Raw genomic sequence first — 57,324 nt, forward strand, 5'->3', positions numbered from 1 at the left:
TAAATAGGCTTGGGCCTGGGTCGCAATTTCGGGTGTGTGGGCAAGGTTGCCAATGATCCGCGCACCAAACAACAGCACAAATCCCAGCCCGATCAAAGAGGTCGCAAGGTTGATAATAACACCCGCATAAAACCCCGTCTTAAGTGCTACAGGCCGCCCCGAACCAAAGGCCTGCGCCAGCCGGATTTGCGTTGCGCTCGAAAATGCAAAAAGAATGCCCAGCAGCATCCCGCCAAGCGACGCCGCCAAACCCATCGCAGCAAGCGCCTGTTCCCCCAAGCCCGACACCAGATAGGCGTCGATCACGATAATGCCGTGCAGCATCATCGCCTTGAGCGTCAGAGGCCACGCCATTTGAAAAATCGCGGCCGTCGTAGGGGTTTGGGATGCCGGTGCGGACATAGTTGATTATTCCAAGGCGCAAAAAGACCCGTAAAGGAAAACAGCCCCGCAAAGTGGGGGCTGTTTCGATCAGTTTAACCTGTTCTTACGAGAACAGCATACCGCCGTTGATGTCGACGTTGGCGCCAGTGATGAATGCCGCTTCGTCAGAGGCAAGGAAAACAGCCGCTTTGGCCACGTCCTCGGAACTGCCTTCGCGTTTCAGCGGGGTAACATTGGCGACATGGGTCCGGACTTCGGGTTTGGTGAACACGTTGTGGAAATCCGTGTCGATCATACCAGGGCAAAGCGAGTTAACGCGGATGTTTGGACCCAGTTCTTTGGCCAGACCGCGTGTCAGGGTCATTACCGCACCTTTGGACGCAGCATAGGCACCTGAACCGGGGCCACCGCCATCACGACCCGCTTGGGAAGCCATCGACACGATCGAAGATCCCGGGCCCATGTGCGGCAGACATTCACGCACAGCAAGCATGAATGATGTCGCATTCAGCGTCATCACCTTGTTCCAATGCTCGAGCGTCATATCAAGCATGGTCACGCGGCCGACGATACCGCCGGTTACATGCATCAGGTTGTCGATCTTGCCAAATTCCGCAACGGTTTTTGCGACCAGTGCTTTGACGTCGGCCTCTTGGGTCATGTCGCCTTGCATTGCGAATGCATTGCCGCCGGCAGCCTTGATCTCAGCCACTGCTGAATCCGCACCTTCAGAGCTAGAATGGTAGTTGATCGCAACATTTGCGCCTTGCGCCGCAAGTTCCAGCGCACATGCGCGCCCGATATCACGACCACCGCCTGTTACGATTGCTGTTTTGCCTTGAAGTTTCATTTTTCTCTCCAGTTTCAAATTATTAACGGCGTCCCTGCGCAACACAGAAACGCCGCAGTGAACCAATGCCGGCCGGCTTAAATGCCGGTGCTGGCAAGCTTTTTCATGACGACTTTGAACGCGTTTTCGTCCGCGTCGGTGAAATACAGATCGCAGTCATATCCCTGGTCATCCAGGAAATGGAAGATGCGTTTGGGGTCTTCTTTTGCGTAGGGCACAAGCAATGTCGCAACCCTGTGACGGCGCGATTTTGTGTAGTTCACGCTCAGGAACGACCCGATATGCTGGTCCTTGATTTCGGACATATCCACACCCGGATAGCCTGTGGTTTGCGTGATGGTCGGCGTTGTTCCTTCGGACCAGATCACCTGCCCGTAGAACCCTGCGCGTTCGCCCGTGTTGCGGAATGAATTCGCGCTTAGGTCAAACGGGTTGTTGGCATGCAGCCGCCATTCGATTTCAACCTCCTCCGAGGCATCAATGCTGTCAACGATGACAAAATAGCTGTCGCGCACGAAATAGACTTCGCGGGTGACATTGGTGACCTCTGGGGTGACCAGCTGATAGGCCGCCGTTGCGTCACCTTTGATATAAACGTGATCGTCACGTTCTTCTGCCGCCAGAATTTTACCGACAGATTGCATTTGCAGAGATTTGTCGCGGCCTGCATATTGGCCTTTGCCATTGATCAGGATCGCGTTCTTGGACACGGTTTGCTTGCGCCATTCTTGGTGCATAGAGCTGTTGAATGCGACGTAATAGCCCGATTGCACAGCCAGATCTTCGCCGTATGCGGCCAGACAAAACGCGTTCTGGTCGCCGTGGCTGTGGCTGATTGACCCGAATGGCGATGATTTCATCACAAACTGGATATGCTTGGCGGGGTCATCCATCCGGTGTTGGATCGCGGTCCAGCCAATGCCTTCAAAGAACTTCAGCTTGGCAATATCGGACGGCGGCACTGCATCAACAACGGGCCAGTCGGTCCGGTACAGCATTTCGTCAAAGTTAAGATCCCACCAGCCGTAATTATAGAACGCCATTTCGGTGCCCTGATCGTTACGTTTGATTTCGTCATAATACCATTGATAGGCCCCGTTGCCCGTGACCCCTGCAAACTGGCGCAGGTTATAGCCGATTTTCAGGCAAGGCAGATCGCCCATGGTGCTGTCATCGCCAAATGTCGCGCGGCGGGTGTCGGGCGCTTTGGTATAAAGCGGCATGTCGCCTGTGTGTTGGAAAAACGGGCGGTCATACAGGTTGATGCCCGAGAACAGTTTGAGCAGGTTCGCGGCTTCGGTCAGATAGGCCATGCCTGTCATCCAGTAATGCGGACCTTCGGCCCAGCCGCCGTCGGCATCGCCCCAAGGCGAATAGACGGTGAACAGGAATTCGATCGAATAATCCAACCATTCGCGGGCTTCGGGTTCTTCATCCAGCATCGCAATAGACGCAGGGATCAGCACCGCAGACACCGCGCGCACGGCGTGGCTGTCATAAGGGAACAGGTGGATATTGGCGTGTTTGATAATGTGATCCGCGATTTCACGGGTCCGGATCAAAAGCGCGGCGCGCACCGTGTCGCGTTCATCCGCAGTCATATCATTATAGAGCCAGTCATACCCCCAAGCCAAAGCATCAGTCACCCGAAACGCCCATTCGTCGGTATACCCGCGCGAGGTCACGCCCGCTGGGTCCCAGCTTGCCGCCTCGAGCAGCCATTCTTTGGCGCGGGCGATCATATCGGGGTTATCGGTGACATGACCACCAATCGCCAGATGACGGATCGCATAGATCAGTTCCTGGCAGTCGATATAGGTCTGGCGCCAGATCGGTGCCACGCGCTGATGATTTGGATAGCCTGCGGGCTCTTTCATCACGGGGCGGTCCATCCATGGCAGGACAGATTTTTCATAAAAGGTCGCCCAAGTGCAGTGATCTGCATCCTTGGCCACGGCTTTTTTGAATTCCTTTAGCGCGGCAGGGCTTTGCCACAGACGCGGGTGGGCCATATCGGCATTTGCATAGCGGTTCGCACGATTTGCAAGCGGCACCTGCGGCAGATCGGCAGCAATTTCAAAGCTGCGCGATGTGCTCCACTGGGTGGCGGGCGCATTTGTTGCGGCGTCCCATACGGCATAGGACCAGTAATATTTGCCTGGTTCAAAGACGACATCGGGGGTCAGAAAATTCACGGCGATATCTTTGAAGACTTGGGTCTTTGCCGCAGGGTATTCGGGGTCTTTGGACACGCGCACGACATAATGCGCCTCGTCGGCGACGACGGGCAGCCATGTAAACCGCGGCGGGTTTTCAACAACGCTTTGTCCGTCGGGTGCGTATTGAATGTTCAACCGTCCAGCACGTGGTTCGTCCAGATATGCTGCTTGGGTGGTGCGCGTAGCCATCGAAAATTGTCCTAATTCAGAATGATTTAGACTGCCCGCCCATCACAGGCGGACAGTCAGGGAGAAAACTTAGTTTCCGTACTGACGGTCGTATGCAGCTTGCATAACTTCGATCACGTCGTTGTAGCCCATGCGATCCAACTGGGCGACGTAGTCATCCCAGTCTGCTTCGATGTCGCCGGTCCCCAAGATCCAAGCCTGCTGGCGTTCCAGCATATAGGTTTGGATTTGTGTCCAGTTACGGTCATAAACGCGCTGTTCGTCTTCGTTGAACGCCACGCCCAGGAACTGGTCGATCAGCAGATCATTGGCATCATAAAGTTCGATACCTTCACGTGCTGCTTCTGCGGTCCACTGCCATTCATAGCGGTAGTCCTGCCAGTAGCCGCGCTGGATTTGCGCACCGACTTCATACATTTGCGTGTTCACGGCGATGCCGCCGTTCAGCACTTCATCTGTATAGACCGGCTGGCCGTCGATCATGTTCCAAGTGTCGCCTTCAACACCAAAGTTGGACAACAAACGGCCTTCTTCGGTGAAGAAGAAGTCAAAGTATTTGATTGTCTCGATGACGTTTTCGTTGGTGTGGCTGATCGCCCAACCGTCGGGTTTGAACGGAATGCGGCGGTGCTCTTCCATGCGCACGCCGCTGACAGATGCCGGCGGCAGGAACGGCACAAAGTTGAAGCCTTCGACAGTGCCTTCAAGTGACGCGTTATAGCCTGATGTAGACGCGAACCAATCGTGGGTCACACCACCAAGGTTTTCTGACAAAAGATAATCGCGCGAGCTGGAGCCACGTGTAAAGATCTCCGGATCGATCAGGCCTTCGGCATACCATTTTGCCAGATGTGCCATGCCGTCACGGTAACCTTCGGTCGCATAGGGGTGCTGCAACTGGCCGTCGACAACCATAAAGTCGTGGTATGTGTCAGAACCGCTTGAACGACCGTCCCAAAGGGTGACGTAGCGGATCAGTTCTTCCCACTGGCGCTGGAAGAGAGGGATCTCGTCTTTCAGGCCGTTGCCGTTTGGATCGTTATCGCGGAATGCGACCAGAACGTCATAGAATTCATCAACGTTTTGCGGCTGCTCGAGACCCAGCGCATCCAGCCAGTCCTGACGGATGAAATAGGCACGGCCGAATTTACCATCGGGCAGATACGGGATGTAGTACATGTTGCCGTCCCATGACGAAATCGCCTGGGCGATGTCAGGGTTTTCATCAAAGAATGCTTTGATGTGGGGGGCATGTTCTTCGATCAGATCGTTGAGCGGTACAAACGCACCTTCGGGGCCATATTGGTTAACCGCATCTTTGATCCGGTGGCCGCCGACGATATCGGGCAGATCACCTGTCGCCAACAGCAAGTTGATGGCTTCGTTGTGATCGGTTGTGTTTTTGCCGGATGTCGCGTCGATCAGGTGGATCCCTGTCATTTCACGCGCGGCCAGCTCAACAGGGTATTCCTCGTTATACCCTTGCGCACGTGGCCAGTGCATGTGGATCGTCAGCTCGAGCGGTTCATCCACAATCTGCAGATGCCCGTCAGCATGTGCCGCTGGCGCGATCGCCGTTGACATCAGGAAGGCCGAAGCCAGTTTCATTTTACGCATATTTACCTCCAATTATGCAATTAATGTAAGTCGTCGTCGGTATCCGGATCACTCTTTCACCCCTCCCAAAAGGATGCCTTTGTTGAAATACTTCTGAACGAACGGATAGATCAGAAGCACCGGAATGATGGAGCAGACAACAATCGCGGCCGTGACGGTATCAACCGAATAGGGCGCATCGATCAGTGTCGCTGCAAACTGTTCGTCATCAGAAAGTTCGGTGATGACGTGGCGCAGGTAGACCTGCAGCGGGATCTTGTTTTCGTCCTGCAAAAGAACCATCGCCCAAAAGAACCCGTTCCAGCGCGCCACGATGCAAAACAGTGTGACGGTCGCAATCGCGGGTTTGGACAGGGGCACATAGACTTTGCGCAGCACCTGAAAATCATTGGCGCCATCCATGCGGGCCGCTTCCTCGAACGAGCTTGGAATGCTCTCGAAAAAGTTCCGCAACAAGATGATGTTGAACGCGTTACACGCAAAGGCGATGATAATCCCGAAATAGCTGTCCAGCAGGTGCAGGTCGCGCATGTTCAGGAAGAACGGGATCAGACCGGCGTTAAACCACATGGTAAATGCAACCATCAGGTTCCAGAACCGACGCCCGTAAAGCTGCGGACGTGACAGCGCATAGGCGCCCGGAATGATGATGATCAGGCTCATCACCGTCCCGCCAATCGTGTAGATGAACGTATTGCGGTACGAAATCCAGAACTGCGGTTCCGACAGAACCTTGCCATAGGCAGCGACAGTCAAATCGACCGGCGTCAGCACCACGGTCCCGGCCTGCGCCGCAAACCCCGAACTTAGCGACATCGAAGCGATGTAGATGAACGGGTACAGCGTCGACAGTGCGAACAACCCGATCAGGATCATGTTGGCTATGACAAAGCCTTTGTCACCGCGCGAATAGAGATTCATGTTGGCCATTTTCTAATCTCCTACCACAGTGAAGTGCGCGAATAGCGCTTGGAAATCGTGTTGGCGGTCATCACCAGAACAAAGGCGACAACAGCGTTGAACAGCCCCGCAGCCGCAGCCAAATCGTATTGGCCGACCTGCAAACCCTGCCGGTAGATGTATGTGTTAACGACATCCGCGGTTTGATAGGTTGCTGGCTGATAGAGCAAGATGATCATCTCGAAACCGACCTCAAGAAGGTTCCCGATACGAATGATCAGCATGATGATAATGGTCGGCATGATCGACGGGATCGTGATTTTCCACATCATCTGCCAGCGCGACGCACCATCCACCACGGCACTTTCGTACAGTGACGGGTTCACCCCTGCGATCGCAGCAAGGAATACGATCGAGCTAAACCCGGCTTCTTGCCAAATTCCGGACCCGATAAAGATCGGACGGAACCATTCGGGTTTGGTCAGAAAGTAGATCTTGTCAAATCCGAACCAGTCCAGCACCGTGTTCACCACACCCGATGACGGGGAAAAGGCAGTAATCACGATACCCGAAATAATCACGGTCGAGATAAAGTGCGGCAGGTAAACAACCGTTTGCACAGTTTTCTTATAGGTCTGGTTCAGAACCTCGTTGAACATCAGCGCCAGAATGATCGGCATCGGGAACCCGAATAGCAGGGTCAGCATGCTGATAATAACGGTGTTTTTCAGCGCGCGGATAAACTGGTCGCTGCCAAACAACGTGTGAAAATGTTCAAACCCGATCCAAGGGCTGCCATCAATCCCGCGAAAAACGCTATAGTCTTTGAACGCGATTTGCAGGCCGTACATTGGACGGTACAAAAAGACGATGAACCAAATAATGGTCGGTGCCAGCAGAACATAAATCTGCCAGTTCGCGCGCAAATGGTCCGCAATCCGGTTCAGTCTGGTCGTGCGATGTTCCATATCGGGGTCGCCTTATGCTGTTCCTGGGTGGCCAAAAGCCATGCCGGTTTCGCCGTCAAAAACCTTGATCTCTTTTGCTGCGATGCGCAGTGATGTCACATCTTCCAGCGCCAGCGCCTTGCCGTTGGTTTCGGCTTTTGCAACAAACGGTTTACCCGCAACCATCGTGTGCAACAGCGCCTCGGAGCCGAGCGTTTCGATCAGATCAAGCGTGACAGGCAGTTCAGACGCGTCGTCAATCGGCGTGATCGACATATGTTCCGGACGCATGCCAACAACAATCTTGCGGCCTTCGTTGTGCTTTAGCTCGGGAAGGGCCGGCAGACGGACCGCAACACCGTCGATGTCGGCCAGCGGGCCCTTGTCATCATAGGTCAGTTTTGCGTCGATCTGGTTCATCGGCGGAGACCCGATAAAGCCCGCGACAAATGTGTTGATCGGATTGTTGAACAGATCCATTGGCGTGCCGATCTGTTCAATCCGGCCGTCACACATCACGACAATACGGTCAGCCAATGTCATGGCTTCGACCTGATCGTGGGTCACGTATACGCTGGTCACACCAAGACGTTTGTGCAGGCGCTTGATCTCGGCGCGCATCTGGGTGCGCAGTTTCGCGTCGAGGTTCGACAGCGGTTCGTCAAACAAGAAAACTTCGGGGTGGCGCACAATCGCGCGGCCCATCGCAACACGCTGGCGCTGACCACCCGACAAATCGGCAGGGCGACGGTCAAGATAATCTGTCAGGCCCAGAATGCCCGCAACATCTGCAACAGATTCAGCGATCTGTTCTTTCTTGACCTTGCGGATACGCAGACCAAAAGCGATGTTTTCGGAAACCGACAAATGCGGATATAGCGCGTAGTTCTGGAACACCATCGCAACGTCACGGTCTTTGGGGGCCACGCGGTTCATCACGCGGTCGCCAATTGTGAGCGTCCCGCCGGAAATTTCCTCGAGCCCCGCGATCATGCGCAAGGTTGTTGATTTGCCGCAGCCCGACGGGCCGACAAGCACCACAAACTCCTTCGCGGCGATTTCCAAATCAATTCCATGGACAACTTCAAATGCGCCATATTTCTTGACGATCTTCTCTAGTACGACACTTGACATGTTTCCTCCGTGACCTGCGCAGTATTGGACAGGTTCGATTTTTGGCGCCGCGAGCGTGGGCGGGTTGTGTTAAGAATCTCAATTATGCGCATCAAATCCGGCTGATCAGCGAGGGACTTAATTTTTGCTTCCAGCGACCCGATATGCGCAATCAGGGCCGTCTGCGCGCGATCCGCATCACCATCCAAAATGGCACTGATGATTGCTTTGTGGTCGGCAATAACCTTGGCACCGTTGCGAATATTGCGAATGCGGCGCAGGTGTCGGACACGGTAAACATCAGCTTGGGTGCGGCGAACAGTTTCCCAAACATCAGGAACCTCTGCCGCGCGGAAAAACTCTTTGTGAAGCGCCTCATCAAGATGAAAAAACGCTTCGAAGTCGTCACTGTCCCATGCGCTTTGCTGCTGCGCGACCAGATCATCGAATACTGCCTTGAATTTATGCCGCGATGGCGAATGCGCAGCGGCGCGGACGGCCCCGATTTCAAGGTGCAGCCGCGTAAAACAGGCCGATATATAGCTTTTGACATCAAGCGGCGCGACATAGGTGCCGCTTTGGGGGACAATCCGGACAAGCCCCGTTTCCTCGAGCCGGATCATTGCCTCGCGGACGGGTGTTTTGCTCGCGTTCAACAGGGCGCCGATTTCCTTTTCGGAAAGCGCACAACCTGGCTTAATTTTGACCGAGACGATGAAGTCGCGCAGCAGTTCATAGATTTGAGAGGCAAGCGGTTTGCTTGCGTCAAATACCACGTCACGCAACAGTTCCTGCAAGCTCAAAGCGCCTGGCACGTCAACGTGCGGAACTGTGGTTTGCGCGGACATTCCAATCTCCCTCCCAAGGCTTGGATGTCATACTAGTATATCAGTTGTAGCCGTCACTCAACACAAATATTCAATAGCCGAAATCGACCCTGTCTTTCATAATTCGTGTAAAAATGGTGGTACTTAACTGATTAAATTCAGGGACTTGATGTCAATTTTCGACATTTCAAATATGAAAATGCAACGGCCTATCCGTGCCTGACCGGCATAAAATAAATCAACCTATGGTACGAATTTTTGAAAAATTCGGCGCGCAATAGAAACAGAATCACACCCCTGTCGGACCCCGATCACCCCAGTGCAGCAGGGGCGCCGGCAATGCGATATCTAGGGCACAAACCGCGCCCGCGTCCGATTGGCAAAGGCAACCAGTGTCAGCATCACGGGCACCTCGACAAGCACGCCGACAACGGTTGCCAGCGCCGCCCCCGAATGAAGCCCGAACAGGCTAATCGCGACGGCAACGGCAAGTTCAAAGAAATTCGAAGTGCCGATCAAGGCGCAGGGCGCCGCGATCCGGTGCGGCACCTTCAGCGCAAATGCGGCCGCATAGGCCACCGCAAAAATGCCGTAACTTTGCAAGATAATCGGCACCGCGATCAGCACGATGATCAGCGGTTTTGCCACGATCACCTGCCCTTGCAGTCCAAACAAAATCATCACCGTCACGATCAGCCCCACAACGGAATAGGGTTTGACGCGGGCCTGAAACGCACCAATTGCCGTTTCGGATTTCAGCCTTGCGCGGGTGATCAACCCAGCGACCAGCGGCAGCGCGATAAACAGCACCACTGACAAGACCAGCGTTGACCACGGCACCGTGATATCCGTCACCCCCAGCAAGAACGCCACGATCGGCGCAAACGCGATCACCATGATCAAGTCGTTCACGGACACTTGCAGCAACGTATATGTCGCGTCGCCCTTGGTCAGTTGTGACCAGACAAACACCATTGCCGTGCAAGGCGCCGCGCCCAGCAGGATCAGCCCAGCGATATATTGCATCGCGTCTTCCTGCGGAATCCACGGCGCAAAGATGTATTTGAAAAACAGCACCGCAAGTGCTGCCATTGTGAAGGGTTTGATCAGCCAGTTAACGACCAATGTAATCATCAACCCGCGCGGCTGTTTGGCGACATCGCGCAGCGATTTCGGGTCAACGCCCACCATCATCGGATAGACCATCGCCCAAATCAGCACCGCAACAACAAGGTTCACACTGGCAAATTCTGCCGCCGCAACGGCACGCACCAAAACCGGTGCAATATTGCCCAGAACGATCCCACCCACCATCGCAAGGCCGATCCAGACGGATAGGTATTTTTCAAAGATATTCATGCGCGCGCCTTTTGTGTTTGGGCGGGGCGCAATTGTGCAACGCCAAGCCAGCTCAGCCCGATCATCGCGGCGGCGGCCCCCAGACACAATGGCAACCCGCCGATTTGATAGCTTAGCCCCGATAGAACCGTGCCAATCAGCCGACCCGCCGCATTGGCCATATAATAGAACCCGACATCCATCGTGACGCGGTTTGCGTCCGAAAGGTGCAGGATCAGATAGGAATGCAGTGAAGAATTCACCGCAAAAATCGCGCCGAAGATAAGCAGCCCTGCGATTACAGTTGCGGTCAGCGGGGCGGATGGCGCAGGCGCAACCCAGACCGCCAGCGCCAAAACCACCGGCACAACGCCCAACATGACGACCCAGCGTTTTGACTGGCCAAGCATGTCGGCCTCTGATCGCTTGGCGGCGCGCAAAATCCGCGGCGCCGCCCCTTGGACCACGCCATAAAGGATCGTCCAGACCGCCATGAAGGTCCCGATCATAAAGAACGCATTGCGGTTGCCGGCATGGCTACCGTCGGACAGCACGGCATAGAAATAGATCGGAATGCCAACCACAAACCACACATCACGCGCGCCAAACAGGAACATCCGCGCAAAGCTTAGCCAGTTGATATTGCGGTTCTTTGACCAGACTTCGGTGAATTTGGCGTCCTTGCGCCCCACCGGCAGGCCTGCGGGCATGCCGATCATCACCCCGATCAGGATCACGCATAGTATCGCCGCCATCCCCAACACCGCAGGCACAAAACCAGCCAAGGCCAGCAGCGCAGCACCCAGCAAGAAACCTGCCCCTTTCACCGCGTTTTTTGATCCGGTCAGAATGGCCACCCAGCGAAACAGCCCGCCGCCCGATGGGGCAAGGATCTTGACCGCGCTTTTTGCGCTCATCTTCGCAAGGTCTTTGGCCACGCCCGACAGCCCCTGCACCAGCATGACAAACACCACCGATGCCGTGATCCCCCAAGCAGGGTCCAACTGCGCCAGCGCCAAAAGCGCCACAATCTGCAATGTTAGACCCGCATAAAGCGTTGCCGTCAGCCCAAACCGCGCTGCGATCCACCCCGCCGACAGGTTGGTCACAACCCCAGCGATTTCATACAGCACAAACAGATAGGCGAGCTGCACCGGCGAAAACCCCAGCGTGTGAAAATGCAAAAGCACCAACATCCGCAGCGCGCCATCGGTCAGCATGAACGCCCAATATGCCGCCGTGACGACCATATAGGCGGAAAATCCGGCGGGCCGTGTCACAGCGTGCGCCCGACCATCAGCGCCACATCAACCAAACGGTGCGCATAGCCATATTCATTGTCATACCATGCATAGATTTTTAGCTGCGTGCCGTTGATGACCATGGTGGAAGGCGCATCAATGATGCTGCTGCGCGGGTCATTGGTATAATCTGACGACACGAGGGGCCTTGTTTCATATCCCAAGATGCCATTGAGCGGGCCTTCGGCGGCGGCTTTGAACAGGGCATTGACCTCTTCGACCGTTGTTTCGCGGGCCATTTCAAACACGCAATCGGTGATCGAAGCATTCAGCAGCGGCACCCGCACCGCATGGCCGTTCAGCTTGCCCGCAAGCTCTGGGTAAATCAGGGTGATCGCCGTGGCGGACCCTGTGGTTGTCGGGATCAGATTGGTTAATGCCGACCGCGCGCGGCGCATGTCCTTGGCGGGGCGGTCAACGATGGTTTGGGTGTTGGTCACATCATGGATCGTGGTGATCGACCCGTGTTTGATCCCGATCCCTTCAAGCAGCACCTTGACCACAGGCGCCAGGCAATTGGTGGTGCAGCTTGCAGCGGTGACAATATCGTGGGTGGCCGGATCATAGCTGTCATTATTCACGCCGTAAACAATATTGGCGGTGGGGCCGTCTTTGATCGGGGCCGAGACCACGACCTTTTTCACGCCAGCAGCAAAATACGGAGCAATCTTGGCCTCGGTCTTAAATGCGCCGGTGCAGTCAATCACGACATCCACCCCGTCAAGCGGCAGGTCGGTCAGATTGCGGGTGCTCGTGACCGGAATGCGCGTGCCGTCGATGGTAATTGCGCTGTCATCCGCGGCAAATGTGGCGGGCCAGCGGCCATGTACGGAATCGAATTCAAGCAAATGCGCATGCATCGCCGGATCGCCCACCGCATCATTGATAAATGCGATCTGCGCGCCGCTTTCCAGCAATGGCCGTAGCGCCAGTTTTCCCATCCGGCCAAGGCCGTTCAAAGCATAAGTAACCATTATTGGTTTTCCTGTATCCGGCCGATTTCATCGACCTTTTGTTGCAATGCGGCGCGGTCCAGTAGGTCCAGCGATAGTGCGGTAAACGCGGCCAAACGGTTATGAATCGCACCATAAACCTGATGGAAAACCAACCGTTTTTCAGCGTCTGTGCCCGTCGCCTTGACTGGGTCCGGCATGCCCCAGTGCCCTGAAACGGGCTGACCCGGCCATGTCGGACATTCTTCATTCGCAGCACGGTCACAAACCGTAAAAACAAAGTCCATCTTTGGCGCGTCAGCCCCTTGGAATTCCGTTACGTTTTTGGATCGTAGGGGTGAAATATCGTGTCCCTTTGCTTTAAGCATCTCAACCGCAAGCGGGTTCAATCCCGACCGATGCGTGGTGCCGGCCGAATAGGCAGTAAACCGATCCCCGGCCATATCCCGCAAGATGGTTTCGGCAACAATGGAGCGCGCAGAATTGCCCGTACACACGAACAAAACGTTGAATTTCTGATCAGCCATATTGGATATCCCCTGAAGAAGGTCTGAATATGATGGAGGGCAAAGATCTGCCCGTCCACGACAACAATCGACAAAAAGCCCCGCAACAACGTCACGGGCTGCGTCCAGATTAATGGTGTAAAGTAGCTTCGCGCCTTGGCGTTGTTGTGTGATCAATTGGGTTTTTGTCAGCGCCGACAGGTAGACCGATGCCGTGCTGGGTTTGAACCCCAAGACGGTTGCGATTTCGCCAGCAGGCAAAGCATCCGGGCAACGCCGCATCAACAGCCGGAATACCGCCATGCGCTGCGGGTGGCTAAGGGTAGAAAGACGATCTGTGAGCATTGATTCCATATTTCATGAATATTTGAATTATCTTAGAATCGTCAACTGCTATTGCCCGCCGGAATATGAATCTTTTGTAACAATTCAATGGCGCATCACCGCGCCAGTCACACGCCAAAACAGAAGTGTAGATTTTGCGTTCGTGGTATACTAGTATTTTCATATGCCGATGGTTTGCACTTGCTGCACCGTCATTCATGGGAGGGGTTAATGCGCATAACAGAGGTCATAATTACGCCTATCGCGATTCCGGATGTGCCGCTTGCGAATACCAAGGGCGTGCACCCTTCTGTGTTTTTGCGCGCCATAATCGAAGTCAAGACAGATACCGGCATTACAGGGCTTGGCGAAGCTTACGGCGCAAAGCGTACGTTGACGGGGTTGCAGACGGTTGCCCCCCTGCTTGAAGGGCTGGACCCTTACGATCTGCGCGCTTTGCGGCGCCGTATCGAAACCGCGTTGCCAGATGGTGGCGGGGTCAATGCGCCGACCGCGCTTGCCGATCACAAGGTTGTCGATGTGGTTTATAGTGCATTCGAAATCGCGCTTTTGGATATCCGCGGCAAAGAGGTCGGCCGCCCGCTGTATGATTTGCTGGGCGGCGCTGTGCGCAAAACAATCCCCTTTGGCGGCTATCTTTTTTATAAATTCGCCAAACAGGACATGACATTCGGCCCCGATATCATGGGCGAGGTCATGACCCCCGATGCGCTTGTTGATCAGGCAAAACAGTTTTCAAAAGACTACGGATTCCGATCATGGAAGCTCAAAGGCGGCGTGTTAGAGCCTGATTTGGAAATTGAAACCATGCTCAAGCTGCGCGAAACCTTTCCCGATCACCCGCTGCGGATTGACCCGATGGGCGCATGGACGGTGCCAACTGCCAAACGCGTCGCTGACGCGCTTGACGGGGTGCTCGAGTATCTGGAGGACCCTTGTCGTGGCATGGATGCGATGGCCGAGCTCTCGGCGTTGATCGATATGCCGTTGGCCACGAACCTCGTTGTCGTGGAATTTGAACAGATCATCGAAGCCGTTAAAAAGGACGCCGTGCAGATTGTGCTGTCGGACCATCATTACTGGCGCGGCGCAACAGGAGCGGTGCACCTTGGTGAAATCTGCCGCGCGGCGAATCTTGGGGTGTCGATGCATTCGAATTCGCATCTGGGTATTTCGCTCGCTGCGATGTGTCATGTTGCGGCCGCCACGCCCAACTTGACGTTTGATTGCGACACGCATTACCCATGGTCGAGCAAGGAAATCATCAAAGGCGGGCGCCCGACCTTTAAGAACGGCACCCTGCAGGTTCCTGACGGGCCGGGATTGGGGGTTGAGCTTGACCACGAATCCATTGCCGAGCTTCATACGCTTTACAACAAGGCCATGGTGAAAGACCGTGATGATACCGACGAAATGCTGAAATATGTCCCTAACTATGAACGAAAAGTGCCCAGATGGTAATTTCTTAGGCGCGCAAAGGCGCTGAAAGTCTGGTCAAATCCAACATCTCAAGCTATCCCCTTTCGAAACCGGAGGAAAACAACAATGCCAGCAACAGTCCGCACCAAAGAGCGCAAGACCAGCGTCGATGTTGTCTTTGATACGTTGTATAACTCGATCGTTAAGCTCGAGATGTTGCCTGGTGACAAGATTTCAGAGGCTGAAATTGCCGCGCAATTCGGTGTATCGCGGCAGCCGGTGCGCGATGCGTTCAGCCGGCTAGCAAATCTGGGGCTTTTGTTGATCCAGCCCCAAAAGGCAACGGAAGTGAAACGGTTTTCGCGGCGCGAAGTTGCGAAATCGCGCTTTGTCCGCGTCTGCGTCGAAACCGAAGTCATGCGCCGCGCGGCGGAAAATGCAACCGAAGCCACCAAAACCGCGCTTGATGCGAACCTTGCACAGCAGGCTGCCGCGGTCGAAGCCGGCAATTACGAAAAGTTTGGCAAGCTTGATTACGATTTCCACCGCATCCTGTGCAAAGCCGCCAAAGTCGACTTCGCGTTCGAAGTGATTTCCGTCGAAAAGGCCAATGTTGACCGCTTGTGTATGCTCAGCCTGTCAAAAGAAGACCGGATGCCCGACCTGTTTCAGGATCACGCAACAATTGCCGAACGCGTTCTGGCTGGCGATTCCGAAGGGGCTGTCGAAATTGGTCGGGTGCATCTTGCGCGGCTTGATGGCACAATTGACGCAATCTTTCATGACAACCCCGATTATTTCGAGCCATAGGTCCAAATTTGCATTTGTTCCAAAATGCAAACTGGTATCCCAGAAAAATCGCTGCTAAGCTGATTTGGAATTTCGCAGATTTGGAGCGCAAGCCATGCCAACGCCTAAGCCAATCGCAGGAAGCATCCTTGCATCGTTGACGTTTCCGCAGCTTGGTGGCGGTACGCTGACCGTGGGTGGCACGCGCGAAAACTGGACCCTTCTAGTTGTCTACCGCGGCAAGCACTGCGGGCGTTGCAAGAAATACCTGAATATTTTGAATGGCATGCGCGACGAATGGGCAAATGCCGGCTTTGATATCGCTGTTGTTTCGGCCGACCCTGTCGAAAAAGCCGCCGCCGATCAGGCAGAATTCGGTTGGGCGTTCGACATCGGTTACGACCTTGATGAACAGCAAATGGCCCAGCTGGGCGTGTTTATGTCCGACCCGCTATCAAGTGGTGAAACCGACCGGCGTTTTGCCGAACCGGGTGTCTTTGTGATTCGCCCTGACGGAAGTTTGGTCATCGCCGCCATTTCAAACGGCCCCTCCGCGCGCCCCGAACTGGCAGAGCTGCTTGACGGAATGATCTTTACAAAACAAAGTGATCGCCCTGCACGAGGCACCGCATAGACGCGCGTTAAACGTGTATTTTCGTGTTTTTGTGACGGTGTATTTGACAGCGAAACATTAAGAGCATACTAGTATACCTGTTGGCGCTGTTGGTCGGATTCACATCCGGTCCAAAGGGCGTAAACCATATTTGTATCTGGGAGGATCACATGACAACATCTTTCACACTTCGCAGTGCCGTTCTTGGCAGCTGCCTTGCGCTTGCAGCTACGTCAGTTTCAGCTGAAGAACTGCGCGGCTGGAACATCCACGTCGAGGACTATCCTGTTTCTATCGCCATGGAATCGTTCGCAGCAGAAGTTGCAGAGCGCACCGGCGGTGAACTGACCGCAAAAACATTCCACAACGGCGTTTTGGGCAGCCAGCCTGACGCGATTGAACAGCTGCGCCTTGGCGTGATCGATTTTGGTGAATTCAGCCTTGGGCCGTTCGGTACATCAGTACCCGAAGCCAACGTTGTTTCCCTGCCATTCATCTTCCCATCCATCCCAGCGATGTATGAAATGATGGACGGCGCTGTCGGCGAAGCAATTTCCGAAGGCATGCGCGCACGCGGTGTTGAGCCACTTGGCTGGTACGACGCTGGCGCACGTTCTTTCTATAACTCTGTACGTCCGATCAACACGCCAGCAGACGTTGAAGGTCTGAAAATCCGCGTGATGTCCAACGATCTGTTCGTTCAGATGGTTGAATCAATGGACGGCAACGCGACACCAATGGCATTCGCCGAAGTGTACCAGTCTATCCAGACCGGCGTTGTTGACGGTGCGGAAAACAACCCGCCATCATACGAATCAACAAGCCACTTTGAAGTTGCACAGTACTACTCTTTGACAGAGCACCTGATCATTCCTGAGTGCCTGTGCATGTCAAAAATCTCGTTTGATGCGCTGACACCAGAGCAGCAAACAATCGTAAAAGAAGCAGGTCACGCTTCTGCACTGTTGCAGCGCGAACTGTGGCAAGCACGTGAAGCGGCGTCAATGGCGACCGTTGAAGCAGGCGGCACAATCGTGAACACCATTGCGGACAAAGGTCCATTCCAAGAAGCGATGGCACCAGTTTACGACAACTTCCTTGCTGCAAACCCTGAACTTACAGATCTGGTTAACCTGATCCGTAACGGCGGCTAAACCAAGTCGCGTAAGAACGACGGCCCGTGTCGATTTCGGCGCGGGCCGTTTTTTCTATATCCAATCAATCAATATCTTACATGAGGCGCGCGCATGAGTGATCGCAAATCCATAATTGATCGATGTGAATCAGTGTTGGCCGGTGTCCAATGGCTTAGCATCTTTCTTGCTTCTATTGCCCTTGTTGTCCTGATCGTCACCTTCGGGTGGCTCGTTTTCGGGCGCTATGTGTTGAACGTAACGCCGACATGGGTTGAACAGCTTGCCTTGATTCTGGTCTGCTACATTGCATTCCTTGGTGCGGCGGCGGGCGTGCGCGATGACACCCATCTTGGTGTTTCGCTGTTTCGTGATCTCTTGCCGACTGGCGCACAAAAACTGGTCATGATCGCCATCGACTTTGTGCTCGCGTTTTTTGGCGGCATCATGTGCTATGCGGGTATCGCCCTGATGCGGTTCGGCTGGGATTCACTGATCCCGATGCTCGATATCCCCGAAAGCTTTCGCACCCTTGCGATCACATCGTGTGGCGCATTGGTAGTCTTGCATGCGGGCAGCCGCGGAATCATTCGGATTTTGACCTTTTCCGACTGGCATCCGAACACTGACAAACTGGAGTCTTAAAGATGGGCCTAACTATTCTCTTGCTCGTATTCGGCGTGGGCGTTGTTGTCGGCATGCCTGTGGCCTTTGCAATGGGTATCGCGGCCGCTTCGGCATTCTGGTACGAAGGCTTTCCGATGCTGATCACCTTCCAGCGTGCGACCGCTGGTGTGTCCGTCTTTTCGCTTCTTGCGATCCCGTTCTTTGTTCTTGCCGGTGAAATCATGCTGCACGGCGGTATCGCGGTGCGGCTGGTAAAACTTGCCTCGGCGCTGGTCGGTCACGTCAAGGGCGGACTTGCGATGGTGAACATCTTCTCAAGCATGTTGTTTGGCGGCATTTCCGGTTCTGCGGTCGCGGATATTTCGGCGCTTGGCTCGATCCTTATTCCCGTGATGAAAGAACGCGGCTATCGCCCCGACTTTGCGGTGAACGTCACCGTTACTTCATCAATCGCCGGTATCGTGATCCCGCCAAGCCACAACATGATCATCTTTGCGGTGGCTGCTGGCGGCGGATTGTCGGTTTCCAAACTGTTCCTTGCAGGTGTTATTCCTGGCATGATCATGTGTGTCAGCCTTGCGATTGCGGCCTATATCCTGTCGGTCAAACACAAATATCCCGCCGAACCATTCCCGGGCTGGGGCGAAGTTGGCCGCAGTGCAGGTGATGCGATCCCCGGTTTCCTGACCGCTGTGATCATTGTTGGTGGTACGCTGTCCGGTATCTTTACAGTAACCGAATCCGGTGCATTTGGCGCCATCTACGCGATCTTGCTGACCACGTTCTACTATCGCAGCCTGACTTGGCAGTCTTTCAAGCTATCGATTATCGGCACCGTGCGCACGACCGCGATGGTGATGATCCTGATCGCATTCGCCAGTTCGTTCGCGTATTTGCTGGCGCTCTATCAGGTGCCTTCACGGCTTAGCAATGCCTTGGTTACCGTGTCCGAAAACCCGATCATGATCCTGCTTATGATCAACGTGATTTTGCTGATCCTCGGGATGATCATGGATATGGCGGCGCTGATCCTGATCTGTACACCGATCTTCTTGCCAATCGCCAAGGGTCTTGGCATGGACCCGACCCAGTTCGGCATCATGATGTTGATGAACCTCGGGCTTGGGCTTTGCACGCCACCTGTCGGGACCTGCCTGTTCGTGGGCTGTGCCGTGGGTAAGATCAAGATCGAACAGGCGCTAAAATCGATTTGGCCATTCTACATCGCCATCCTTGGCGCGCTGATTTTGGTCACTTACGTGCCTGCCGTTTCGCTTTGGTTGCCATCCATCCTGTAACCGCGAACGACACAAAAACAAACGGCGCTCCACAACCTGTGGGGCGCCGTTTTTGTTTAGGCGGCAGGTTTACCCATGTTGGAAATCCCCGGAGCCAGTGCAAAAAGCGATGCCTGCACAGCATGGTAAATGTCGGGCTTACCTTTAAATTGCGCATCTGTGGGCGCGCCGGACCCGTCAATTTCCGGATACCAGCCGCCGCGCGCATGATCGATGAAGTGGCCGTCAGCAAATTGCCATAGCTTGCGATACCAGTCTTCGTCGGCGGGCTGTGGGTCCAGCTTGATCAGCGTTGCCAACACCCCAATTGCTTCGGTCACGGGCCACCAATAGCGGTCCTTGATCGCGGGGGTGCCATCGGGGTTCAGCGTATAGATCAACCCGCCGCGCGCCTTGTCCCATGCATCATCAAGCGCGGCTTGCATCAAATGGCGCGCGTTTTGCACAGCGTTTCCATCCGGCCGCCCGCGCAGGTCCCAATATTGTAGTGACAAACGGGCGAGCTCGAACGAATGCCCAGGTGTGGTGCCTGCAGGGCGGAACATCGGGTTTTCCGAATAGGCCCAATCAATTTGCCAGTCTTGGGTGTAATGCTCGGCCAGCCGCCAGTTGTTTGCAGGCGCAATTTGCCCCACAAAGAAATCGAGAATCCGGCCCGCCTTGTCCAGATAGGCCGTGCGCCCCGTCGCCTCGAACGCGGTTAGCAATGCCTCAACCCCGTGCATATTGGCATTCATGCCGCGATAGGTCGAAAACGGGCTCCAATCGCGGTTCCATTCATCCGCAAAAAGCCCGCGGTCTTCCTCCCAGAAACGGGTGTTCAGTACATTGGTGACGTCATCGATCAAGGTGATCGCGTCCGGATGCCCCGCCATATGCGCCGAAGACGCAGCCAGCAAAACAAACACATGCCCATAAGCCAGCTTGCGCCCGTCATGGATATTATCGCCATCCAAACCCCATAGATAGCCAGCGTGGTCGGCATCGTGATGGTGGCTCTTGAGGTATTTCAAGCCATGATCAACCACTGCATCACAACCCGCGAACCCTGCCATCTGCCCCAGCGCAAAGGAATGCACCATGCGCGCCGTCGTATGCAGTTCCTGAACCGTACTGTCCAATGGTGCGCCGTCCAGATCCAGCACATAAAACCCGCCGTCCGCGCGCAGGCTGGGACGGAAAAAGTCAAACTGGCGCTGCGCGTCCGCGTGCAAATAGTTACGATGCACGGTATCTTTGAGCCAGTTCTGATAGGTGCTGTCTGGTTCAAAAAGAGGTAATTTCATCAGTTTTTCCCTTGGATACTAAGTGTGCGAGAAGCTTAACCATTGCAAAGCAGATAAACGGCCACAAACCTAAATCGATTTAGATTTTGTTAACAGATATTTGTTGCGCCAGTCTAGCAACAAATTCAGGCAGCAGTCAGGCCTGTCGCGGGCAAGGTCAGAAGGCATGTTGACGAAACCGCCGTTTTCAGGAACACAGTGACTAACACTGGCTATTATTGTGAAACTGTTATGCCTTTTCTCGATGTGATTAATGACTATTCGAATGGCGCAACAGGGACGCTCACTGCGACCAACGGTGATACTGTCGGGTATACGGTGACGGGCACGTCACCAACAGTTGACTGGCAGGGCCTAAACGATGGTGCGCGTGTAAACGGGACCGGATCGGAACAGTTTACGGTGACCTTTGATAGCTATGTCACTGGCGCAACAATGCAGATTTCGGGCAGCAATAGTAACGAAGAATACTTTATTGTGGTTGATGGGGTTCCGGTTGATCTTAACACGCTCATTGCCGATGGCACCGTAACGGTTACCCAATCTGGTGCGGCAACCCATGTTGTGAATGCTGACGGGTCGATTTCAGGTGGCCACCATAGCGACGGCAGCATCATGGAAATTCGGTTTAACACTGCCGTCATCAGCCTTGGCGCAGTCGGGTCTGTTGGCGGGAACGGAAATTGGGACTATTTTGAGGTTGGCATTGATTCAACTGATTTTGACGTCGTCTGTTTCAATCGTGGGACAATGATTCTAACGGCTGACGGGCCAAGCCCCGTCGAAAATCTTGCGGTCGGGGATATGATCCTGACGGCCACACATGGCCAACAGCCCATTCGCTGGATCGGGTCCAAAGATATTACGCCGACACGCCTTGCCCGACAGCCGCAGTTGCGGCCGATCCGGATATCGGCTGGGGCGTTAGGGAACGGGCTGCCGCTACGTGATTTGCTTGTGTCACGGCAACATCGGATGGTGGTTTCGTCACCAATTGCAGAGCGCATGTTCGGCACGACAAATGTGCTTGTTCCGGCAATTAAGCTGACTGCCTTGCCCGATATTGACGTCGATGATAGCAATGCGCCGGTCACATATTTTCATTTACTTTTTGACCAGCACGAGGTCATTTTTGCAGAGAGCGCACCAAGCGAAAGTTTCTTTGTTGGCCCTGAATCGTTAAAGATGATCCCGCCAGCTGCGCTGACCGAAATATTGGCGCTGTTTCCGGAATTGGAACGCAAAACGCCGAAGATTGCATATCCGTCACCATCTAAAAAACAGCAAAAACAACTGGTTGCGCGACATCTTAAGAACGCAAAGCCATTGCTCAACGCGTTCGCCTAAGCTGACATCAGAACAAGATGTGTTGTCCTGCCAGAACATAGCCAGCAAGCGCAATTGTCAGGATCAGGATCATCAGCGGCGCGGATCGTCCCACGGATCGCAGGTCTTCAAACGATGTTTTCATCCCAACGGCGGCAACCGCGGTCACAAGACAAGCGCGCGACACGCTATCAGCGGTCTGGATCGCCACCGCAGGCAGCCAGCCTAGCGAATTCGTTCCGGCAAGCACCAAAAACCCGATCACAAAACCAGGGATCAGCGGCACGCCTTCTGCGCCTTGACCGGATTGCCGCAAGAACAGCGCGCCGATAAATACGACCGGCGCCAACAGGCCCACGCGGAACAATTTGACCAGCGTCGAAACATCCCCGGTTTCATCCGACACCGAATAGCCCGCGCCGACAACCTGCGCCACATCGTGGATTGTGCCACCCAAAAACACGCCCGCCGACTGGCTATCCATGCCCAGCGCGCTGATCAGGATCGGATAGGCAATCATCGCCACGGTTGATGCCAGCGTGACCGAAACCACTGTAAATGTCACATCACGTTCGGATTTTTCGCCTTTGGGCAAAAGCGAAGCAATCGCCATCGCCGCCGAAGCCCCGCAAATCGCGACAGCCCCGCCAACCAGAAAACCAAATGACCGGTCCCGCCCGAACAACGGCGCCATGACCAACCCCAACAGGATCGTCACCGCCACGCCGGACCCCACCAGCGCCACATTGGCAAAGCCGATCTGGGCGACCATATCTACGCTTACCCGCACACCAAGCAGCGCAACGCCAATCCGCAAAACCCTGCGCGAAGCAAAGCCGATACCGGCTGCCGTACGCTCTTCGGTGGACAGGAATTGAAACGGAATCCCCAAAAGGATCGCCATCAGCATGACTGGTGCGCCGTAATGTTCCGACAGAAACTGCGCGGCCATCGCCACCATTGCAGCAAATAGCAGGCCGGGGAAAACGGCCTTGGCGTTTAGTACCATGCCTGCCCGCTTGCCTTATCAAACACAAACAGCGCATCCGGATTTATCGCCACACGCAACCCGTCGCCGATTTTAACTTGTGTCTGGCCGGGCTGGTGTACCACGATGGATTCTCCTGATGAAAGCTCCGCGAAAAGGTAACTTTCAGCGCCAAGCTGTTCTACCTCGAGAATGCGCAGGTTGATAGGTCCGTCTGGATCAATGATCAGATCGCGGGGCCGGACACCCAGTTCGACCGCTGTGCCATCCGGCCCTTGCAGGCGCGCGGGGTCAACCGCGATCACCGTCTTATCGGCAAGCGTAATTCCCTGCGGGCCGGTTTTGCCTTGCAAAAAGTTCATCGCGGGAGACCCGATAAACCCGGCCACAAAGCGGTTCTTGGGATTGTTGAACAGGTCCAAGGGCGTACCGAATTGTTCAACTTTTCCGGCCCGCAGGACCGCGATCTTGTCGGCCATCGTCATGGCTTCGACCTGATCATGGGTGACGTAAATCATTGTATTGCCCAACCGCCGGTGCAACGCGCCGATTTCACGGCGCATGCTGACGCGCAGTTCCGCATCAAGGTTGGACAGCGGTTCATCAAACAAAAACACTTTGGGTTCGCGCACAACCGCACGGCCAATCGCAACGCGCTGGCGCTGCCCGCCCGATAGCTGGCCCGGACGGCGATCAAGATAGGGATCAATTTGCAGCATCCGCGCGGCTTCTGACACACGCGCATTGATCTCGGCCTTTGGGGTGCGCAGGTTTTCAAGCCCGAAGCTGAGGTTCTTGCGCACCGACATATGCGGATAAAGCGCATAAGACTGGAACACCATCGCCAACCCGCGCTGCGCAGCCGGCACATGGTTTACAACCGCATCGTCAATTTCAATCTCGCCCGCGGTGATGCCTTCAAGCCCCGAAATCATCCGCAACAGCGTCGATTTTCCGCAACCTGATGGGCCAACGAATACACAGAATTCACCAGATGGGATTTCCATATCAATGCCGTGGATAACATCGACATCGCCGTAAGATTTCTTCACGTCTTTAAGGACAAGTTTGGTCATTATTTCAGTCCCGTATTGGCAATGCCGGTGGTGATGTATTTTTGCAAGAACACAAAGACGAGCGTGGAAGGCACAAGGCTGACCATCGTCATCGCAAGCCGGTAGTGTTCTTGCGACAGATGTTCGCCGCGGAATTCCAGCAGGCATAGCTGGATAGTGTAGGCTTCTTTGGTGGTCGCAATCGCAACCAGCGGCAGGATCAGGTCATTCCAGCGCCAGATGATCGACAAAATGCCCAGCGCCGCCAATGCTGGCATCGCCAATGGCAGCACAATGCGCCAGTAAACCTTCCATTCCGAAGCAGCATCCATGCGCGCGGCTTCGATCAATTCATCAGGGATCGACAGCATGTATTGCCGCAATAGGAACACGCCAGTTGGTGTCGCAGCCCCCGGAATAATCACACCCCAAATTGATCCCGATAGCCCTGTCGCGTTCACCGCCTTGAACACACCGACCAGCGTGATGGTCGGCGGCACCATCAAAGTTGCTAGAATGACGATGAAAAACGCGACCTGCCCGCGGAATTTGTATTTGGCCAGCGAAAACGCCGCCATCGAATTGATCAAAAGCGTCAGAACTGTTGCGATCAATGTGACCAGAACAGAATTGGTGAAACAGGTCGCAAAGTTCACATTCACCCCGAACGCATTACCTGTCAGCGGGTCCGAAAAATTGTTCCATGACGGGTCAAGCTGGCGGCGCATCGTGATCTCTGCCGTGTTCAGCCGCACGACATCCTCGCTGCGGTTATCGACATAGCGGGCAGGGGTAAGCGCGCGGGTGGCCTTAAAGTTGGATATCCCGAACAGCGTCTCTTCGCCGGTTTCAGGATCAGGCGCACGCACCAGAACCTGCAGCGCCAGTCGCGATGGTTCGTAACCGCCGATGCCCAAAAATTCGGACAAAAGCCGCTGATCTTCGGGCGCAAGCGTTGCGATCACTGCGGTCGGGTCGAAATCCTGTTTTGCCGATACCGACATCGACGGGTAGCGCAAAAGCCATTCTGGCAGGTCCTGTGCTGCGACCATGTCGCGGACCAATGTGGGCACATAGCCCAGTTGCGACCGCAGCGCATATAGTTCATTGCCCGACCATGCCGCCAGAAACGCGGGGATGTCGCGGCCGGCCTTTTGTTCGTCCGACAGATCGTTCCAGTTCAACACCCAATCGGGCAGGTCCTGAATAAAGAAAATCTCCTTGCCATCCGGTCCGGAAACGGTGGCGCGCGCCACGCTTTCAAAGCTGGACGGCAGCAATGAAAGGTCCTGTTTTTCAAGCTGCGACGCGGATTTTAGTGAATTCAGCGCAAGCCACATGACCGGCACAACGATCATCAAGAACCCGCTGAACAAGTAGGCATAGGTCAACCAGTCAAGCCAGTTTGCCCGACGGCCCCCCGCCTTGCGCGTCAGAAATGTTGCGATAGCTGTCATTGTTTGCTCGATTTCGAAGAAAGGTAAACTTGCAGCAGCGACAGCATGATCAGCACGACAGCCACCAGTAACGACGCCATTGCGGCAATGCCCAGCCCGTTGGCCGTTGGTTGCCCGCGCAAGCCCGAGGTTTCAAAGATATAGCCGACCAGCGACGTCCAGCGCACCGACATGGCATAAAGCTCTTCAAAGGCTTGGAAAGCCTTGACCAGTGACAACACTGTCACCACCAAAAGCGTCGGCGCAAGCAGCGGGATCGTGATGCGGGTCAGTTGACGCCACGCAGGTGTGCCGTCCATTTCGGCAGCCTCATAGACATCGCGCGGGATCGCTTGCAGCCCTGCCAAAAGGATCAACATATAAAATCCCAGATGCGCCCAAGTGTAGACAAAGACCGACCAGAACATTGTCCATGACGGGTCTGTCAGCCATTGCACTGGCGCGTCGATCCAACCCCAGCGCAGCAGCGTTTCGGACAGCACACCCTGGCGCTTGAGGATCAGGCTCCAGAGAAAACCGACGACCACGGGCGATAACATCACCGGGTAGAAGAAAACCGCGCGCCACAACCCGCGTGCGACGATATTGCGGTTCAACGCCAGCGCCGATGCCAGCGCGACCGCAATCATGATTGGGACCTGAAACACCACAAATGTTGCCGTATCGTAGACCGCGCTCAGGAATTTGTCGTCTTCGAGGTTGGCGGCACCAGTGTCGATCTGGGTTTCAGACAGCAGACGGCGCAGGTTATCAAGCCCCGCCCATTCGCGGTCGGAAAACAGGATAGATTGCCCTTCGGTCACCGAAAAACCCATATTGATGAACAGCGGCGCAAAGGTGAACAGCCCAAAGATGATCATATTGGGCAGCAAGAACAGATAGGGAAGCCCCGTTGCACCCGACAGGCGCTGGGTCATCTCGATGGGCCAGCCAAGCGTGCTCATGCTGCGGTCCCAGATGGTGCCGGTAGGGCGCACAAGCGCCCAACCGATGATCACATAGATCAGCAGGTAAAGCGGCCACGGCGAGCCGGAAAATGCAGCAGATAATGCCTCAGACATGCCGTGACCCCTATCTTACGGCTTATTCAGCGATCTTGGCGGCGATATCCGCATCAATCGCGGCAAGCGCTTCGTCAAGGGTCAGCTCGCCTGTGATTGCCTGTGTCAGGTAGTCAGGAACCGCGCCATAGATGACAAAGTTCTTGGCATAGCCTTGCAGCGTATAGGCCTGCGGTGTGGTTTCAGCCGCAACGCCCGCATTGGCCGCAAAGACAGAAAGCGCCGCAGCAACCGCCGGGGATGCATCCGCATAGTCGATGCCTGACGCTTGCAGACCTTGGTGAGCTGTGATGTTGCGCGTGGCGGCGGCAAATTTCGCGGCATTTTCTTCCATTGCAAGGAAGTCGATCAGCGCAGCGGCTGCTTCTGGCACGTCTGTCGATTCAAACGCGACAATCGCAGCACCGCCCGGCATTGCGCCACAGCCACCATCACCGCATGGGGCAGGGACAGCAACCCAGTCGAAATCGGTGATGTTGTCAGCATAGCTGTTGATCATCCACGATCCAGACATGTGCATTGCAACATCGCCAGACTGGAACAGCGGTGCGGCGTTGCGGTACTGCGTGCCTTCGCCAGCGGGCCAGCCTTCGGCAGGCATCAGGCCGGATGCGTGCCAGCCGACAAATGTTTCCGCAAAGTCACGGAAACCTGCGTCCACAAGGATCGGATTACCGGCATCGTCAAAGAATTTCGCGCCATAGCTAAATGCTGGGCCCGCCAAACGGTGTGCGGTACGGTCCATCGCCAGACCTGCGGTGATGCCGGTCATTTCCTTGACTTCCATCAGCGCAGTTGCCCAGTCGTCCCATGTCGCACCTGCCCCGGGCATTTCAACGCCGGCATCTTCGAACAGGGTCACGTTGACAAAGGGGCCTGTCACGGTCAGCTGGGTCATCCAGCCGTAGATGCCTGCATCTTCACCACCGGGTTTGCGGAACCATGGCAATGTCGCGCCATAGGCGGTTTCCCATGCGGCGCCATCAACATAGGGGGCCAGATCAAGATAGTATTGGTTCAGGCCGCCCAAATTGGTCACACGCGCCACATCGGGGGCCGCATCTGTTTGCAACTGGTTTTCCAACTGGTCGCGGATCACGTCGTAAGCAACGGTTTCCAACGCGACGGTATGGCCGGTTTTTTCGGTGAATGCTGGCAGCATTTCAGCGATGACATCGCATTCGTTGCTGTCTTGATAGCAAAGAAACGATACTTCGTCCGCATATGCGCCGCTTGCACCTGTCAGCATCAGCGCTGCCAAAGTCAGTTTGTTTGATTTCGTCTTCATGGTGTCCTCCCCAGACAATCCGATTTCTTTCTTGGTCTTTGCTTTTGGCTGCCTCCTGCCACGCCACGCTATTGCGCGATGTGACCAGCCATTTTACCTCTAAAAAACGTCAATGCATCGCCATCGTCACGCTGTGCGGCGCGCAACACTTGCCCTACGACGATTTCATGATCGCCACCGTCATAAGACGCGTAGTGGCGGCATTCGAACCGCGCGAGACAACCCGCCAGCACCGGCACGCCTTCGGCATTGGTTGCCGGTGCCATTTCTGCCAACCCAGCCCCATCGCGGGCAATGCGCCAGCACAGGTCTTCTTGGTCCGCTGCCAGCACATGGATGGCAAAATGTTCCGCCTGCGCAAAATGCGCAAAACGGCGCGACCCCTTGTCAGGCGCCCAAAGCACAAGCGGCGGGTCCAGCGACAGCGACGAAAAACTATTGGCGGTGATCGCCATCGGCCCGTTGGGGGTCGCAACGGTCACAATTGTGACGCCCGTCGCAAACCGCCCGAACGCATCGCGCAACTGGCGCGTATTATTTGCGTCAGGGACAAAAGACCGCTGCGTTTTTGGTGTATCGGCCACGGTCATGGAACCTCTGCGCCCAATGCGGATTCGTACAGGTAGAACCAATCCTGACGGCTGATTGTGACCTTCAAAGCATCCGACAGCCGTGCAATCCGGTCCAGATTATTGGTGCCCAGAACCGGCAGGATTTTGGACGGGTGCCGCAGCAAGAACGCGACAGCTACGGCGGCCCGATCAACGCCCTGATCGCGCGCGATTTCATCCATCCGGTCGGTCAATGCATTTTGGCCTGTCATCAAATCGCCGCCACCCAAGGGCGACCAAGCCATCATGGCGTGGCCATGGCGTTGATGGAATGCAATGTCACCATTGGTAAACGGTGCAATCGCCGAAGCAGAGATTTCGATCTGGTTGGTCACCAGTTTTTCGGTCATCGCGGATTGCAGCAATTCCCAGTCATAGGGGCGGAAATTCGACACACCAACCGCGCGCACCTTGCCCGATTTCACCATTTCATCAAGGGCGGCACCGGTTTCATGATGATCCATGAGCGGGTCGGGGCGATGGATCAACAGCAAGTCAACGTAATCAGTGCCCATCGCCGCAAGCGATAGATCGACCGATGACGCGATATGCGCGCGGGTCGTGTCGTAGTATTTGCATTTCGAATCCGCATAGCGGCCCATAGGCGCCACGATATCGCATTTGGTCACGATCTCCATTTGCGGGCGCAAGGACGGGTCCGCCTTGAGCGCAACACCAAGAACGTCTTCGGCGGTATAGCCACCGTAAATATCGGCTTGGTCAAAAGTGGTGATCCCTTGCGCCAGACAGGCGTGGATTTTAGCCGCAACATGGGCGGCGGATGTGTCGGTATCATCGCCGATCCGCCACATGCCATAGACAAGCTGGCTAAAGGATAGATCAGGGGTGATTTGTATGCGCGGCATCATTAGCGGCGGACTCCATTTCCAAGTGGTGTTGCGGGAACACCCGAAGGCACGCGCCCATAAGCATGAGGCAAGGAACAGGTTTTCATCTGCGGCAACACGCGCGACCCAAAGTGTACGGCCTCATCCATATGCGGATAACCCGACAAGATAAACGCGCGGATACCCATTTTCTGATAGGCTTCCAGTTTTGACAGGACCTGATCGGTCGACCCGACAAGCGCAGCACCACAGCCAGAGCGCGCACGGCCGACCCCTGTCCAGAGGTTGGGCTCAATATAGCCGAAATCATCCGCGATTTCACGGTTTTTCGCCTGATGGCTCACGCCAAGCGATTTGGCGTCCTGCGCGCGGTTGCGGATGGCATCGCCCTGATCATCATCCAGCTTGGACACGATATAGTCGGCATATTCGCGGGCTTCGGCTTCGGTGTCGCGCACGATGACGTGGACGCGCAGACCATAATCGAGCGTGCGATTGTATTTTTCGGCAACCGCATTCACGGCTTTCATCCGGCCTGCCAGTTCATCAACTTTTTCGGGCCACATCAGATAGACGTCGCAATGTTCACCGCAAAGTTCCAGTGCCGCCGGAGAATAGCCGCCAAAATACAGCAGCGGACCGCCGGTTTGGTAGGGGCGCACAGGGTCCGTTGTCAGGCCGGAGAAATTGTAGATCTCGCCTTTGTGGTTAATCTCGTCTTGGGTCCACGCCTGTTTCAGGATCTCGACCACTTCGCGGGACCGCTGGTAACGGTAGTTGCTGTCTTCGATCTGCCCCGGAAAATCAGAGCTGATGATATTCACGGTCAACCGCCCGTTGAGCATATGATCCAGTGTCGCGATGGTGCGGGCAAGCATGATCGGCTGCATTTCACCGCAACGCACCGCTGCCAACATGTTGATGTCTGATGTGATCGGCGCGCAGCCCGCCACAAAGCTAAGCGTGTCCTGCCCGACTTGATAGGATGACGGGCATAGAATATTGCGAAATCCCTGCTTTTCCGCCGTTTTCACGATATTCGAACAATGGTCCCAAGATGACCGAAGCGCACCGTCTGGCTGGCCAAGAAATTGGTAATCATCCGAACACAGTGCTGCAAACCACGACACTTCGGCGGAATCAAGTTCAGCAGAAGTTACCGGAACTACGGTCATATTAGTTATCCTCCCCAGCGCGGCCTTACAGATTGGCTCCGATAAAACCGCTTGACTTTCCTTATCGCTAGCAGTGTCTTTGATCTGGATCAATGGTGTATCAATTTTTTCCGAAAGCAGCCAGAAACGCGATGTACGTCAAAAGCCAAACTGCCAGTTCCTTGCCCCTTTATGTGCAAATCAGCGAAGTCCTGATCCGCGAAATTGCCTCTGGGCATTTGCTGGACGGGGTGCGACTGCCGCCTGAACGGGTGCTTGCTAAACAACATGGAACAACCGTACGGACGCTGCGTAAAGCATTGGCAATCCTTGAAAAAAATGGGTTGATCGAAAGCATTCAAGGGTCCGGAAACTATGTGCGCAAGACCCCTGATGTTGCCAGCGTCTATTCAATGTTTCGGCTGGAATTGCCGCGCGGCGGGGGGTTGCCAACGGCGCAGGTTCTGTCTGTGCAAGAGCTTCGAAAACCTGACAATATGCCGCAATTTGGCACGTCCGATGATGCCACAAGAATACGGCGTTTGCGGTTCTTGAACCAAGAACCCATCGCCGTCGAAGAAATCTGGCTGGACCGGAGCGCAGGCAAGATTGTGCCCGCCGAACTGTCTGATTCGCTTTACCGCTATTACAAGATGCGGCTTGGTTTCTGGATTACCCACGCCGAGGATTATGTCTCGATCGGGCAAACCCCCGATTGGGCACCTGTGAATTTCGCACCGAGCCACGGCCAGACCGTCGGCTTCATCGAGCGGATAAGCCATGCCGAACAATTTGGTTCGGTCGAATATTCGAAAACTTGGTTTGACCCGCAGCGCGCCCGCTATGTGCAGCGCCTGCGATAGGGAGGAAACATGTCAAACACCACCAACTACGGCATCATCGGCTGCGGCATGATGGGCCATGAACACATGCGCAACATTGCGTTGCTGGATAACGCACGCGTCGCGGCCGTGTTCGAACCTGACGCGGGCATGGCGGCGATCGCGCAATCTATCGCGCCCGATGTGCAACTGATGGACAGTATTGATGCGCTTTTGGCGCTGCCCGATCTTGATTGCATTTTGATCGCCAGTCCAAATTTCAGACATATCGAGCAGCTCGAAATGCTTGCAGCGCAACGGCATTTGCCTGTGCTGGTCGAAAAACCCCTGTTCACGGATATCGAACAGCTTGGGCGGCTCAAGACATTTATCGATACATATCCTTCGCCTGTCTGGGTTGCGATGGAATACCGCTATATGCCCCCCATCGCCGCGCTGTTGAACTGCGTTGACGACGTGACGGGCGGGATCAAGATGCTGACGATCCGCGAACACCGCTTTCCGTTTCTGGAAAAAGTCGGCGACTGGAACCGGTTTGATCGCTATTCCGGCGGAACATTTGTCGAAAAATGCTGTCACTTCTTTGACCTGATGCGGCTTGTGCTGAAATCCGAGCCCGTCCGCGTGATGGCGTCGGGCGGGCAGGATGCGAACCATATCGAGGAGCGGTATAATGGCGAACAGCCCGATATCTTGGATAATGGCTATGTCATTGTTGACTTCGCGAACGGCAGCCGCGCGATGCTTGAACTTTGTATGTTCGCCGAAGGTGCACAATACCAAGAAGAAGTGTCCGCCGTCGGCCCGATGGGCAAGGTCGAAGCTTTTGTACCCGGTCCCGGACGGTTCTGGCCCGAACATCTTGGCGATGCGCCGCTGCCCCAGTTGATTGTCAGCCCACGCAAACCCAAAGGTCCGGTAAAGCGCGATATCCCCGTAGACCCCGCCCTGCTAGAGGCCGGCGACCACAACGGGTCAACCTATTATCAGCACCAGAAGTTCCTTGAACTTGTCCGCGGCCAACGCAACGCGCCAGAAGTATCATTGATCGATGGCAAGATGGCTGTGCTTCTTGGCATGGCCGCGCAAATATCGATCCGCGAGCACCGCACAGTGCATATGAACGAGCTTCTGGGCTAGGCATCTACCCCCTGACCGCGCCGGTTAAACGCGGATCAGGGGGGAACGCCCCGCATAGCTGTCAAAATATTTCAATAATTTATCCAGCCTTTTCAAGGATATAAAAACTCTTTGCGGAAAGTCCACATTTTATTTGAACCATTCGCCACCCGCGTCCGACCTATGACTGTAACGCAGATGATCTGCGGATACTCAAACAACAAATCGGAGCGATATTATGACAAACCTGATCAAAGCATTTGCAATCTCTACAGCAATCACAACAACAACTTTTGCGCCTATCCAAGCGCAGGCCGGCATCACAACTTTGGGTGAATGCTACGAAGCCGTGATCAATTGGTGCAACGAAACCTTCCCTGACCATGACTGCAGCCAGACAAGTGGCCTTGACGATTGTGACGAAGAATTCGGCAATGCGATTGGCGGTCTCGACATCACAGGGATCATCGCGACAAAGCGGGAAGACGAAACCTATACTTTGCGCTTTGAAGGCCCGTCAGTCCCCGAGGACGACAAAGACGAAGGCCGTGGCAGCGACGATGATGATCGTGACGACGACCGCGAACCGACACGCCGCCCAACAGTCGACCCACGCAACCCTACATCTGCACCAACACGCGGCTAAACCATTCAAACCCAATAATTATGACCACCAAAGGCTAGTTTTGCACATGTTGCAGAACTAGCCGCACACAAGGAATTCGCCAATGTTACGGAAATCCATGCTTTGCAGTTTGATCGCGCTTAGCGCGGGCGCGGCATATGCCGAAGACGGTTTGCGCTATGCGCATCTTAGCTACGACTACTCTTACTTCGATATCTAAGGCGACGACCGATCAACCGGTCGGCTGCAAGGGATCGTTGAATATACGTTTGGTCAGTTCTTGCTGACCGCCGATATTGCCAGCGTGCAATATGATGTGATGGCACCGTTTGATTTTGTGGAATACGCTGTTTCGGCGGCCTATGAAATTACCCCCGAATTCATGTTTGGCGCAGGATTTAAGGGCATTGACGGCGATGTTCCGGCTTGGGACGGCTACGAAGTCTTTGGCCAGTATCAAAACGAACAATTCGCCGTCGCGTTGAATTATACACAAGTCGACGATGATGATGCGATTACAGCACTTTACGCGGAATATGCTGTTTCGCCGGAAATTACTGTCGGGCTAGATGTCCAATCATATTCCTACCTTGATACGCTGCACACCAAACTTAGCGCGGCTTATGATGCAGGCCCAATTCATGCGCGCGGCTATTACCAAGACGGCAGTATCTGGATCGACCGCAGTCTTGTTGGTGCACGTGGCAGCTATGATATTAACGATGCGTTCCGTGTCTCCGCCGGGGCCGAAGTGCTGCTTGATAACGGTTTCGACGCCACCACCTATGCGGTCGGTGCCGGGTATCAGGTTGCCGATGGCGTCTGGTTCGACGCAAGCGCCGGACAAATCCTGACAGAGACGACAGATATCACCCGCATTCAGGCGATGATTTCTTTCGAAACAGGTGCACAAACCCGTGTCGACCAGCGCTTTTTACAGCGCAACCGCGGCGACCGTTTCGCCAGCATCGAATCTGTCTACCCGTTCTAATGCTTTGACGGGCCTGCCACTGGCGGGCCCATCAGCACAGCCGGTCCATGACGAAAAGTGGCTAGATTGTTGCCTAAATTTCCGGCCACGCCAGTTACAATGCCTTACGATCCGGCAGACCCGGTGCGGTTCACCTAGTTTACACTATAGAGTTCAGTCATGCATTCTCGGCCCCACAACCCGAACCGGCAACTCCCGATCCGCTAATTGACCACGCTTATGCGCTTTAACTCGCACTACCTTTCCATTTGCATACCGTCTTTCATGTTCGGCAACCCAGTGTTCTGTCGCCGTATTCAATCCAAATCAGGTCACGTGGAAAGTCGACTTTACGGACATAGCTTTGAATATCGGATTCTGGCCGTTCTTCCCACGGCATTCCTTGAACATCCATTCTCAGGGAATCGAGATAGTTCGCAGCATTGTGGTCGAGCATGTAGATTCTTGCTGTGGCAAGGTCGCTGAGAACGCTTTGCCAGTGCCCACGGATCTCCTCTGGAAGGACTAATTGTCCATCAGGGCCGGGCATGCTGCCGGGCTGCTCGTTTTCCAGATAGTGTCCAAATTTTAGGGCTATCGTCTTGTAAAGGATCATTGCATCTGCCCCCGTGCAACGATGCAGCCTGCGCAAAAAACGTGCGAGCGGTTCTGTATGCGTTTTGGATTGATAACTATTCAGACGGTCTGCGAGGTATTGCCCCACCACCACGCGATTCCTCGCGTTCAGGTGCTTCCGTATAGCTTCCGGTAATGGTGGCGCCACAAATCGTAGCCAACAAAGTGCAAGTATATACCTGATATAAATAGAAAAAGTGGTGAGCCGTGCTGGGTTCGAACCAGCGACCTACTGATTAAAAGTCAGTTGCTCTACCAACTGAGCTAACGGCCCACTGGGGCGCTAATTAGAAAGGTGGGGCGGTGGGGTCAACCCCCAAATGTCATCTTATCTGGAATAGTCCTGACAGTTCGCATATATGGCCCGAATGAACACGCAAAACCAAGCATATTTGCCCTTTATGAAGATGCACGGGCTGGGAAACGACTTTGTTGTCGTGGACGAACGGGGAATCACCCCGCGCGTTGACGCGGCGTTAGCAATCGCCATTGCAGACCGGCATCGCGGCGTGGGGTTTGACCAGCTCACGGTTTTGTCAAAGACACCGGATGCGGATGTGCATTTGACCTTTTGGAACAGCGATGGATCGCTTTCGGCCGCATGCGGCAACGCGACCCGCTGCATCGCGCGGTTCTTGATGGATGAAACCGGACGTGACACGCTGACCATTACCACGGATCGCGGCACGCTTTATGCGCGTGATGCGGGCGATGGGCTGACATCGGTGAATATGGGCCAGCCGCAGCTGCGTTGGGATGAAATCCCGCTATCGCACGAAATGGATACGCTTGCACTGCCGATTGATGGCGCGCCCGTGGCCACAGGGATGGGCAACCCGCATTGCACGTTTTTTGTCGAAGACGCCGAAGCGGTGGATCTGGCCGCACGTGGGGCGCAAACCGAACATCATCCGCTTTATCCGCAGCGCACCAATGTGCAGTTTGCGAGTGTCGTCGGCCCTGATCATCTGCGGATGCGGGTCTGGGAACGTGGGGTTGGGGTGACGCTCGCCTCTGGCTCTTCTTCTTGCGCGACGGCAGTTGCAGCGGCGCGGCGCGGGATTACGGGGCGCAAGGTGCAGATTGATCTGGACGGCGGCACATTACATATCGACTGGCGCGATGATGGCGTCTGGATGACCGGCCCCACGGCACATGTGTTTGACGGGCAATGGCGGCTGTAATGAACAGTGCACCGAAATTTTCCAACCACGGGTGCCGGCTGAACGCCTATGAATCCGAGGCCATGAAAGAGCTTGCCATCGCGGCGGGCGTCGAAAACGCTGTGATCGTAAACACCTGCGCCGTCACAGCCGAGGCCGTGCGCAAAGCCCGCCAAGACATCCGCAAACTGCGCCGCGATAACCCCGATGCCAAATTGATCGTCACAGGTTGTGCGGCACAAACCGAGCCCGATACCTTTGCGAACATGACCGAGGTCGATGTTGTCATCGGCAATACCGAAAAGATGAATCCGGCGACTTGGGCCAATATGGCGCCCGATCTGATCGGGCAGACCGAACCGGTGCAGGTGGACGACATTATGTCTGTGACCGAAACCGCCGGTCATCTGATTGACGGGTTTGGCACCCGCAGTCGCGCTTATGTGCAGGTCCAAAACGGCTGCGACCACCGCTGTACGTTCTGTATTATCCCCTACGGGCGTGGAAATTCGCGGTCGGTCCCTGCGGGCGTTGTTGTCGACCAGATCAAACGGCTTGTCGATCGCGGCTATAACGAAGTCGTGCTGACCGGCGTTGACCTGACAAGCTGGGGCGCTGACCTGCCCGCCGCGCCGAAACTGGGCGATCTGGTGATGCGGATTTTGAAACTTGTGCCGGATCTGCGCCGCCTGCGGATTTCATCAATTGATAGCATCGAAGTCGATGACAATCTGATGCAGGCCATAGCGACCGAACCGCGGTTAATGCCGCATTTGCACCTGTCACTGCAGCATGGCGATGATATGATCCTGAAACGGATGAAACGCCGCCACCTGCGCGATGACGCGATCAGGTTTTGCGAGGACGCGCGCAAACTACGGCCCGATATGACCTTTGGCGCGGACATTATCGCCGGATTTCCGACTGAAACCGATGCGCATTTCGAAAATTCGCTCAAACTTGTCACGGATTGCGACCTGACTTGGCTGCACGTCTTTCCCTATTCCAAACGCGAAGGCACGCCCGCCGCGAAAATCCCCACGCAGGTCAACGGCAACGTGATCAAGGCGCGCGCGGCACAGCTGCGTGCTGCTGGGGACGCCAAGGTTGCTGCGCATTTGCAGGCGCAAATCGGCGCGACCCATCACATTCTGATGGAAAACCCGCGCATGGGTCGGACCGAACAATTTGCCGAAGTCAGCTTTGCCAGTGACCAGCCTGAAAGCCAGATTGTGGCGGCAAAAATCACGGGCGTTGATGGTAACCAACTGCAGGCCCTGTGATGGAAACCCGTCCAATTCTTTGGTCATTCCGCCGCTGCCCCTATGCGATGCGTGCGCGGCTGGCGATCCAGTCCAGCCAGCAGCAAGTCACTTTGCGCGAAATCGTGTTGCGCGATAAACCTGCGCCTTTCCTTGCGGCCTCGGCCAAGGGCACCGTGCCCGTCTTGCAATTGCCGGATCGCGTGATCGACGAAAGCCGCGATATTATGATCTGGGCGCTGACCCAAAACGACCCCGAAGGCTGGCTGGATATGCCCGCCGAAGGGATGGACCTGATCACCACCTGCGAAGGGCCATTCAAAACAGCGTTGGACCATACAAAGTACGCCGTGCGTTACCCGGATCTGGACGAAGCCGAGCAACGCGAAAAGGCGATGGTATTCTTGCGGGTGCTGAACGAACGTCTTGAAAAGACGCCATATTTAATGGGCGACCACATCCGGCTTGCCGATATGGCGATCCTGCCTTTTGTGCGACAATTCGCAAATACTGACCGCGACTGGTTTGATGCGCAAGGATTGGCCCCGATCACGGCTTGGCTGGATGCATTTTTGTCCTCTGATCGCTTTGCCAGCATCATGACCAAATATGTGCCTTGGCAAGATGGGCAAGATCAGGTCTTGTTTCCGCAAATCTAAACGATAGGAATTTCGATGAAACTACTGATGTCGCCCGCGTCTCCATTTGTGCGCAAGGCCCGCGTTGTTGTGCGTGAACTCGGGCTGACCGACCGTGTCGCAGAGGTGCCAATCAGCACAAGTGCGCTGAATTCAGATCCAACGATTGTTGCCGCAAACCCGATTGGCAAAATTCCCGCGCTTGTGCGCGATGACGGGCCAGCGATCTATGATAGCCGTGTCATCACACGGTTTTTGAACGATCACGCGGGTGGCGCGCTTTATCCGCAAGCGCAAATCTGGGAACTGCTGACGCTTGAGGCCACCGCCGACGCGATCATGGAGGCCGCCGTTGCCATGACCTATGAAATCAGGCTGCGCCCCGAAAACGAACGTTCGCCCGCGTGGATCGAAGCGCAATGGGCAAAGGCCAGCCGCGGGATCAGCGCCGTGAACAAGATGTGGATGAGCCATCTGAACGGCCCGCTGAACATCGGGCAGATCGCGATTGGCTGTGCACTGTCCTATGTTGATCTGCGCCATGATGCGCGCGGCTGGCGCAATGACAATGCGGCGCTGGCCGCTTGGCACGCGGAATTCATGCAGCGCGACAGCATGATTGCCACCGCGCCGGCATAATCAGAAGTTAAAGCTGACGCCCATATTCACCGCATTGGTGAAAACATCGGTCGAAACGGTGCCGCCGGTTTCAAGATCGGCGGTGTTGGACGAATATGTGCCTTTATATTCACCGAAAACAGACCATTGGTCGTTGATCGGATAGGTCGCACCGGCAATCCAAGTCGCCGCAGGCCCTGTCAACTGATAGCCGAATGTTTCAGACGCGCCATTCGTGACCTCAACATGTGGAATGGCAAAGCCAATGCCGCCGCCAACGTATGGTGTAATTTTGCCAAATGCGCCGTTCCAGCGGTGGTAGGCGTTGACTGTCAGCGTGTTCAGCCCGTCCGTAAATTCAAGCACATCATAGCCAGAAGGCAATTCGCCGTCTTGCGGGTAGATTTTGTTATGCGCAAAATCGAGCCCGAAACCAAAGCTGTCATTACGCCAATGGGTGGCGCGAATGCCGTAATAGATCGGCGCCGAAGATGAACGCCCTTCCCATGCGATGATGAAATCATCGTTTCCGATCACGCCGTCACGCACCGAAACATCTGACGGAGGCGCCGATTGCGCACCGCCATAAAAGCTCAGCTCGACCTGTGCGGCGGCGACGGCGGGTGTCAAAACGATCAGGGCGAATGGCGCAAGCGCACGTAACATCAGATTTTCCTAGACAAGAGTAATGGCAGAGTTGTCTGCGGGTAAAATGCCCTATTTAGTCTAACAAGTCACCATTAACCGAGTCTTAAACCTTCAAAGTGATTTGTGGCCGCCACGACACAAATAACACCGTGAATCCGCGGTCATCACCGTGTCTTGGGTGCATAGCAACAAAAGTCGGGAAATTCGGTGCTGCTTTTTCCCAAAATGACGGCAATGTGATTCTTGTGTCGCGGTTCACGAAATCTTTGCCGTTTCGCAACAATAAGCGCCACAATAGCGCCTGCGCCTTATTGTCCGCTGGACGGATCATGTTTTCATGGATAAACAGCGCCGGAATGGGCTAAATTTCTTACAGCCCGTCTTTCCCGTGGGCGTTCTGCCCAACCAAAGAATCGGAGATGCAAGCCGTGTCACATGCAGACGATCATCAGGGCACACGCCGCGACTTTATTTACTATGCAACAGCCGGAGCCGGTGTCGTTGCAACAGGTGCAGCGGTGTGGCCACTGGTCAACCAAATGAACCCTTCAGCTGACGTTCTGGCGCTTGCGTCAATTCGCGTTGATATCAGCGCAATCGCGCCAGGCACACAATTGACTGTGCTTTGGCAAGGTAAGCCCGTTTTCATCCGGTCACGTACCGAAGATGAAATCGCCGCTGCCCGCGCTGTCGACGTATCAGAACTGCCCGACCAAGGCGCTGAAAACGAAAACCTTCTGGGTGATGCCGATGCATCCGACGAAAACCGCGCCCTGTCCGAAGACGGCACATGGCTGGTCCAGATGGGCGTTTGCACGCACCTTGGCTGTGTGCCATTGGGTGAAGCTGGCGAATTCGGTGGTTGGTTCTGCCCATGCCACGGGTCGCACTACGATACATCCGGTCGTATCCGCAAAGGTCCTGCACCGCGCAACCTTCTCGTCCCTGTTGCGTCTTTCGTAGACGAAACAACAATTCAACTCGGTTAAGGAGCGCGCACCATGTCTGGTATTCCCCACGACCATTACGAACCCAAGACTGGCATCGAAAAATGGCTGCACACACGCCTGCCGATTGTCGGGCTTGTCTATGACACCCTCATGCTGCCCACGCCGAAGAACCTGAACTGGATGTGGATCTGGGGCATTGTTCTGGCGTTTACGCTGGTTTTGCAAATCGCAACCGGCATCGTGCTGGTCATGCACTACACCCCGCATGTTGATCTGGCGTTTGCGTCGGTTGAACACATCATGCGTGATGTCAACGGCGGTCATATGATCCGCTATTTCCACGCCAACGGCGCGTCGCTTTTCTTTGTTGCGGTTTATCTGCACATGTTCCGCGGTCTTTACTACGGTTCATACAAGGCACCACGCGAAGTCACATGGATCATCGGCATGCTGATGTATCTTGTGATGATGGGCACCGCATTTATGGGTTACGTTTTGCCTTGGGGCCAGATGTCGTTCCACGGGACAGCCGTTATCACAGGCCTGTTTGGCGCGATCCCGTTCATCGGTGATGCAATCCAGACATGGTTGCTGGGCGCATCTGCGGTTGGCCAGCCTGCGCTGAACCGCTTCTTCTCATTGCACTATCTGCTGCCATTTGTGCTGCTGGGTCTGACCATCGTGCACGTTTGGGCATTCCACACCACTGGCAATAACAACCCCACAGGTGTTGAAGTCCGCCGGACCAGCAAAGAAGACGCGGCAAAAGATACGCTGCCATTCTGGCCATATTTCGTGATCAAAGACCTGTTCGCGCTGGCTGTTGTTCTGGCCGTGTTCATGGCGATTGTTGGGTTCATGCCAAACTATCTTGGCCACCCTGACAACTACGTGCCTGCGAACCCGCTGGCGACACCTTCGCACATTGTGCCTGAATGGTACTTCTTGCCATTCTACGCGATTCTGCGGGCATTCACCGCGGACGTATGGATCGTGCAACTGGTGAACTTTGTCAGCTTCGGCATCATCGACGCCAAGTTCTTTGGGGTTCTGGCCATGTTTGGCGCGATCGCTGTGATGGCGCTGGCACCTTGGCTGGATACATCATCTGTGCGTTCAGGCCGCTACCGCCCGATGTTCAAATGGTGGTTTGCGCTGCTGGCATTCGACTTCATCGTATTGATGTGGGTCGGCGCGATGCCAACAGACGGCATCTACCCATACATCTCTTTGATCGCTGCGACCTACTGGTTCGGTTACTTCCTTGTTCTGCTGCCACTTCTTGGCGTGATCGAGAAACCACTGCCACAGCCCGCAACCATCGAAGACGACTTTAACGCGCACTACGCGCCGAAAGCCGGGGCTGATGCCTCTGCGAAATCGGCCGAGTGAGAAAGGACCAATGAATATGTTCCGTAAACTCACACTGACCGCTGCAACAGCGCTTGCCCTGACAACAGGGCAGGCGATCGCCGAAAGCGAAACGCATATCGAAGATTTCGATTTCTCGTTCGAAGGCCCGTTTGGCAGCTATGATCAGATGCAGCTTCAGCGCGGTCTGCAAATCTACACCGAGAATTGTTCGTCTTGTCACGGGCTTGAATATGTCGCGTTCCGCACATTGCATGACGAAGGCGGCCCTGCGCTTCCCGAAGATCAAATGCGCGCCTACGCGGAATTCTACGAAATCTATGATCCGGCGATTGATGACTACCGTTTGGCAACGCCCGCAGATAAATTCCCTGCGGTCACAGCGGCAGGCGCACCCGATCTGTCACTGATGGCAAAATCGCGCGCCGGTTTCCACGGTCCGTTGGGTTCAGGTCTGAACCAGCTGTTCAAAGGCATGGGCGGCGCTGAATATATCGCCTCTATCCTGACCGGCTATGAAGAAACGCCGGAATGTGCGCCAGAAGATTTCGACGGTTACTACAACGTGGCATTTGCCGCCGGTGGTTTCCCCGAAGAATGCATTGACGACCACGGCCACCACATGGTGCCCGGCAGCTGGATCGGCATGCCGCAGCCGCTTTGGGGTGATGATGTGGAATTCGCCGATGGCCATTCCACTGACATCCACCACGAAGCCCAAGACATTGCGGCCTTCCTGATGTGGACAGCCGAGCCAAAGATGATGGACCGCAAACATGCGGGTCTTGCCGGGGTGATCCTGCTGATCATGCTGTCAGTTTTGCTGTACCTCACAAACAAACGTCTGTGGGCGCCGCACAAGCACAAAGACTGATCTGATCCGTCACCGAATTAAAAAAGGCCCGCCAATTTGGTGGGCCTTTTTCGTAGGGTGGATCTTGATCCACCTCACTTGCCAAGATAGCGGGCCAAGGCGGGCGGGGGGTTTTCAAACAACGCGCGTGTCGCAACGGGTGCCGCCACAGTCCCATCCGCAACAACTGCCACCGCATCTGCGATCCGTTTGGCATCAGCGGGGTCGTGGGTGACCATGATCACCGTGCGCCCCTGATCCGCAAGACGTTGTTGCACAAGGTCAAGCATCTCGTCCTTCAGCCGCGGCCCTAGCGCCGCAAACGGCTCGTCCAGCAACACCAATGGCCGATCCGCCAAAAGCACCCGCGCCAATGCCGCGCGGCTTTGTTGTCCACCCGAAAGTGCTGCGGGCTTGCGTGCGCCCATGCCCGCAAGACCGACGCTGTCCAGCACGGCTGCAACCTGCGCCCTTTGATCAGCGGTCAGACGCAGCCCCGACCGCAACCCGAGCCCGACATTTTGCGTAATGGTCAGATGCGGAAACAGGTTGTTGTCTTGAAAAAGGATGCTGATCGGTCGTTCAGCCGGCGACAGCGCCGAAATATCTTGTGCCGCCCAGATCACACGGCCCTTTGCCGGCACCAGAAATCCGGCAATGGCCGCCAAAAACGTCGATTTTCCAGCACCAGAGGGCCCAATCAGCGCAGTGATCCGTCCCGCAGCAAACCCAAGCTCAGCCGCAAGCGAAAAATCATCATAACGCAGCTGCAATTTTTCACATCTTAGCATCGCCGCCCCCAATAGTCGCATATCCAGAAAATCAGCAGGCTTAGCCCCAATAGGACCACCGCAGCGCCTGCCGCGGCCTCCATCCGGTAGGCACCCATCAGGCGGTACATCGCAAGCGGTAGCGTTTCTTCGGACTGCCCCGCAAAAAGCGTGATCACGCCCAGATCACCCATCGACAAGGCCGCACAAAGTCCCGCACCAAAGCCGAGCGGGCGCCGGATGCGTGGCAAAACAACGATCCGCAGCCAACCCCAGCCCGTCAGCCCGACAGAGGCACCAAGAGGCCCGAAATCCGCCTGCACTGCCGCAATTGCCGGCGCAATCGCGCGCAGCACAAAGGGCAGGGCAAGCGTTGCATTTACCAACAGCGTCACCAGAAGCGCCACGTCGCTTGGGCTGGTGAACGGGTAGACGATCAAAAATGCACCTGTCCCCACAACCAGCCCCGATGCGGCAAGTGGCAGCACACCAATCACCGCGACAACGCGCCCACCCCAAAGCCCGAGGCTGACCGCCATCGTGCAACAAAGCATCGCAGATCCCACTGCAACACAAATCGACCGCAGCGCCGCGGCCCAAACGCTGCTTGGCAATTGTGAAAGACCGGGCAATCCCCGCAAAACAACCATGCCAAGAGGGATCACAAGAAACAGCGCCGCCAATGTAATAACAAGGTAATCCAAGACAGGGCGGCGCATATCCCACCGTGCGACCGTGCGATCAAATCCGGCGCCCATCGCGTCGGTGCCGGTGACTTGCCACGCGATCACGGCAGCCACGGCGCACAGGCCAAACTGGATACAGGCCAGCATCGCCGCCCGCCCAAGGTCAAAATCAAACCGTAACGCCTGATAAATCGCCAATTCAACCGTCGTGCTTTTCGGGCCGCCGCCCAATGTCAGCGCGACAGCAAAGCTGGTCAGGCAGATCAGGAAAATCACCAAGAACGTGCTGGGCACGACAGCGCGGAGCATCGGGATTTCAAGAATTTTGCCAATCGGCGCGTTCAAACTGGCCGCCAATCGGAACCGTTCCGCTGGAATCGCAAGCCAGCCTTGCAAGATGAACCGCACCGCCAAAGGCAGGTTAAAAAACACATGCGCCAGAATGACGCCGTGGAAGCCGTAGATCGAAACAGGCTCTAACCCCGCCCAAACCAGCCCATTGTTGAGAATTCCGTTGCGACCAAAAACTGCGATCAGCCCGACAATTGCAACGATCACAGGCAATAGGAATGGTGCACCCAACAAGGTAATCAACGCTTGCCGCCCTCGGAACCGTCGCCGTGCCAAGGCCCGTGCAACCGGAATCGCAAGCACAACGCTAATCAATGCGGATAGAAAGGCTTGGGTCAAAGTAAACCGGATCGCGGCCCAATCAGCAACACCCAATCCCGTCGCAAACTCCGCCCGCAGCGCGACCGCTGCGAGCGTGCCAAGCGTCAACACTAGCACCAGCGTCCCCGCAAGGACGCCGGGCCAGCGTGGGCTTATTGTGATAGCGCGGTGCGCCATTCTTCCAATGCTTCAGCACGGATCGCGGCTGCTTCTTCAGGGGATTTCAGCAGTGACACCGTTGGCGTCATGAGCGTTTCAAACCCGTCTGGCAAACCATCCGCCGGAGTAACCGCAGGGTACATCCAGTTTGTTGTCGGAATGATGGATTGGAACCCTTCACCAACCATAAATGCCAGAAACTGGTCGGCCAGTTCGGGCTGGTCGGTTGACGCCACTTTGCCGGCCACTTCGACCTGCATGTAATGCCCTTCGTCAAAGCCCCAAGCCACTTTGCTTGCGTCCTCTTCGGCGATCAGGTGATAGGCGGGCGAGGTTGTATAGGACAGCACCGCGTCGGCTTCGCCATCAAGGAACATGCCATAGGCTTCGGACCAGCCAGGTGTCACGGTGACGATATTATCGGCCAGTGCGGCCCATAGATCAGCGGCCTCATCGGGGTAGGCGGTTTTCACCCATAGCAACAGGCCCAAACCGGGGGTGGATGACCGCGGATCCTGGATCACGATTTTCAAATCGCTGTCGGCAAGATCACGCAACGAACTGGCTGAAGGCGCATCCGCATTGCCAACAAAGGCAAAATAGCCCCAGTCAAACGGCAGGAATTCAGCGTCATCCCATGCGATCGGCAGATCAAGTTCAGCGGTCACACCATGCGGCGCAAACAGGCCGGTTTCGCGTGCAGCCGCCGTCAGGTTGGTATCAAGCCCCAAAACCACGTCAAATTCGGTCCGCGGTCCTTCAAGCTGAAGCCGCGCCAAAAGGGCGGCACCGTCGCCGTTACCCACAAATTGCAGATCACAGGCGCATTCGGCTTCGAATGCTGTTTCAATAGCGGGACCGGGGCCCCAATCGCTGACAAAGCTGTCGTATGTCAGAACTTGCAGTACCGGGGTCTCGGCCCATGCGCTTGTGGCACATAGGGCAAGTCCCGCGACAACTGGCAGATAGATCGGTTTTTGCATCGTATCCTCCAAATGCGACGGGCGGATTGGGGGATAGCGCGATTGCCATACCTTCCCTCCGCCGGTCTTAACCGGTTCAGGTTCAACGGGTCCGCTTGCGCATCTCAGCCGATATGGCCCCCCGAGGTAGGGGCTGCATACGCCCAGTCGGGCAGAATGAAAAGAGCCGATAATATTCGCCGTACCAGCACAACAGAGCGATCTACCCAAGCCTTCGGGTCGGAGACCGATCATATGCCTGTTTTTTGGTCTATCAGAATGAAAACAGGCGCTTCACCGCAACAGTCGGCAGCTTTGTAGCGCTTTAAACATTAACGACTTGTTGGCTGGATACACCCGACTAAACTAGCACTGGTATACAACACAGTTTTAATTAATCAGTATTGAAAGGTTCATCATGAACACTCTCTCACTCATCGCAGCAACAGCAATTGTGTCGTTGGCATCCACTGCAAGTGCGCAATCATTCGGTGGCATCACACATGAAGGCAGCACAATTAGTCTGGCCTACAGCTTCCACAATGACGATGAAGGCGATCCGTATAGCGAAAACTATACAAAGCATCTAACGGCAACCTCTCGTTATGCGCTTGGCTCTAATCTTGGGGTGGCGGTCACCTTTGGCTACGTCAGCGAAACATGGGAAGACGAGTATTATAGCAGACGGCATGTGCTGGACCTGAACCCGTACTATAGCTTTGGAAACGGATCGGTCGGCGCATATTATACAGTTATTTCGCACCACAATACCGATGACGGATCGCTGAACGACACGCAATTCGGTATCACAGCCGACTATGCAGCAAACGGTTTTGGCGTAGAGTTCTACGCTGGCGCCTATATGGAAGACGGTTATTTCAACGAAGATACGGTTGGGATCGCCGGAAGCTATGAAATCAACGACGCCACGCAAGTGTTCATTTCTCATCGTCGCGACATTGATACCGATGGCGATTGGACGGGTATGTTGTCGCTTGGTGGAACCTATGACCTACAGATGGCCCCTGTCAGCATCACAGGCGAGCTTACCAAATATGGTCACAACGATGTTTCGTTTGGTGATTCAGAATGGAACCAGATTACAATTGCTGCATCATACAACTTTGGTGCCGGAGCACAGTCCATTTTCCGCGGCCTGCGCGCTGAGGACTTCTTTTATAACTAAGACAGCATAGTCGATCTAGACAATTGGGCCCGCGAATTGCCGCGGGCCTTTTGCTATTGGCGCCTCGCAATCAGCCGCAACCAAGATTGAACAAATCTCTCCCATCCTGTAATCCGGTGCCAATCAATGGGGCGCGCATATGTCGATGAATAGTTTTGGTCACCTTTTCCGGTTTACGACTTGGGGCGAAAGCCACGGGCCTGCGTTGGGGGCTACGGTTGACGGCTGCCCGCCCGGCGTTCCGATTGACGCGGCGATGTTGCAGCAATGGCTGGATAAACGCCGCCCCGGTTTGAATAAAAATACCACCCAGCGGAATGAACCGGATGCGGTTGAGATCTTGTCAGGTGTGTTTGAAGGTAAATCAACCGGCACGCCGATCCAGTTGATGATCCGCAACACCGATCAGCGCTCAAAGGATTATGGCGATATTGCCAATACGTTCCGTCCGGGCCACGCTGACATTACCTACCACCAGAAATACGGCATCCGCGATTATCGCGGCGGCGGGCGGTCATCTGCCCGTGAAACGGCGGCACGGGTTGCAGCAGGCGGCGTAGCGCGCGAGGCGATCAAAGCCATTGCGCCGAATGTGCAGATCAAAGGCTATATGACCCAGATGGGCGCCAAGCAAATTGATCGTGCCAATATGGATTGGGACCAGATCGACCAGAACGATTTTTTCTGCCCCGATGCAAATGCCGCTGCCGAATGGAATGACTATCTGGCATGGCTGCGCAAGGATGATCACAACTCGGTCGGGGCCATCATCGAGGTCGTCGCGCGCGGTGTGCCCGCAGGCATCGGCGCACCGGTTTATGCCAAGTTAGACACTGATTTGGCCGCTGCGATGATGTCGATCAATGCGGTCAAAGGCGTGGAAATCGGCGAAGGCATGGCAGCCGCGGCCCTGACAGGTCGCGAGAATGCGGACGAGATTTTTATGGGACCAAACGGGCCGGAGTATAGTTCAAACCATGCGGGCGGTATCCTTGGCGGGATCAGCACAGGTCAGGACATTGTCGTGCGTTTTGCTGTCAAACCGACATCATCCATCCTCAGCCCGCGTAAATCCATCCGCATGGATGGCACCCCGATGGAGGTCATCACCAAAGGCCGCCACGATCCCTGCGTCGGCATCCGTGCCGTCCCTGTCGGCGAGGCGATGATGGCCTGCGTTATTCTGGATCACCTGTTGCTGGATCGCGGACAAACTGGCGGTGTCCGCGGAAAAATCGGGTAGGGTGGATTTTAATCCACCTTACTGCTTAGACAATTGTACCGCCAAAATGCCGCCCGCGATGATGCCGACACCGATCACATCAAGCGCACCTATTGCCTCGCCCAACAGTGCCGCCGCGATTGCGACCCCTAAAAACGGGTTCAAAAAGTGGAATGTCGATGCTTTGACCGCGCCAATCCGGCCGACAAGCGTGAACCAGACCCATGTCGCCGCAAGCCCCGGGATCAGGGTCGTATAGGCAAAGGCAACGATCAGCTGCCAATTCCACGTAATATTCAGATCTTCTAGCAAAATCGCGGGACCCGCCAATATCGTGGCCCCCACCAGCATCTGAAGCCCGACAATCATCAAGACGTTCCCGCCCGATGCCGCGCCCATCACCGCCAGCGTCGCAACCGTTAGCGATGCCACCCCGATGATACAAAGGATCAGACCAAAGGGGTCGACGCCGCCCTGCAGACGTGCGCCCATAATCAACGTCACACCAATCACACCCGCGACCAATCCAGCCAGCCCGAGAGGCTTGACCTTTGTGCCAAACACACCCCAGCCGACAAGCGCGACAAGCAACGGCATTGTCGACGCAATAATCGCGGCCAATGACGCGGGCACGGTCTGCATCGCTACAAAATTCAGACCCAGGTAAAGCGCGTTTTGGCAAAGCCCGAAGACCACCACACCCATCCATTGCCGGCGGCTTAGCCTTGCGGACTGACCAAGCGCGAAAGCAATGCAAATACCAATAAGGCCGGACACAAAGAACCGTAGCGACAATGCGCTTAGCGGCGGTGCGTATTCAACGATCACCCGTGCAGAGGTAAACGCCGAGGACCACATTGCCGCAAAGGCCAGCCCCATGAGAATTGCTTTGATATCCATGGCGCGACGTTTGCCGAACCCGCAAAAAACGTCAATGCGGGTTGCGATTTATATTGTACCGATACGATTTGCGATGCGCACAACAAAAAGGGCCGCCACTGGGGCGACCCTTTCGTCATCGTCGGACAAACCGGATGATTAGCCGTTCACGCTGTCTTTCAACGCTTTGGCGATTGTCATTTTGACAACCTTGTCGGCTTCTTTTTTGATCTGTTCACCTGTGGCAGGGTTACGGACCATACGCTCTGGGCGTTCACGGCAATAGATTTTGCCCACACCTGGAAGCGTGACAGCACCGCCGCCGGAAACTTCTTTGGTGATGATGCCAGTCACGGCGTCAAGCGCAGCACCGGCTGCTTTTTTGTCTGTGCCAAGTTCGTCGGCAAGCGCAGCAACAAGTTGCGCCTTTGTTAGTGGTTTAGTCGCCATTTTCTGGTCTCCCTTAATTGCCCGCCCTATGGGGCCTCTACCCGCGCATTTAACGGTATGTTGTGGCACACCACAACGATTAGTGTGCACTTTCAAGTTAAAATAGCGGGAAATCGCTCTATTTTTCGCCTTTATAGGAACGCGGTCTCTTCAAAACTGCGTAATTTGCGGCTGTGGATGCGTTCAAGCGGCATTTCGCGCAGCCGTTCCATCGCCCGAATACCGATCATAAGATGCGCGGCAACCTGTGTTTTATAGAACCCCGATGCCATTCCAGGCAGTTTTAGTTCGCCATGCAACGGCTTGTCGCTGACGCAAAGCAACGTTCCATAGGGCACACGGAACCGGAATCCGTTGGCGGCGATTGTCGCGCTTTCCATATCAAGCGCCACCGCCCGCGACTGCGAAAGCCGCTGGACCGGACCGGATTGATCACGCAATTCCCAGTTCCGGTTGTCAATTGTGGCCACCGTCCCTGTCCGCATGATCCGCTTGAGCTCATAGCCCTCAAGCTCTGTCACGTCAGCCACGGCAGTTTCCAGCGCAATCTGGATTTCGGCAAGCGCCGGAATTGGCACCCAGACGGGCAGGTCATCATCCAGCACGTGATCTTCGCGCAGATAGGCATGGGCCAGAACAAAATCGCCCAAGCGTTGCGAATTGCGCAAGCCCGCGCAATGCCCCACCATCAGCCATGCATGCGGGCGCAGCACTGCGATATGATCGGTCGCGGTCTTGGCGTTCGACGGGCCAACCCCGATATTGACCAAAGTAATCCCGCCACCGTTCTTGCGCTTTAGATGATAGGTCGGCATCTGCGGCAGCTTGGCAGGCACTGGAATGACCGCATCAGCATCCGTAATTTCCACGTTTCCGGTGCTGACAAAACTCGTGTATCCGCTGTCAGGATCCGCCAGCATCTTGCGCGCGTAGCTTTCGAATTCTTCGACATAGAATTGGTAGTTGGTAAACAGCACGTGGTTCTGGAAATGCTCGGCCGCGGTGGCGGTATAATGCGACAGGCGGGCAAGCGAATAATCAATACGTTGTGCGGTAAACGGCGCAAGTGGACGGGCACCATCGGGATAGGCAAAGCCTTCGCCATTGACGATTGCGTCATGCGTATTGGACAGGTCCGGCACATCAAAATTGTCGCGCAGATTGAAATCAAGCGTGCCATCCTGCGGGACGGTCAGGCTTGGGTCATTGGCAACGGCAAAATGCACGGGCATCACTGTGTCAGACGGCCCGATGATCACTGGCACCCCGTGGCTGTTCAGCAAAAGCTGGATTTGCTGTTCCAGATAGGCGGCAAACAAATCCGGACGGGTAACTGTCGTCGCATAGGTGCCCGGTTCCGCGACATGCCCGAATGACAGCCGGTTGTCCATTTTGGCATGGGTTGTCGTGGTCAGCCGGATTTCGGGATAAAAGGCGCGCGCGCGCGTTTCCGGTTGGCCGTTATCCATTGCCTCTTGAAACCGTTCCGCCAAGAAACTAGCCGCCGTTTCATAAAGCGCACAAAGCCGTGCAACCGCTGCCTTTGCGTCAGTAAACGCCTCGTGGCCGTGCACATCGGGTGTCCGGATCGTGACCTGCATTGGTTCGTTCATAGGTCGTCCTCAAATAATTCTGTCAGTTCAAACTTTTCAACATCCACGAGCCCCAGATCAGAAATCCGCAACGAAGGGATGACAACCAGCGCCAAAAGCGAATGCTGCATATATGCATTGTTGAGCGTGCAACCGCATTCCGTCATCGCGGCGACCATTTCATCGGCCTTGGCGGCGACTTGGGCCGCAGGTTGATCCGACATAAGCCCCGCGATGGGCAATTCAACCAGCGCCAGTTCCTTGCCGTCTTTCCAGATTGTGACACCACCGCCGACTTCGCCCAACCGGTTAGCCGCAGCGGCCATATTCGCGCGGTCCGTGCCGACAACGATCATATGGTGGCTATCATGCGCCACGGTCGATGCCATCGCCATTTTTCCGTTATATCCAAAGCCCGAAACAAAGGCGTTCACCACCTTGCCCGTGCCCTGATGCCGTTCAACCAGTGCAATTTGATAGGTATCGCCCACACCTTCGACCAACCCGTCAACCACGGGAAGTTCTGCGGTCAGCGCTTCGGTCGGGGCTTGGTTTTCGACCACGCCGATCACCTTGACCTTGACGCTGTTTTTGCCTGCGGGGGCGGGAATCGCGAAATCGGCATCGCCCAGCGCCTTGCCCATGTTCACCGTTTGGCGGGCGTCCGCTGGCCAGTCGTAATGCGGGCATTCAACGGTGATTTTGCCGTCCTTCGCGACGGTTTTCCCGCGCGCAATGACGTGTTCAATCGGCAAGGTCACGATGTCCGAGGTCAGGATCACATCCGCCCGCCGCCCCGGCGCGATGGACCCCAATTCGCGTTCCAGCCCGAAATGGGTGGCGGTATTGATCGTTGCCATTTGCAGCGCAATCAACGGATCACAGCCGCATTCAATCGCATGGCGCACAACGCGGTTCATATGGCCGTCATTCACCAACGTGCCTGAATGGCAATCATCGGTACACAGGATAAAATTACGCGGATCAAGCCCGCGTTCGGTAATCGCGGTGATCTGGCTTTCGACATCATACCAAGCCGAACCAAGCCGCATCATTGATTTCATGCCCAGCCGGACACGCGCAATTGCATCGGCTTCGGCTGTGCCTTCATGATCATCCGCAGCACCACCCGCGACATAGGCCGCAAAAGCATTGCCTTTGTCGGGGCTGGCATAATGGCCACCCACGGTTTTGCCCGCATTCATCGTCGCGGCCATTTCGGCCAGCATCTGCGGATCGCCGTTGATTACGCCAGGGAAATTCATCATCTCGCCCAAGCCAATGATGCCGGGCCATGACATTGCCTCGGCCACATCTTCTGCGGAAATTTCGAAGCCGGTCGTTTCCAACCCGGGGGCAGAAGGGGCGCAGGACGGCATTTGCGTGTAGATATTGACCGGCTGCATCAGGGCTTCGTCATGCATCATGCGCACACCGCGCAGGCCCAGAACATTGGCGATCTCATGTGGGTCGGTGAACATGGTTGTGGTGCCATGCGGAATCACGGCAGCGGCAAATTCGGCGGGGGTCAGCATACCGCTTTCGATATGCATATGCCCGTCGCAAAGGCCGGGAATCAAATAGCGACCCTTGGCATCAATGATTTGTGTCTCAGGGCCAATGCAGTGGCTGGCGTCAGGGCCGACATAGGCAAAGCGTCCGCCAGAAATCGCCACCTGCCAGCCATCCAGAACCTCGCGGGATTGGACATTGACCAGCTTGCCGCCAGAAATAACAAGATCGGCATGCGCGCGCCCTGCGGCCACGGCAACCAAACGGGGGGCCAATTCAGCCCAAGATTTGATGTGATGTTCCATCCCCAATGGTTTCACCGATTTTGTGCGGATTCAAGAGGGGATGATTTTTGAAAATGCAAACAGGCCGCAATGGAAACCCAGCGCGGCCCGTGAATAATTACAGCCTACTCGGCACCAAATGTCGCCAAGAACGCATAGATATCAGCGGCTTCTTGCGGGTCGCGCACCTGATAGGCCATCTTGCCGCGTGCGCGGTTGTCGCCTGTGGCTTCGCGTAGATAGGCGGTTGGGTTTTGTACGAATGCGACGAATGATTCTTCGTCCCATGTTGCACCGGTTCCGCCCAGCGCGACGATAGCATCGCCATAGCGAAAGTCTTCCATGGTTCCCAAAACGCGGCCTTCAATGCCGTAAAGATTTGGACCCGTGCGGGCCGAACGACCGGCAAGCACCTCTCCGGAGTCGTTGCGCACAACATGACATGCCACGCACTGGCGATTAAATTGCTCTTCACCAACTGCAGCATTGCCCTCGGCAAATACAGGCGTCGCAAATGCGGCCAGACCTGCTGCGATTGTAATGACTTTCATGATCGTTTTCCTTTTCGATCTGATCAATGACTGTTTGCCCCAGTCGCTTGCAAATATAATGCGCCGATCAGCCCAAACCAACCCCAAAGACAATTACAATACGCCGTGATGCATCAAAAGTTCACTATTATTGGCACCACGCCACCGGGCGTGGCACCTTGTCGCGCGAAATCATTGCGCAGTCACCTTGCAAGACAGGGTGCGCCTGTCTTTCTTGACAGGTTCGCAATCACTGGTCTTTTGGAAACGGTCGTCGCGCACCCAATAGTCGGGTGCATCCCAGCGCGCGTTGCGCGTTGCGGTCATGAAGCTGCGCGAAAGTATTGATAGCATGACTTTTCCTTTCTAATTGCTGATGCTGAACAAATATTATGATTGCAGCGTTATCGCGACTCTGTATTATTTCCATTATGTTAGCTGAACTTTCATATGAGCTGGCGTGATGTCCCATCACTTGCCGCGTTGCGCGCCTTTGATGCGGCCGCGCGGGCGGGGTCGTTTTCGCAGGCTGCGCGTGAATTGAACGTCACCCATGCTGCCATTGCACAGCATGTGCGCGCAGTTGAGGCCGATCTTGGCATGTCGCTGCTTGTGCGGCAGGGGCGCGGCGTGGTGCTGACCGAAAACGGCGCGCGGCTGGCTGATTCCCTTGCAGACGGATTCGGGCAAATCATCGCCGGTGTAAAAGCGGTGCGTGCCGATGTTGGCAGCCGCCCGCTTTCGATCACGGCCACCCATAATTTTGCCGAAAGCTGGCTAATGCCGCGCATAGGCAAGTTCTGGGCAAAGCACCCTGAAATCGCGCTTTCTATCGTTCCCAGCAACAAACTGATTGATCTGCGCAAAGACGGTTATGACGTTGGCATCCGCTATGGCGATGGCAATTGGCCGGGGCTTGAGACCACCCATTTGCTTGCGGCGGATTATACCGTCGTTGCGGCACCGGGTGTTGTCGATGCTGACAAGATCGCCCAATCGGGCGCGACATGGTTTTTTGAAGACACACATCAGGAATCGCAGCGTTGGGTGCGTGCCGCGGGGCTGATCGGGCCGACACAAAAGACTGTGACCGTTTCGACATTGGGCATGGCATTGTCGGCGGTACGCGCGGGCAGCGGGCTTACCATCGCGGCCAGCGCATTGCTGAGCGACGATATCCGCGACGGGCGATTGGTGGCATTGTCGCAAACCCGCCCGGCGGGGCTTGGCTATTACATCATCCACCCGCCCGGTGTGCTGCCGGATCGGGTCAAGATATTCAAGAAATGGCTGTTGGCCGCGCTTTAGCGCGGGCTGCGCTTGGCAAGTATCCGTTGCAATGTCCGGCGGTGCATCGAAAGCCTGCGGGCCGTTTCGGATACGTTACGATCACAAAGCTCGTAGACGCGCTGGATATGTTCCCAACGGACGCGGTCTGCGCTCATCGGGTTTTCTGGGGGTGGCGGCAGTTCGGCACCACGCGCCAAAAGCGCATTGGTCACGTCATTTGCATCCGCAGGCTTGGCCAGATAATCGGTCGCCCCGATTTTCACGGCCGCCACCGCGGTCGCAATTGCACCATAACCGGTTAGCACAACAATCCGGCTTTCGGGGCGTTTCGCACGCAGCAATTCGACCACATCCAAACCATTTCCGTCTTCAAGGCGCAGATCTACCACTGCATAGGCGGGCGGGCGGGCATTTGCGATTGCCTTGCCTTGGGCAACAGATTCAGCCGTTTCAACGGCAAATCCCCGCTTTTCCATTGCCTTTGCCAACCGACGCAAAAATGCCTCGTCATCATCAACAAGAAGAAGGCTCTTATCGTCGCCCAGATCCAATGGCTCGGTCATTATCGTGCATCCCTCGTAAACTTGGCCCAAGTGTAAGTTTATGCAGCGCATCGTCAACCTGTGATGAAACATGCTGTCACCGCTGCGACATGTTCTGCACTGTCATCACGGCCAAAACGCGCCACCACGCCGGTTTCCGGCTTCACAAAATAGGTCGATGTCGCATGCGCGACCAGATAGAAATCCGGATCGCCACCTGCTTCTTTTTCGTAAAATGCCCCATAGGCCTGCGATACAGCAGCAATTTGTTCATGCGAGCCGGTCAACCCGATCATCTTGGGATGAAAGTTGCCAACATAGCCGTGCAAAACATCAACCGTATCGCGATCAGGATCGATGGATACAAAAACCGGAGTCGCGCTGATGCCCTGGTCGGCCAGAATATCTACGGCCGTGGCGTTGCGTGCATTATCAATCGGGCAGACATCCGGGCAAAAGGTGTACCCAAAGTAGATCAAGCTTGGTTCACTGAAGACATCGCGGTCGGTCACGATCGCACCGGCATCATTGCGCAGCGTGAACGGCCCGCCAATATCGCCACCAACCACGGGGCCACAGGCCGGCGCGGGGACAAGCTGCGTGAATGCAAATGTGCCACCGATGACGGCCGCCAGCGTGCCACCCGCAACCGCAGCAACCAATCTGGACATCGCGTTTCCTTTCCGTAATCGCACATTGATCCCCCATGCGGCGCTGCTTATCAATGATCTACCTTGCCTTACGGGATCGCCGCCAATGTCTGTTTCAGATTTTCGCCTGTTTCAACAACAGCAACGCAGCAACTGGATACGGCTGCGGACCCTGACATCTTTGCGCTGGGTTGCAACGATGGGGCAGGTCGCCGCAATTATGGTCGCAAGCCTTGTCTACGGCGTTCAAATCCATCTTGGGCTTGCCGCTGCAATCATCGGCGTGTCGGTGCTTGCCAATCTTGTGGCCACAGTCGGCTATCCGGAAAATACACGGCTGTCCGAACGTGGCGCGTCGCTATGGCTGGTGTTTGACCTCATACAACTGGGGCTTTTGCTTGGGATTGCGGGCGGGCTGAACAACCCGTTTGCGATGCTGATGCTTGCACCAGTCACGATTGCAGCCACTGTTTTACATCTGAATACAACCGTTTTGCTGGGGCTGACGGCCATCGCGATTATCACCACAATCAGCCAGCTACACATGCCGATTGTGATGTTTGACGGCTCTGAACTGCTATTGCCGATCATATTTCAATTTGGGTTCTGGGCATCGATTGTAATCGGAATCGTGTTTTTGTCCGTATACGCGCGTCAGGTCACAACCGAAATGCACGCCATGCGCGAGGCCTTGGGCGCTACCCAACTGGCACTTGCGCGCGAACAAAAGCTGACAGATTTGGGTGGGGTTGTCGCGGCGGCGGCACACGAACTGGGCACGCCCTTGGCAACGATCAAACTTGTCGCGAGCGAAATGAAAGAAGAGCTGGGCGATCACCCCGATTTATATGAAGATGCGACCCTTATCGGGCAACAGGCCGACCGTTGCCGCGATATCCTGCATTCGATGGGACGGGCCGGCAAAGACGATCTGCTCATACGCCACGCTCCGATCGAAGCCATCCTGCGCGAGGCCGCAGAGCCGCATATGGAACGCGGCAAACATGTGCAGTTTCAAATCGACCCATCGCAGGACCAGCCGACAATCGCGCGGCGGCCCGAAATCATCCACGGGCTTCGCAATCTTATTCAAAATGCGGTCGATTTTGCACAAACAGAGGTGCGCGTCGACGTAACGTGGACCGACGTTGCGCTAAATGTGCGCATAGCCGATGACGGGCCGGGATTTCCCGGATCTGTTATCGGGCGGATCGGCGACCCCTATGTGCGGCGCCGGCGAAACAACGACGACAGCGCGCGCCCCGGCTATAAGGGTATGGGGCTGGGGCTGTTTATCGCCAAGACGCTTTTGGAACGTTCGGGCGCACAGCTGACATTCGCCAACAGCCGCAGGGCGGGTCTGGGCGAAGGCGGTGCGGTGATTGATGTCGCTTGGGCGCGCGATGCGCTGCCCAACAGCGGCGATCGGGACAGTGCTCCTTTGGGCGAAAACCAGCAAAACAGCCCCGAAACCTAGAGCCGGCGCTTGGCTTAACCAGCTATTAACCTCGATTGGCGAAGCTGGTCTCCGGCTAATACTGAGGGCGCTGGCATATGTTAATCGGCTACTACCAACTTGCATTTATCGGCTTTGGCGCGGCGCTTTGCCTTGTGCTTGCTTTCATCGCGTGGCGGACCATGCGACAATCGCGGCAATTGATCGAACACCTTGAAACCGCCAGCAAAGACAGGGCAGTTTTTCTGTTTCAAAACAGTTCATTAATTGACGCCACGCCGCAGGCCTCTGCGCTACTATCGAATGGTGCAAGCGGGGTATCAGAACTGGAATCGCTGGTGCAAC

General features: G+C 55.4%; 57 protein-coding genes, 1 tRNA gene and 1 riboswitch (2 of these 59 only partly in view). Of the genes, 23 read left to right on the forward strand and 35 right to left on the reverse strand.

What is annotated here, in order from left to right:
• From BM320_RS12985 to BM320_RS13040, 12 genes are all read right to left on the reverse strand, one after another.
• Positions 1–402, reverse strand: the start of a protein-coding gene (locus BM320_RS12985; RefSeq protein WP_090200978.1) for an MATE family efflux transporter. Its footprint begins 957 nt before the window's first position; the window shows 402 of its 1,359 coding nt (coding positions 1–402); the start codon lies at positions 400–402; its stop codon lies beyond the left edge, outside the window.
• Between the two features lie 85 nt (positions 403–487).
• On the reverse strand, positions 488–1,234 hold the full coding sequence (locus BM320_RS12990) for an SDR family NAD(P)-dependent oxidoreductase (RefSeq protein ID WP_090200980.1): 747 nt from the start codon (positions 1,232–1,234) through the stop codon (positions 488–490).
• 77 nt (positions 1,235–1,311) lie between these two features.
• Entirely contained in the window at positions 1,312–3,642 is a 2,331-nt protein-coding gene (locus BM320_RS12995; protein ID WP_090200981.1) for a heparinase II/III domain-containing protein, read from the reverse strand.
• A gap of 69 nt (positions 3,643–3,711) precedes the next feature.
• A complete protein-coding gene (locus BM320_RS13000) occupies positions 3,712–5,259 on the reverse strand; it encodes a type 2 periplasmic-binding domain-containing protein (protein WP_110580800.1) in 1,548 nt (515 codons plus the stop codon).
• Positions 5,260–5,307: 48 nt separating this feature from the next.
• A complete protein-coding gene (locus tag BM320_RS13005; protein WP_090200983.1) occupies positions 5,308–6,189 on the reverse strand; it encodes a carbohydrate ABC transporter permease in 882 nt (293 codons plus the stop codon).
• A gap of 11 nt (positions 6,190–6,200) precedes the next feature.
• Entirely contained in the window at positions 6,201–7,127 is a 927-nt protein-coding gene (locus tag BM320_RS13010; RefSeq protein WP_090200985.1) for an ABC transporter permease, read from the reverse strand.
• 12 nt (positions 7,128–7,139) lie between these two features.
• Complete coding sequence (locus BM320_RS13015) at positions 7,140–8,240, reverse strand: ABC transporter ATP-binding protein (RefSeq protein WP_090200986.1); 1,101 nt, start codon at positions 8,238–8,240, stop codon at positions 7,140–7,142.
• On the reverse strand, positions 8,222–9,067 hold the full coding sequence (locus tag BM320_RS13020; RefSeq protein WP_090200987.1) for a GntR family transcriptional regulator: 846 nt from the start codon (positions 9,065–9,067) through the stop codon (positions 8,222–8,224). Before BM320_RS13020 ends, BM320_RS13015 begins: the two co-directional genes overlap by 19 nt.
• Positions 9,068–9,394: 327 nt before the next feature.
• Complete coding sequence (arsB, locus tag BM320_RS13025) at positions 9,395–10,405, reverse strand: ACR3 family arsenite efflux transporter (protein ID WP_090200989.1); 1,011 nt, start codon at positions 10,403–10,405, stop codon at positions 9,395–9,397.
• Entirely contained in the window at positions 10,402–11,664 is a 1,263-nt protein-coding gene (gene arsJ, locus BM320_RS13030; protein WP_090200991.1) for an organoarsenical effux MFS transporter ArsJ, read from the reverse strand. Before arsJ ends, arsB begins: the two co-directional genes overlap by 4 nt.
• On the reverse strand, positions 11,661–12,659 hold the full coding sequence (locus tag BM320_RS13035; protein WP_090200992.1) for an ArsJ-associated glyceraldehyde-3-phosphate dehydrogenase: 999 nt from the start codon (positions 12,657–12,659) through the stop codon (positions 11,661–11,663). Before BM320_RS13035 ends, arsJ begins: the two co-directional genes overlap by 4 nt.
• Positions 12,659–13,498, reverse strand: coding sequence for an arsenate reductase/protein-tyrosine-phosphatase family protein (locus BM320_RS13040; RefSeq protein ID WP_090200994.1), 840 nt, complete (start codon positions 13,496–13,498; stop codon positions 12,659–12,661). The genes BM320_RS13035 and BM320_RS13040 overlap by 1 nt, the downstream gene beginning before the upstream one ends.
• A 201-nt stretch (positions 13,499–13,699) precedes the next feature.
• On the opposite strand from BM320_RS13040, the gene BM320_RS13045 reads away from it, so the two are divergent.
• The 6 genes from BM320_RS13045 to BM320_RS13070 all read left to right on the forward strand — a co-directional run bounded on the left by BM320_RS13045 (position 13,700) and on the right by BM320_RS13070 (position 19,368).
• Positions 13,700–14,950: an enolase C-terminal domain-like protein gene (locus tag BM320_RS13045; protein ID WP_090200995.1), complete on the forward strand. Its 1,251-nt coding sequence runs from the start codon at positions 13,700–13,702 to the stop codon at positions 14,948–14,950.
• 84 nt (positions 14,951–15,034) lie between these two features.
• Positions 15,035–15,718: a GntR family transcriptional regulator gene (locus BM320_RS13050; protein WP_090200997.1), complete on the forward strand. Its 684-nt coding sequence runs from the start codon at positions 15,035–15,037 to the stop codon at positions 15,716–15,718.
• A 94-nt stretch (positions 15,719–15,812) separates the two neighbouring features.
• Positions 15,813–16,331 carry a peroxiredoxin family protein gene (locus BM320_RS13055; RefSeq protein WP_090200999.1) on the forward strand — a complete coding sequence of 173 codons (519 nt, stop codon included), beginning with the start codon at positions 15,813–15,815 and terminating at the stop codon, positions 16,329–16,331.
• 149 nt (positions 16,332–16,480) lie between these two features.
• The gene (locus BM320_RS13060; protein ID WP_090201553.1) at positions 16,481–17,464 is read left to right on the forward strand and encodes a TRAP transporter substrate-binding protein; all 984 of its coding nucleotides are present in this window, start codon (positions 16,481–16,483) and stop codon (positions 17,462–17,464) included.
• A gap of 93 nt (positions 17,465–17,557) precedes the next feature.
• Positions 17,558–18,088 (forward strand): TRAP transporter small permease, encoded by a 531-nt coding sequence (locus BM320_RS13065; RefSeq protein ID WP_090201001.1) that lies wholly within the window; start codon positions 17,558–17,560, stop codon positions 18,086–18,088.
• Between the two features lie 2 nt (positions 18,089–18,090).
• On the forward strand, positions 18,091–19,368 hold the full coding sequence (locus tag BM320_RS13070; RefSeq protein ID WP_090201003.1) for a TRAP transporter large permease: 1,278 nt from the start codon (positions 18,091–18,093) through the stop codon (positions 19,366–19,368).
• A gap of 56 nt (positions 19,369–19,424) precedes the next feature.
• Here the strand turns inward: BM320_RS13070 and BM320_RS13075 are convergent, their stop codons facing one another.
• Complete coding sequence (locus tag BM320_RS13075) at positions 19,425–20,654, reverse strand: AGE family epimerase/isomerase (protein WP_090201005.1); 1,230 nt, start codon at positions 20,652–20,654, stop codon at positions 19,425–19,427.
• A 231-nt stretch (positions 20,655–20,885) separates the two neighbouring features.
• Here BM320_RS13075 and BM320_RS13080 point away from each other — a divergent pair, with 231 nt between their 5' ends.
• Positions 20,886–22,001 (forward strand): Hint domain-containing protein, encoded by a 1,116-nt coding sequence (locus BM320_RS13080; RefSeq protein ID WP_090201007.1) that lies wholly within the window; start codon positions 20,886–20,888, stop codon positions 21,999–22,001.
• Positions 22,002–22,008: 7 nt separating this feature from the next.
• Here BM320_RS13080 and BM320_RS13085 read toward each other — a convergent pair whose 3' ends face one another.
• The 8 genes from BM320_RS13085 to BM320_RS13120 form a co-directional block, all read right to left on the reverse strand.
• Complete coding sequence (locus BM320_RS13085; RefSeq protein ID WP_090201009.1) at positions 22,009–22,989, reverse strand: YeiH family protein; 981 nt, start codon at positions 22,987–22,989, stop codon at positions 22,009–22,011.
• Positions 22,980–24,044: an ABC transporter ATP-binding protein gene (locus BM320_RS13090; RefSeq protein ID WP_090201010.1), complete on the reverse strand. Its 1,065-nt coding sequence runs from the start codon at positions 24,042–24,044 to the stop codon at positions 22,980–22,982. The genes BM320_RS13085 and BM320_RS13090 overlap by 10 nt, the downstream gene beginning before the upstream one ends.
• The gene (locus BM320_RS13095; protein ID WP_090201012.1) at positions 24,044–25,480 is read right to left on the reverse strand and encodes a carbohydrate ABC transporter permease; all 1,437 of its coding nucleotides are present in this window, start codon (positions 25,478–25,480) and stop codon (positions 24,044–24,046) included. Before BM320_RS13095 ends, BM320_RS13090 begins: the two co-directional genes overlap by 1 nt.
• Positions 25,477–26,541, reverse strand: coding sequence for a carbohydrate ABC transporter permease (locus BM320_RS13100; protein ID WP_090201014.1), 1,065 nt, complete (start codon positions 26,539–26,541; stop codon positions 25,477–25,479). The genes BM320_RS13095 and BM320_RS13100 overlap by 4 nt, the downstream gene beginning before the upstream one ends.
• Positions 26,542–26,563: 22 nt before the next feature.
• Complete coding sequence (locus tag BM320_RS13105; RefSeq protein WP_207496917.1) at positions 26,564–27,829, reverse strand: ABC transporter substrate-binding protein; 1,266 nt, start codon at positions 27,827–27,829, stop codon at positions 26,564–26,566.
• A gap of 68 nt (positions 27,830–27,897) precedes the next feature.
• Positions 27,898–28,419 carry a flavin reductase family protein gene (locus BM320_RS13110; RefSeq protein ID WP_090201016.1) on the reverse strand — a complete coding sequence of 174 codons (522 nt, stop codon included), beginning with the start codon at positions 28,417–28,419 and terminating at the stop codon, positions 27,898–27,900.
• Complete coding sequence (locus tag BM320_RS13115) at positions 28,416–29,306, reverse strand: aldo/keto reductase (protein ID WP_090201555.1); 891 nt, start codon at positions 29,304–29,306, stop codon at positions 28,416–28,418. The genes BM320_RS13110 and BM320_RS13115 overlap by 4 nt, the downstream gene beginning before the upstream one ends.
• Before the next feature lie 2 nt (positions 29,307–29,308).
• Entirely contained in the window at positions 29,309–30,463 is a 1,155-nt protein-coding gene (locus BM320_RS13120; RefSeq protein WP_090201018.1) for an LLM class flavin-dependent oxidoreductase, read from the reverse strand.
• Positions 30,464–30,594: 131 nt separating this feature from the next.
• Between BM320_RS13120 and BM320_RS13125 the strand changes: the two genes are divergently transcribed.
• The 4 genes from BM320_RS13125 (at position 30,595) to BM320_RS13140 (ending at position 34,019) form a co-directional block, all read left to right on the forward strand.
• Positions 30,595–31,305, forward strand: a complete 711-nt coding sequence (locus BM320_RS13125; RefSeq protein WP_090201020.1) for a GntR family transcriptional regulator — start codon at positions 30,595–30,597, stop codon at positions 31,303–31,305.
• A gap of 9 nt (positions 31,306–31,314) precedes the next feature.
• Positions 31,315–32,424, forward strand: coding sequence for a Gfo/Idh/MocA family protein (locus BM320_RS13130; protein WP_090201022.1), 1,110 nt, complete (start codon positions 31,315–31,317; stop codon positions 32,422–32,424).
• A 217-nt stretch (positions 32,425–32,641) separates the two neighbouring features.
• Positions 32,642–33,049 carry a hypothetical protein gene (locus BM320_RS13135; protein ID WP_090201023.1) on the forward strand — a complete coding sequence of 136 codons (408 nt, stop codon included), beginning with the start codon at positions 32,642–32,644 and terminating at the stop codon, positions 33,047–33,049.
• Positions 33,050–33,308: 259 nt separating this feature from the next.
• Entirely contained in the window at positions 33,309–34,019 is a 711-nt protein-coding gene (locus tag BM320_RS13140; protein WP_090201026.1) for a porin, read from the forward strand.
• 262 nt (positions 34,020–34,281) lie between these two features.
• Here BM320_RS13140 and BM320_RS13145 read toward each other — a convergent pair whose 3' ends face one another.
• Entirely contained in the window at positions 34,282–34,614 is a 333-nt protein-coding gene (locus tag BM320_RS13145; RefSeq protein WP_090201028.1) for a hypothetical protein, read from the reverse strand.
• A 218-nt stretch (positions 34,615–34,832) separates the two neighbouring features.
• Positions 34,833–34,908 (reverse strand) — tRNA-Lys (locus tag BM320_RS13150).
• Positions 34,909–34,993: 85 nt separating this feature from the next.
• Here BM320_RS13150 and dapF point away from each other — a divergent pair.
• Genes dapF through BM320_RS13170 form a run of 4 tightly spaced genes read left to right on the forward strand, consistent with a single transcriptional unit; the run spans position 34,994 to position 38,336 of the window.
• On the forward strand, positions 34,994–35,818 hold the full coding sequence (dapF, locus tag BM320_RS13155; RefSeq protein WP_375342074.1) for a diaminopimelate epimerase: 825 nt from the start codon (positions 34,994–34,996) through the stop codon (positions 35,816–35,818).
• Positions 35,818–37,080, forward strand: a complete 1,263-nt coding sequence (mtaB, locus tag BM320_RS13160) for a tRNA (N(6)-L-threonylcarbamoyladenosine(37)-C(2))-methylthiotransferase MtaB (RefSeq protein ID WP_090201031.1) — start codon at positions 35,818–35,820, stop codon at positions 37,078–37,080. The genes dapF and mtaB overlap by 1 nt, the downstream gene beginning before the upstream one ends.
• Entirely contained in the window at positions 37,080–37,718 is a 639-nt protein-coding gene (locus BM320_RS13165) for a glutathione S-transferase (protein WP_090201032.1), read from the forward strand. Before mtaB ends, BM320_RS13165 begins: the two co-directional genes overlap by 1 nt.
• Positions 37,719–37,733: 15 nt before the next feature.
• The gene (locus BM320_RS13170; protein WP_090201033.1) at positions 37,734–38,336 is read left to right on the forward strand and encodes a glutathione S-transferase; all 603 of its coding nucleotides are present in this window, start codon (positions 37,734–37,736) and stop codon (positions 38,334–38,336) included.
• On the opposite strand, the gene BM320_RS13175 is transcribed toward BM320_RS13170, so the two are convergent.
• The gene (locus BM320_RS13175) at positions 38,337–38,981 is read right to left on the reverse strand and encodes an outer membrane protein (RefSeq protein ID WP_090201035.1); all 645 of its coding nucleotides are present in this window, start codon (positions 38,979–38,981) and stop codon (positions 38,337–38,339) included.
• Positions 38,982–39,391: 410 nt separating this feature from the next.
• Here BM320_RS13175 and petA point away from each other — a divergent pair, with 410 nt between their 5' ends.
• Genes petA through BM320_RS13195 form a run of 3 tightly spaced genes read left to right on the forward strand, consistent with a single transcriptional unit; the run spans position 39,392 to position 42,158 of the window.
• Positions 39,392–39,952, forward strand: coding sequence for a ubiquinol-cytochrome c reductase iron-sulfur subunit (gene petA / locus BM320_RS13185; RefSeq protein WP_090201556.1), 561 nt, complete (start codon positions 39,392–39,394; stop codon positions 39,950–39,952).
• Between the two features lie 12 nt (positions 39,953–39,964).
• Complete coding sequence (gene petB / locus BM320_RS13190) at positions 39,965–41,305, forward strand: cytochrome b (RefSeq protein ID WP_090201038.1); 1,341 nt, start codon at positions 39,965–39,967, stop codon at positions 41,303–41,305.
• Positions 41,306–41,315: 10 nt separating this feature from the next.
• On the forward strand, positions 41,316–42,158 hold the full coding sequence (locus tag BM320_RS13195) for a cytochrome c1 (protein ID WP_090201040.1): 843 nt from the start codon (positions 41,316–41,318) through the stop codon (positions 42,156–42,158).
• A 74-nt stretch (positions 42,159–42,232) separates the two neighbouring features.
• Here the strand turns inward: BM320_RS13195 and BM320_RS13200 are convergent, their stop codons facing one another.
• The 3 genes from BM320_RS13200 to thiB are packed head-to-tail and all read right to left on the reverse strand — an operon-like array spanning position 42,233 to position 45,407.
• Positions 42,233–42,928, reverse strand: a complete 696-nt coding sequence (locus tag BM320_RS13200; RefSeq protein ID WP_090201041.1) for a thiamine ABC transporter ATP-binding protein — start codon at positions 42,926–42,928, stop codon at positions 42,233–42,235.
• A complete protein-coding gene (locus tag BM320_RS13205; protein WP_090201043.1) occupies positions 42,922–44,442 on the reverse strand; it encodes an ABC transporter permease family protein in 1,521 nt (506 codons plus the stop codon). The genes BM320_RS13200 and BM320_RS13205 overlap by 7 nt, the downstream gene beginning before the upstream one ends.
• Complete coding sequence (thiB, locus tag BM320_RS13210) at positions 44,418–45,407, reverse strand: thiamine ABC transporter substrate binding subunit (RefSeq protein WP_090201044.1); 990 nt, start codon at positions 45,405–45,407, stop codon at positions 44,418–44,420. Before thiB ends, BM320_RS13205 begins: the two co-directional genes overlap by 25 nt.
• Positions 45,408–45,443: 36 nt before the next feature.
• A riboswitch (TPP riboswitch) is annotated at positions 45,444–45,541 on the reverse strand.
• 263 nt (positions 45,542–45,804) lie between these two features.
• Here thiB and BM320_RS13215 point away from each other — a divergent pair.
• Positions 45,805–46,572, forward strand: coding sequence for a porin family protein (locus tag BM320_RS13215; protein WP_090201046.1), 768 nt, complete (start codon positions 45,805–45,807; stop codon positions 46,570–46,572).
• A 139-nt stretch (positions 46,573–46,711) separates the two neighbouring features.
• Positions 46,712–47,815: a chorismate synthase gene (aroC, locus tag BM320_RS13220; protein ID WP_090201048.1), complete on the forward strand. Its 1,104-nt coding sequence runs from the start codon at positions 46,712–46,714 to the stop codon at positions 47,813–47,815.
• Between the two features lie 18 nt (positions 47,816–47,833).
• Here aroC and BM320_RS13225 read toward each other — a convergent pair whose 3' ends face one another.
• From BM320_RS13225 to BM320_RS16440, 6 genes are all read right to left on the reverse strand, one after another.
• Positions 47,834–48,694, reverse strand: coding sequence for a DMT family transporter (locus tag BM320_RS13225; RefSeq protein ID WP_090201049.1), 861 nt, complete (start codon positions 48,692–48,694; stop codon positions 47,834–47,836).
• 138 nt (positions 48,695–48,832) lie between these two features.
• Positions 48,833–49,123, reverse strand: coding sequence for an HU family DNA-binding protein (locus tag BM320_RS13230; RefSeq protein WP_090201051.1), 291 nt, complete (start codon positions 49,121–49,123; stop codon positions 48,833–48,835).
• Between the two features lie 131 nt (positions 49,124–49,254).
• Positions 49,255–50,736 (reverse strand): AMP nucleosidase, encoded by a 1,482-nt coding sequence (locus BM320_RS13235; RefSeq protein ID WP_090201053.1) that lies wholly within the window; start codon positions 50,734–50,736, stop codon positions 49,255–49,257.
• Positions 50,733–52,532 (reverse strand): adenine deaminase, encoded by a 1,800-nt coding sequence (ade, locus tag BM320_RS13240; RefSeq protein WP_090201055.1) that lies wholly within the window; start codon positions 52,530–52,532, stop codon positions 50,733–50,735. Before ade ends, BM320_RS13235 begins: the two co-directional genes overlap by 4 nt.
• A gap of 104 nt (positions 52,533–52,636) precedes the next feature.
• Positions 52,637–53,062: a c-type cytochrome gene (locus BM320_RS13245; protein ID WP_090201057.1), complete on the reverse strand. Its 426-nt coding sequence runs from the start codon at positions 53,060–53,062 to the stop codon at positions 52,637–52,639.
• Between the two features lie 171 nt (positions 53,063–53,233).
• Positions 53,234–53,395 carry a hypothetical protein gene (locus tag BM320_RS16440; RefSeq protein WP_165615058.1) on the reverse strand — a complete coding sequence of 54 codons (162 nt, stop codon included), beginning with the start codon at positions 53,393–53,395 and terminating at the stop codon, positions 53,234–53,236.
• Positions 53,396–53,491: 96 nt separating this feature from the next.
• Here BM320_RS16440 and BM320_RS13250 point away from each other — a divergent pair, with 96 nt between their 5' ends.
• A complete protein-coding gene (locus BM320_RS13250; RefSeq protein ID WP_090201059.1) occupies positions 53,492–54,349 on the forward strand; it encodes a LysR family transcriptional regulator in 858 nt (285 codons plus the stop codon).
• Here the strand turns inward: BM320_RS13250 and BM320_RS13255 are convergent.
• Positions 54,346–54,894 carry an ActR/PrrA/RegA family redox response regulator transcription factor gene (locus BM320_RS13255; RefSeq protein ID WP_090201061.1) on the reverse strand — a complete coding sequence of 183 codons (549 nt, stop codon included), beginning with the start codon at positions 54,892–54,894 and terminating at the stop codon, positions 54,346–54,348. The two genes, BM320_RS13250 and BM320_RS13255, sit on opposite strands and share 4 nt — an antisense overlap.
• Positions 54,895–54,947: 53 nt before the next feature.
• Complete coding sequence (locus BM320_RS13260; protein ID WP_090201063.1) at positions 54,948–55,544, reverse strand: SCO family protein; 597 nt, start codon at positions 55,542–55,544, stop codon at positions 54,948–54,950.
• 85 nt (positions 55,545–55,629) lie between these two features.
• Between BM320_RS13260 and regB the strand changes: the two genes are divergently transcribed.
• Positions 55,630–57,000 carry a sensor histidine kinase RegB gene (regB, locus tag BM320_RS13265; RefSeq protein ID WP_090201557.1) on the forward strand — a complete coding sequence of 457 codons (1,371 nt, stop codon included), beginning with the start codon at positions 55,630–55,632 and terminating at the stop codon, positions 56,998–57,000.
• Between the two features lie 77 nt (positions 57,001–57,077).
• Positions 57,078–57,324, forward strand: the beginning of a protein-coding gene (locus BM320_RS13270; RefSeq protein WP_090201065.1) for a PAS-domain containing protein. Its footprint extends 1,340 nt past the window's final position; 247 of the gene's 1,587 nt are visible here — the first part of the coding sequence; the start codon lies at positions 57,078–57,080; its stop codon lies off the right edge, out of view.

Origin of the sequence: Yoonia tamlensis, assembly GCF_900115105.1 — a bacterium.
In the GTDB taxonomy this organism is placed as follows: Bacteria; Pseudomonadota; Alphaproteobacteria; order Rhodobacterales; family Rhodobacteraceae; genus Yoonia; species Yoonia tamlensis.

Bases quoted from the DNA above. Each gene is read 5' to 3' on its own strand.
- BM320_RS12990 (WP_090200980.1), bottom strand. From the start codon at position 1,234: ATGAAACTTCAAGGCAAAACAGCAATCGTAACAGGCGGTGGTCGTGAT.
- BM320_RS12995 (WP_090200981.1), bottom strand. From the start codon at position 3,642: ATGGCTACGCGCACCACCCAAGCAGCATATCTGGACGAACCACGTGCT.
- BM320_RS13000 (WP_110580800.1), bottom strand. From the start codon at position 5,259: ATGCGTAAAATGAAACTGGCTTCGGCCTTCCTGATGTCAACGGCGATC.
- BM320_RS13005 (WP_090200983.1), bottom strand. From the start codon at position 6,189: ATGGCCAACATGAATCTCTATTCGCGCGGTGACAAAGGCTTTGTCATA.
- BM320_RS13010 (WP_090200985.1), bottom strand. From the start codon at position 7,127: ATGGAACATCGCACGACCAGACTGAACCGGATTGCGGACCATTTGCGC.
- BM320_RS13015 (WP_090200986.1), bottom strand. From the start codon at position 8,240: ATGTCAAGTGTCGTACTAGAGAAGATCGTCAAGAAATATGGCGCATTT.
- BM320_RS13020 (WP_090200987.1), bottom strand. From the start codon at position 9,067: ATGTCCGCGCAAACCACAGTTCCGCACGTTGACGTGCCAGGCGCTTTG.
- arsB (WP_090200989.1), bottom strand. From the start codon at position 10,405: ATGAATATCTTTGAAAAATACCTATCCGTCTGGATCGGCCTTGCGATG.
- BM320_RS13035 (WP_090200992.1), bottom strand. From the start codon at position 12,659: ATGGTTACTTATGCTTTGAACGGCCTTGGCCGGATGGGAAAACTGGCG.
- BM320_RS13040 (WP_090200994.1), bottom strand. From the start codon at position 13,498: ATGGAATCAATGCTCACAGATCGTCTTTCTACCCTTAGCCACCCGCAG.
- BM320_RS13045 (WP_090200995.1), top strand. From the start codon at position 13,700: ATGCGCATAACAGAGGTCATAATTACGCCTATCGCGATTCCGGATGTG.
- BM320_RS13050 (WP_090200997.1), top strand. From the start codon at position 15,035: ATGCCAGCAACAGTCCGCACCAAAGAGCGCAAGACCAGCGTCGATGTT.
- BM320_RS13055 (WP_090200999.1), top strand. From the start codon at position 15,813: ATGCCAACGCCTAAGCCAATCGCAGGAAGCATCCTTGCATCGTTGACG.
- BM320_RS13060 (WP_090201553.1), top strand. From the start codon at position 16,481: ATGACAACATCTTTCACACTTCGCAGTGCCGTTCTTGGCAGCTGCCTT.
- BM320_RS13065 (WP_090201001.1), top strand. From the start codon at position 17,558: ATGAGTGATCGCAAATCCATAATTGATCGATGTGAATCAGTGTTGGCC.
- BM320_RS13070 (WP_090201003.1), top strand. From the start codon at position 18,091: ATGGGCCTAACTATTCTCTTGCTCGTATTCGGCGTGGGCGTTGTTGTC.
- BM320_RS13075 (WP_090201005.1), bottom strand. From the start codon at position 20,654: ATGAAATTACCTCTTTTTGAACCAGACAGCACCTATCAGAACTGGCTC.
- BM320_RS13080 (WP_090201007.1), top strand. From the start codon at position 20,886: ATGCCTTTTCTCGATGTGATTAATGACTATTCGAATGGCGCAACAGGG.
- BM320_RS13085 (WP_090201009.1), bottom strand. From the start codon at position 22,989: ATGGTACTAAACGCCAAGGCCGTTTTCCCCGGCCTGCTATTTGCTGCA.
- BM320_RS13090 (WP_090201010.1), bottom strand. From the start codon at position 24,044: ATGACCAAACTTGTCCTTAAAGACGTGAAGAAATCTTACGGCGATGTC.
- BM320_RS13095 (WP_090201012.1), bottom strand. From the start codon at position 25,480: ATGACAGCTATCGCAACATTTCTGACGCGCAAGGCGGGGGGCCGTCGG.
- BM320_RS13100 (WP_090201014.1), bottom strand. From the start codon at position 26,541: ATGTCTGAGGCATTATCTGCTGCATTTTCCGGCTCGCCGTGGCCGCTT.
- BM320_RS13105 (WP_207496917.1), bottom strand. From the start codon at position 27,829: ATGAAGACGAAATCAAACAAACTGACTTTGGCAGCGCTGATGCTGACA.
- BM320_RS13110 (WP_090201016.1), bottom strand. From the start codon at position 28,419: ATGACCGTGGCCGATACACCAAAAACGCAGCGGTCTTTTGTCCCTGAC.
- BM320_RS13115 (WP_090201555.1), bottom strand. From the start codon at position 29,306: ATGCCGCGCATACAAATCACCCCTGATCTATCCTTTAGCCAGCTTGTC.
- BM320_RS13120 (WP_090201018.1), bottom strand. From the start codon at position 30,463: ATGACCGTAGTTCCGGTAACTTCTGCTGAACTTGATTCCGCCGAAGTG.
- BM320_RS13125 (WP_090201020.1), top strand. From the start codon at position 30,595: ATGTACGTCAAAAGCCAAACTGCCAGTTCCTTGCCCCTTTATGTGCAA.
- BM320_RS13130 (WP_090201022.1), top strand. From the start codon at position 31,315: ATGTCAAACACCACCAACTACGGCATCATCGGCTGCGGCATGATGGGC.
- BM320_RS13135 (WP_090201023.1), top strand. From the start codon at position 32,642: ATGACAAACCTGATCAAAGCATTTGCAATCTCTACAGCAATCACAACA.
- BM320_RS13145 (WP_090201028.1), bottom strand. From the start codon at position 34,614: ATGATCCTTTACAAGACGATAGCCCTAAAATTTGGACACTATCTGGAA.
- dapF (WP_375342074.1), top strand. From the start codon at position 34,994: ATGGCCCGAATGAACACGCAAAACCAAGCATATTTGCCCTTTATGAAG.
- mtaB (WP_090201031.1), top strand. From the start codon at position 35,818: ATGAACAGTGCACCGAAATTTTCCAACCACGGGTGCCGGCTGAACGCC.
- BM320_RS13165 (WP_090201032.1), top strand. From the start codon at position 37,080: ATGGAAACCCGTCCAATTCTTTGGTCATTCCGCCGCTGCCCCTATGCG.
- BM320_RS13170 (WP_090201033.1), top strand. From the start codon at position 37,734: ATGAAACTACTGATGTCGCCCGCGTCTCCATTTGTGCGCAAGGCCCGC.
- BM320_RS13175 (WP_090201035.1), bottom strand. From the start codon at position 38,981: ATGTTACGTGCGCTTGCGCCATTCGCCCTGATCGTTTTGACACCCGCC.
- petB (WP_090201038.1), top strand. From the start codon at position 39,965: ATGTCTGGTATTCCCCACGACCATTACGAACCCAAGACTGGCATCGAA.
- BM320_RS13195 (WP_090201040.1), top strand. From the start codon at position 41,316: ATGAATATGTTCCGTAAACTCACACTGACCGCTGCAACAGCGCTTGCC.
- BM320_RS13200 (WP_090201041.1), bottom strand. From the start codon at position 42,928: ATGCTAAGATGTGAAAAATTGCAGCTGCGTTATGATGATTTTTCGCTT.
- BM320_RS13205 (WP_090201043.1), bottom strand. From the start codon at position 44,442: ATGGCGCACCGCGCTATCACAATAAGCCCACGCTGGCCCGGCGTCCTT.
- thiB (WP_090201044.1), bottom strand. From the start codon at position 45,407: ATGCAAAAACCGATCTATCTGCCAGTTGTCGCGGGACTTGCCCTATGT.
- BM320_RS13215 (WP_090201046.1), top strand. From the start codon at position 45,805: ATGAACACTCTCTCACTCATCGCAGCAACAGCAATTGTGTCGTTGGCA.
- aroC (WP_090201048.1), top strand. From the start codon at position 46,712: ATGTCGATGAATAGTTTTGGTCACCTTTTCCGGTTTACGACTTGGGGC.
- BM320_RS13225 (WP_090201049.1), bottom strand. From the start codon at position 48,694: ATGGATATCAAAGCAATTCTCATGGGGCTGGCCTTTGCGGCAATGTGG.
- BM320_RS13230 (WP_090201051.1), bottom strand. From the start codon at position 49,123: ATGGCGACTAAACCACTAACAAAGGCGCAACTTGTTGCTGCGCTTGCC.
- BM320_RS13235 (WP_090201053.1), bottom strand. From the start codon at position 50,736: ATGAACGAACCAATGCAGGTCACGATCCGGACACCCGATGTGCACGGC.
- ade (WP_090201055.1), bottom strand. From the start codon at position 52,532: ATGGAACATCACATCAAATCTTGGGCTGAATTGGCCCCCCGTTTGGTT.
- BM320_RS13245 (WP_090201057.1), bottom strand. From the start codon at position 53,062: ATGAAAGTCATTACAATCGCAGCAGGTCTGGCCGCATTTGCGACGCCT.
- BM320_RS16440 (WP_165615058.1), bottom strand. From the start codon at position 53,395: ATGCTATCAATACTTTCGCGCAGCTTCATGACCGCAACGCGCAACGCG.
- BM320_RS13250 (WP_090201059.1), top strand. From the start codon at position 53,492: ATGAGCTGGCGTGATGTCCCATCACTTGCCGCGTTGCGCGCCTTTGAT.
- BM320_RS13255 (WP_090201061.1), bottom strand. From the start codon at position 54,894: ATGACCGAGCCATTGGATCTGGGCGACGATAAGAGCCTTCTTCTTGTT.
- BM320_RS13260 (WP_090201063.1), bottom strand. From the start codon at position 55,544: ATGTCCAGATTGGTTGCTGCGGTTGCGGGTGGCACGCTGGCGGCCGTC.
- regB (WP_090201557.1), top strand. From the start codon at position 55,630: ATGTCTGTTTCAGATTTTCGCCTGTTTCAACAACAGCAACGCAGCAAC.